The organism is Magnetococcales bacterium, from assembly GCA_015228935.1.
Taxonomy (GTDB): domain Bacteria; phylum Pseudomonadota; class Magnetococcia; order Magnetococcales; family DC0425bin3; genus HA3dbin3.
Genome location: JADGCO010000010.1, coordinates 1 through 49,658, shown reverse-complemented (window position 1 = coordinate 49,658; position 49,658 = coordinate 1). Strand labels below are relative to the sequence as shown.

The following is a 49,658-nucleotide window of genomic DNA, read 5'->3' as shown; positions in this document are numbered from 1 at the left end:
CGGATGCCGCCATCCCGGAGACCGAGACGACAACCGGGCCGGTAGCTGGGGTTGTGGCGGCGGATGTTGCCATTCCGGGAGCCGAGACGACAACCGGGCCGGTAGCCGGGGCTGTGGTGGCGGATGTTGCCATTCCGGGAGCCGAGGCGACGACCGTGCCGGAAGCCGGGGCTGTGGTGGCGGATGCCGCCATCCCGGGAGCCGAGGCGACAACCGGGCCGGAAGTTGCGGCTGTGGTGGCGGATGCCACGGCAGCGGCGTTGACCGTGCCGGAAGCTGGGGTTGTGGTGGCGAATGCTGCCATCCCGGGGGCCGAGGCGACGACCGGGCCGGAAGTTGCGGCTGCGGCGACGACCGGGCCGGAAACCGCAAATTCCCCGACACTGGAGTCAGGCACGTCGGCGACGGTCTCTACGCTCATTCTCCAGCCCGCTGTCACCCATCTGCCCAACATCACCCTCGGCGGTGATGTGTTCCAGGCCATGGTTACAGGGCAGGATATTGTCGATCCCGGTGCCGATTCGGCCTTTGTTCCGGCCAGCGATTTTCTGCCTTTTTCTTCACATGTGGAGGATGTACCACCATCATTCAATCCAGATCACCCTGTTGTATGAGCAAAAACGTCTGGATGTTCCGCAGGTACTCGGGAGGCTTCATGAATGTTTTGCAGGTACTCAGGAGGCTTCATGAATGTTTTGCAGGTACTCAGGAGGCTTCACGGTTGCCCGGGAGGGGAGACGGGGATACCGGATCTCCCCGTTGCATGAGCGAAAACATCCGAATGTTCCGCAAGTGACCGGAAGGTTTCACGGTTTCACGGTTTCACGGTGACCTGGGGTTTCACGGTGACCTGGGAAGGGTCGTGATGATACCAGTCCGGTTGATGAATTTTTGGGTTGGAAAAGCTCAGGCAGAAAACAGACTGATTCAACATGGTCGTGCGAATCCTGTCCAGGCAGGACAGCATGGTTTGCAGGCTCTGTTGATAAATCCTGCCATCGTCTGGATCGCTGACCTTCGCGTAGCGACTTTCCAGGTGTTGGCATGTCTTGACGCAGGCATTGGCCAGGAACATTTTTTCCTGGGTGGAACAATAGCGCATGTTCGGACCATCAATGAAATCACGCAACAGGGCGAGGGATTCATCGATACGGTTCTCCTGCTCCAGGAACTCCAATAGCGAGGGAAGCAGGGGATAAAACACCGGATTCAGTTGCAGTGCCCGCTGATAGAATGCCCTGGCCTGTTGCGTCTCTCCCGCTGCACGATGACAATCGCCCAGTGTCGTCAACAACTCTGTCCGCCAGGTGTTGACCGCTTGTGCGGCGGGTCCCTCCGGCAAGGCATCCCAAAAGGCCAGTTCTTCTTGCAGGGTCTGGAGGTGTCTGGATGCATCTCCCTCTTGCAGGGTCTGGATGTGTCCAGATACAACCCCCTGCTCGTGACAGGAAGTGGCATTCGGCAATCCCAAATGTTTTCGCAGGTATGCCAGATATCCGTAATCTCCTTCCTTGGTTTTTTGGTTCTCTTCATAGACACTGCTCGGGTGTGGCCTGGGGGGATGGAAGCCATAACGGGTCCCATGGTCAACCCATTGCAGACCATAATGATCCATCACCTGGGGATGGATGGGAAATGTGGCACCGAAATTCAAATATCCATCCCAGTTTTTGGTAAAATTTTGCTCGGTGATTCCGGCACAGCGCAAAATCTGATCGGTCATGTAGTGACACAGGGCAAGCTGGGTATGGGCCGCATCGGCAAAGAGCGGTTGGGAGCGGAACAGCTCTTCGATCAGATCAGCCACCGGCACGTCCACTTCCTGGTCCAGATTGCGCAGCCTGTCAAAGTAGAGTTCACCGGCGCGATCCAGATCCAGATGCTGACAAATATCCGTGGCCATGAATTGGGCCAGGGTCTCCAGGGGAGGCAGCTTTTTTTTGATCAGGTTTTGTAAAAGCCGTTCCCCATGGCCCCGTCGGTTGTCCTCGATGCCGAAAGGGAATGGTCGGGGTCGAACCATGTAGAATGGCCAGAGCAATTCATGGGTGAGCATGGGAAAACTGATTTTGCGACACTGCGGCGGCAACCGGTCTGCATAGGGAAACGTTCTTGACCAATAACTTTTTTGGTGCAAAAAAACCGCACAATTTGCAAAAATTTCATCGACCCTGATGGCCCCGATGGGTTCATGGCTGAGTATCTTCCACCGGAGGTCTGGTGTGTTGTCTTCCGGGCTGCGCAGCAGAACGACTGTGTATTTTTCATTCAACTCAAGGAGTTGCATGGCCAGCAGGCAATATTTCATGGCCTGGCAGTTGCCATTGAATACAAAGGTTGGTTTCATGTGCGTTTCCCGCTCTCAGAGGCTGTCCAATAACTTGTTAATTTCAAAAAAAACGAATGAAAACCAATTTTTTTATCCGAAAGTTCATGGACAGCTTTTCACAGACCCGTTGCAATGGCTACCCGGATTGCACATGCCGATGCCGCCTCGTCTGGTTGCCTCTGTCAGCGCGCTGAATCATGGATCGATTCATAGGTAAACCAGCGTGGATCTTCAATTTTCAGGTTGGCATGGCCCGGGTTGTCCCTGGGGCTGATCGGTTGACGCACCGAATTTTGCAGCGTCATGGTGCGAATCCTGTCCAGGCGGGTTGTGACGGATTGAAAGCTCTGTTGGGCAAATTGCAGGCTGTCCGGATCGTTGTTCGCTAGGGATCGCTTCTCCAGGGTTTCACAAACGCGAATGCAGGCTTTCGCCAGAAATACGGTTTCGTCAATGGAACAATATTTCATGTTCGGACCATCGATGAATCCGAGCAACAGATCCAGGGTCTCCCTGGAACGCTCCTCCCGCTCCAGAAAATCCAGCAGCGATGGCAGCAAATGATACAGTGCCGGTTTGAGTTTCAGTGCCTGCTCGTAGAATATTCTGGCCTGTTCATGTCTGCCCGACAGTCGATGGCAATCACCCAGTATGGTGGACAACTCGGCCCGCCAGGCATGGACGGTTTTGGTCATGGGGCCTTCCGGCACGGCATCCCAGAAGGCCAATTCCTGGTGCAGGGATTGGACGTGCCCGGAGTCATCTTCCCGGCCATGACAGGGGGAGGCATCCGGCATCTCCAAATGCTTGCGCAGGCCTGCCAGATAGCTGTAATCCCCCACCTTGGTGTTGTATTTTTCCTGGTAGACACTGCTCGCATGCGGCAATGGCGGATGAAAGCCGTAACGGGTGGCATGATCCACCCACTCCAGCTTGTAGTGATCGATCACCTGGGGGTGAATCGGAAAAGTGGCACTGAAATTGGGTCTTTCATCCCAGTATTCGATGGCGTTTTCCCTGATCAATCCCGCGCATTGCAACAACTGGTTGGTCATATGACTGCACAGGGGAGGATTGGGATGGGCCGTATCTGCAAACAGCGGTTTGGAACGAAAATACTTTTCAATCCAATGGGCCACCGGCAGATCCACCTGCCGGTCCAGATTCCGGAGTTTTTCAAAATAGATTTCGCAGGACCGATCCAGGTCCAGCAGGCGATGGATGTCCGTCGCCATGAAGCGGGCGAGGGTTTCCAGGGGGAGCAGCTTTTTTTTGAGCAGGTTATGGAAAATCCGGTCTCCATGCCCACGTCGATTGTCCTCGACACCAAATGGGTACGGACGCGGTCGCAGCATGTAAAAAGGCCACAACAGTTCAAGCGTGAGCATGGGAAAACGGATCGTGCGGCAATGGGACGGCAGCCTGTCCGCATAGGGAAAGGTCTGGTCCCAAAAACCCATCTGTTGAAAAAAATAAGCGCAGTTTGACAGGAGCTGACCAACCCCCACCGGCTCATGACAGAGTACCTGCCATCGATGGTCCGGTCTGTTCTCTTCAGGGGTGCGCAACAGGGCAATCGTGTATTGCTCAGCCACCTCCGGAACGAACATGGTCTTGAGGCAGAAGGTCAAGGATTGGCAGTTTCCATAAAATACAATGGTTGGTTTCACGTGCGCATCCCTTCCCTGCAACAGTCCCGTCTCAACGGTTGCCCGGCAAGCGGGAGAGGATTCCTTTCACCAGCTCTCCCACGTTTTCAAACGCTGTTTCCCGGGCCAGAAACCGGATGCCGAACTCTTTTTCCACCGCCATGATCACCAGGGTGTGACTCAACGAGTCCCACCCCTCCACATCTGCCGCGACCGTTTCAGGGGTGATGGTCTCTGGATCATCAATAAAAAATATCGGGGTTATCAGGGACCTGAAGGTCGCCAATACGCTGTCGAAGTCGTGGGTCATGGTTCACCGGATGGGCTGCACAACAGGGTGGTGACAGTGTTCGGCATCCTGACGGGGCAGCATGTTGTTTCCGAACCTTCCGGGCCGGAATTATGCACCATCAGGATGCCGTTGTCACACCATGCTCAAGACAAAACCGAAAATCCCTGCACCAATGAGCATTTACAGAAGCTTTGTAAGCCAATGCAGCACGTTCAGGAGAAACTGCTGATTGTTGGCAGCTTCCGGATTTTGCATGCCCATGGGATATTTGGGATCCCAGGGGGCGGTCTGGGCGGTAAACATGGAGGCTTCGCCAAACACGGCAACCCGGCCATCGCCCTCTTTCACGGTGGCACCCTGCAACAAACCGACCGCCGGGGCATTGGGGGTTTGCAGTGACATGGTATCCGCTTCCGCAGGATAGAGAATTCTGGATCCATCGCCGAACACCATCAAAGGCTGGACATTGCTGCCCGGTTTGGCGCGGAAAGCACTGCCCGTGAACGTGGAGACGTATTGGATCTCTTCGGAAATGGGTGCATTTTTTCTGCCGGCGACGATGGCATGGTTGACAAGTTTGCCTTCGGTTGGTTTGCCACCGGACAGTTTGAATTTGATGATGTTCGGGTCACCCTTCTTGTAGGTGAAGGTGGCATCGAACACAAAAGAGTTGTCCATGATGATGCCGAAATTCATGGCCAGTTTTTCGTTGGCTCCCGGCCAGGGCATGTGATCGGCAATCAACAGGAGGGACCCCCCTTTTTTGACCCAATCGACGACTGTATTGATTTCCGTATCCTCAAAAGCCGAGGGGGTGGGCAATTCCCACTTGTTCGCTTTCTCTTTTTCGGTGGCATTTTTCATGTTCAGGGCGTTGGCGATTACCAGGACGTCAATCCCCTTGAGGGCTTCCGGGGTGATGGTACCGGCCAGGGCGCGGACATCGTAACCATCCGCCGTGAGTACTTCGGCAAAAGGTTTGTAGCGTCCATCGATCTTGTGCCAGTTGTTGTGTCCCCCATCAACCAGGACGACCGGTTTCTTGCCCGTGGCATAGGCCGGATTGTCAACCTTGGCCTTGAAGGCAGGATCCGCCAGTTGCTCGGCAGATCCAATTCCGGCTGCCAACAGCAAGGTCGATAAAAAAATACCCAACTGTAATCTTCTCATGTACCATTCTCCACTGGGCAGTGTGAAAGTTATAGAATCTGAATTTCGCTTTTTTCAACATGAATTATAGGGTGACCGTCCAGAGTATTCAATGTTCTGTTTCATGGCTCACTGTGTGCCGATACATTCATTTTTCTGCTCCAGGCTTTGAGGCTTGTCGAAACAAATGCCAGAAATCGATCCGGATTCAATGATCGGGGCCGGATCCGTTTTACAATGTTTCAACGGATCGATCCAGGTCCGGTGACCGAAACAAGGTCAGCCTTGACGCTGCAAGTTGGATCAGCCTTGACAAAAAAGTGATGCGCCATCAGGATACCGATCACATTTCGATAGCAACGAGGTGGCGTCATGAAAGCATCAAGCGTCCGCGATTTGCCGGACGATGTCCATGAATCACTGAAGGCGATGGCCGTGGCCGATCATTGCAGCGTGCAGGAACCGGTGCGCTGCCTGGTCGGGCGTGAAGCCGGGCTGATTGGCGACGATGGTCTGTCAGAGGCACGTGCCTGGCGAATTCGTTTGGCGGGGCGTCACCTCGGTGATACGGTGGAAGACGTGCGCCAGGATCGTATACGATCATGAAAGGTCTGGTTTTTTTCGATACAAGCCAGGTGCATGCAGCCAGCAAGGGGTTTTCCGGGGCGGCTTGCGATGGCCGCTACATATACTACGTGCCCATGAACAACGGGACCCCATCGGGACAGGTGACCCGTTATGACAGTCAGGGTCGCTTCGATGACCCGGCGAGCTGGTCCTTTTTCGATACCACGACCGTCCACGCGGACAGCCGTGGGTTTACGGATGGCCTGTTTGATGGTCGTTATCTGTACATGGTTCCCTATTTCAATGGATTGCACCATGGACAGGTCACCCGCTACGACACCCGGGCACCCTTTGCCGATCCGGCAAGCTGGTGCGTCTTCGATACCAGACAATTGGATCCGGAGAGCCGGGGTTTCGTCAGCGGCGTTGTCGCCGGTCGCCATCTTTACCTCGCCCCCTATCAACTCGACTGGTCCACCTATCATGGGCGGATCGTGCGTTACGATACCCAGGCAGATTTCAACACCACGACCAGTTGGGACATATTCGACGCGGCCCGGCTCCAGGAGGGGTGTCAGGGATATCACTCTGCGGTTGCCGACGGACGGCATGTCTACTTTGTGCCCTATCGAGGCAACAAGGATTTTCACGGCCATCTCGTCCGTTTCGATTCCCAGGGCCGTTTTGATGATCCCCAGGCCTGGACCACCTTCGATCTCACCACCCTGCATCCCCAGTGTCGCGGTTTCATCGGCGCGGTGCGCACCGACCGGCATCTCTGTTTCGTTCCCTACTATGATGGAACCGACCGCCATGGTCAGGTGGCGCGTTATGAGATTGGCTCCAGGCTGGATGCCAGGACCGGTTGGCAGGTCTTCGATATGGCCCGGGTCCATCCGAACAGCCGTGGTTTTTTTGGGGCATTGTTTGACCAGCGGTATATCTACTTCATTCCCCATTGCATCGAGGAAGGCATCTATCATGGCCAGGTGAGTCGCTTCGATACCACAAAACCCCTCGATGATCTCTCGGCCTGGGCCGTTTGCGATACGGCCCGCGTGTACCCCCTCAGCAAGGGGTATATCGGTGGTGTCATCGTCGGTCGCCATCTCTACATGTCTCCCTACGAAACCGCTCCGCGTGCCCACACCGGTGTTGTGGTCCGTATCGACCTGGATGAACCTTCACTCTGGGAATATGCCCGGTAAGGTTGTCTCCGTGCCCCGCCGTCATTTGTCCCAAAACTGCTCCGGGTTATTGCATCTGCGCTCCAGTATGGGGTGTAACGTGTTGACCGAGTCAGGATTGGAAAGCAACAACAGGAGCTTCCTCAGCCATGCATGACAATTCCCTCGCCAGTCAAGACACCGCCGGTCCACACTACGCGGCAATCATTGCCACCTTGCGGGGTCTGATGGCCGAGGCCATGCCCGTGGCCGTGGGGGCGGGCGACATCCATATCCCTTTTTTGGAAATGGGAGCCAACTCCCTCATCCTCATGGAGGTCCAACGCACGGTTGAAGTCACCTATGGCGTGACCATTGCCATCCCCCAATTCTTCGAAGAGCTGATCACCATCGATGCCCTGGCACGTTATATCGATGCCAGGTTGGCAGAGAGGCCGGCGGCAGCCCCGGTGGTTCACTCCCCGCAAGCCGCGCCAACCGCCGGGGCCATGCCCCTCCAGATGCAATCCCCGGCCCTGTCGTCTCCTGCCGGAGCCATGCCCCTCCAGGGACTATCCCCGACCCTGTCGTCTCCTGCCGGGGCCATGCCCCTCCAGGGACTATCCCCGACCCTGTCGTCTCCTGCCGGGGCCATGCCCCTCCAGGCCCAATCCATGGGCATGGCCATGCCGTTGTTGCCGGCGGTGCCAGCCATGTCCCGGGTGGCCCCCGTCGCGCTGGAAACCGGTGGCGAGCTGGAACAAATCCTTGCCCAACAACTCCACACGGTCTCACAAACCCTCTCTGCCGTGGTGACCCAACAGTTGCAGTTTTTGCAGGGCAGCACCCTGGCCGAGGGGGTTGCCCCGCAAGCGGAATCCGCTGTGGGAAGCCTCATTGCGGCGCAGGCGGCGACAGCGACTGCGGCACCAACGCCTGCCGCACCAGCGCCCGTGGCACCGGCATCCGCTGCACCGGCATCCGTCGCCACGACCGGTCAATTTCCTCAAGCCCAGGCTTCCACTCCGCCCAAACCCCGCTCCGCAGCCTTGCCGCAACAACTCCTGTCGCCCCTGGAAATTCGGGCACGGGGACTCACGCCCCGGCAGGCCAAACACCTGGAAGCGTTGATCAAGCGGTATGTGGCCAAAACCCGTACTTCCAAGGAACTCGCGCAAAAATATCGCGGGGTGCTGGCCGACAGCCGGGCTGCCGTGGGCTTTCGTTTTTCCACCAAGGAGATGCTCTATCCCATCGTGGGCAAAAGGGCCAAAGGGGCCTACCTCTGGGATATCGACGACAACGAATATGTGGACATCACCATGGGCCAGGGGGTGACCCTGTTTGGTCACCATCCGGAGTTTATCGACCAGGCCTTGCGGGACCAGCCCGCCGATGTGATGCAACTGGGTCCCAGACCCCCCCAGGCCGGCGAAGCGGCCCGCCTGATCTGTCAGTTTACCGGCATGGAGCGGGTCGCCTTCACCAACTCCGGGACCGAAGCCGTCATGGCCGCGTTGCGCCTGGCCCGGGCCGCCACCGGCCGCAACAAGATTGTCCTGTTCAACAACTCCTACCACGGTCACTCCGATGCGGTCCTCGGCATGCCAGTGGAGCGCGATGGCCGGTTGTTCTCGCAACCCGTGGCCCCGGGCATTCCCCAGGGGGCGGTCGATGATCTCTGGTTCCTGGATTATGGCACCGAGCAGGCACTCGATTTCATCAAAAAACACATCCATGAACTGGCCGCCGTGCTGGTCGAACCCGTGCAAAGCCGTCGCCCGGATCTGCAACCGCGGGAGTTCCTCCACGCAGTGCGACAAATCACCGCCCAGGCCGGTGTCGTGTTCATCATCGACGAAATGATCACCGGTTTCCGGGTCCATCCCGGGGGTGCCCAGGCCTGGTTCGGTGTGCAGGCCGATATTGCCACCTACGGCAAGGTGTTGGGGGGGGGCATGCCCATCGGCGTGGTGGCCGGCAAGGCACGCTTCATGGATCCCCTGGACGGCGGCATGTGGAACTATGACGATGCCTCCTATCCCGCCGTCAATCGGGTGGTCTTTGGCGGCACCTTCTGCCAGCACCCCCTGGCCATGACCGCCACCCTGGCCACCTTGCGCCACTTCGAGGCACAGGGACCGGCCCTGCAACAGGGGTTGAATCTGCGCACCCAGAGATTGGCCGATGAGCTGAACCACTTTTTCCGCGACCAGGAGTATCCCATCTCCGTGGTCCATTTCGGCTCGTTTTTCCGTCTCTCCTTTACGAGCAACCTGGAACTGCTCTTCTATCACCTGATGGAAAAAGGGGTTTTCATCTGGGAATGGCGCAACTATTTTCTCTCCACGGCGCACAGCGACGCGGATGTGGACAGGATCATTCGTGCCGTCAAGGAGAGTGTCGAGGAGCTGCGGGCGGGAGAGGTCATTCCCGAACGCGCCCGTCTCGATGCCGCCCGGTTGCCGACTGCGCCTGTTGCCCCGGGGGGTTCCCCTGCGGTCCCGGCCCCGGGTGGTCCCCACGCCACATCGGCCCCGGGTGACACCGATACCTTTCCCCTCGGTGCGGCCCAACAGCAAATCCTGGCCCTGGCGAACATATTTCCCCAAGGCTCCATGGCCTACACCCTGAGCGCCATGCTCCGACTGGAAGGCCCGTTGCAACAGGAACATTTGCGCCAGGCCATCATCCAGGTGGTGGAACGCCATGCCGCTTTGCGCACCGTCATGGAAGGGTCCCGGCAACGGGTGCAAGCCAGCGCGGAAATTGCCGTCGATCTGCCGGTCACGGATCTCGCCGGTTCCGGGGAGAAAGCGCATGTGCCTGCGGCGCATCTTTCCGATCCTGGATCTGTTTCCGGAGAGACAAATGCCCCGCTCGTGACGCATGGGTCCGGCCCGGGAACAAATATCCTGCCCGTGACGCATGGGTCCGGCCCGGGAGTGGAACAGGGAAACGACAGGCTGCAAGAGTGGCTGGCGGATTATCTCCAGACCCCTTTCGACCTGCACCGGGGACCGCTCTTCATGCCCCACCTGGTCCGCATGCACGAAAAGCTTCATTTTCTGGCGCTGCGCGGTCACCACATTGTCCTGGATGGTCTCTCGATGAACCTGGTGGTGCAGGAGATTGCCAGACTCTATACCGCCCGGTGTCGCAACACCTCCCTGCAACTCGATCCCCCCCTGTCGTATCGCGATTATCTGCATTGGCGCGCCACCACCTCCCTGGCGAGCCAGGAGGCCTACTGGCTGAATCATTTGCAGGGCGAACTGCCGGTCCTGGAACTTCCCAGCGACCGTCCCGAACCCATGGAAAAAAGTTATCGGGGAGGACGCATCACCCTGCCCATCGCCAGGAGCCTCTTTGCGGACATCAAGCATTTCAGTCGGGGGCAGGGGTGTACCCATTTCATGACCCTGTTGGCGATCTATGCCTTGTGGCTGCACCGCCTGACCGGTCAGGAGGATCTCATCATCGGCATGCCGGTGGCGGGGCGTCCACAACGGGGCGGCATCGCCCTGGTGGGCTATTGTACCCATCTCGTGCCCATTCGCAGCCGCATCACCTGGGAAACCCCTTTTACCGATTATCTGCGGGCCATGCGCGGTGTTCTGCTCCAGGCCTACCAGCACCAGGATTATCCCTTTGCGGAACTGATGGACAAATTGCATCTGCGCCGGGACGGACGCCATGCCCCCCTGATCGCGGCCCTGTTCAATCTGGACCGCCCGGGAGCCGTGGCGGAAATGGCGGACCTGACCGTCTCCTGGCAGCCGTTGCCGGTCTATTATGCAGCGTTCGATGTCATCTTCAACCTGACCGAGCTGGATGCGGAACTCCTGTTGGAGTGTGACTACAACGCGGATCGTTTCGATCCGGCCACCATGGACCGTTTTGTGGGGTGTTTCCATACCCTGTTGCAGGGGGTCGTGGCCGAGCCGCAGCGTTCCCTGGCCACCCAGCCCCTGCTGCCCGCCGCAGAGTGGCAGCGCAGCGTGATCGACTGGAATCGGACCGCCCGGGAATATCCCCGGACGCAGTGTCTGCACCAGCTTTTCGAGGCCTGTGCCGCCGCCAACCCGGAGGCCGCAGCCGTGGCATGGGAGGGGGGGAGCCTGAATTACGGTGCCCTGAATGCCGAGGCCAACCGTCTGGCGCATCATCTCCAATCCCTGGGCGTGGGACCGGATCAGGTGGTGGGCATCCATGCCGAACGTTCCCCGGAACTGGTGATCGGCATCCTTGCCATCCTCAAGGCCGGCGGGGCTTATCTCCCCCTGGATCCGGCCTATCCTGCCGCCCGGCTCGCCTTCATGCTGGAAGATTCCCAGGCCTCCCTCCTGTTGACCCAGGAACGGTTGCGCAACCGCTTCACGCCTGGATCCCGGACCCGGATTCTTGCCCTGGACAGCGAGCGGGAACGCTTCGCCGGGGCAGCGACAGACAATCCCACGAGTACCTGTCGCCCGGACCATCTCGCCTACGTCATCTATACCTCCGGTTCGACCGGCAAGCCCAAAGGGACCATGATCCACCATCAGGGCGTGGTCAATTATCTGACCTGGGCCATGGAGCGGTATCAGGTGGCGGAAGGGCAGGGGGCACCGCTCCATGCCTCCCTGGGCTTCGATGCCACGATCACCTCCCTGTTCACCCCCCTGCTGGGCGGACGCCGCCTGTGGCTGTTGCCGGAAAAGGAGTCCGGGGTCGAAATCGACCTGATCCGGACCGCCCTGCTCGGCCACCACGACTGGAGCCTGGTCAAGGTGACCCCCGCCCATCTCGAATTGCTGAACGCCCTGATTCCCGAAGATCAACTGGCCGGATTGACCCGGTATCTCGTCCTGGGTGGCGAGGCGCTTCTCTGGCGCAGCGTCGCTCCGTGGCGACGTGCCGCACCCGACACCCACATCATCAACGAATATGGTCCCACGGAAACCGTCGTGGGGTGCTGCATCTACGAACCCACCGCCCGGGAGCCGTTGCCAGGCTCCCTGCCCATCGGCAAACCCATCGCCAATACCCAGCTCTACATTCTGGACAAAAATCTCCAGCCCGTGCCCATCGGCGTGACCGGGGAGTTGTTCATCGGCGGCGACGGGGTGGCGCGGGGCTATCTCAATCGCCCCGAACTGACCGCCGAACGCTTCATTCCCTTGAAGAATACCGGTCTGGCTGCTCATGCGGCCCATATTCCGGAGGCCATGGTCCAGGGACGTCTCTATCGCACCGGGGATCTGGCCCGCTGGCAGCCGGATGGCAACATGCTCTATCTGGGACGGATCGACAATCAGGTCAAGCTGCGTGGCTTCCGGGTGGAACTCGGTGAAATTGAAAAGGTCCTCGTCCAGCATCCGGCGGTGCGGGAGTGTGCCGTGGGATTGCACCGCCGCTCCGATCTCGATCAACGCCTCGTGGCCTGGTTGGTACCCAACCCCGGTCAAACCATCCCGGACACGGCAACCCTTCGCCGCTTTCTCGGCGAACAACTCCCCGACCACATGCTCCCCACCAACTTCGTCACCCTGCCGGCCCTGCCCCTGACCAGCCATGGCAAGGTGGACCGCAAGGCGTTACCCCTGCCCGAAGGCAGGCAACCGGAGCGTGGCCTGACCTCGGCCCGTACCAAGGCTGAACAACAGATTGCTGCCGTGTGGCGGGAAATGCTCGACGTGGAACAGGTTGGAGTGGAAGATAATTTTTTCGAGCTGGGCGGTCACTCCCTGCTTGTGTTGCCCCTGCGGGATCGTCTGCAAACCCTCTTTTCCCGACCCCTGTCACCCGTGGATATTTTCAAATACACGACCATTCGTACCCTGGCTGCCTATTTGACCGCCGACGTTGCCGCCACGCCATCCATGGAAACGGGCGGCAGAAAACGTCGGGATCCGGATGGCGCAGCCCAGCGCCAGAAAGAGGCTTTCCGCCGTCTCCGGGAAAGGAGAACTCCCGTTGGTTCATGATCGCCGTGTCACCGAAAAACCCCGTGTCTCTGGAACTTCTGATCACAAAGTTGTCGCACTCCTTGGTCATGATGCCGTCGAAGAAGGGTCCATGGTACCGATTGCCATCGTCGGCATGAGCGTGCGGGTCCCTGGTGCCCGGACCCTGGAGCAGTTTTGGGACAATTTACGGCGGGGCGTGGAGTCGATCACCTTTTTCACCCGGGAAGAACTCCTGGCCGCCGGTGTCGCCCCGACCGTCATCGACAATCCGGATTACGTCAAGGCCATGGGCCGTCTGGAAGGGATCGACTGGTTCGATGCCCGCCTGTTCGGCTTCACCCCCCGTGAGGCGGAAGTTCTTGATCCGCAACATCGACTTCTCATGGAGTGTGCCTGGGAGTGCCTGGAACATGCCGGTCACGATCCGGAGCGATTTGCCGGTCGGATCGGACTTTTCAGCGGGATCGGCTTCAACGGCTATCTGGTCCACAATCTGCTCGGTCACGACGAACTGGTGGAAGCCGTGGGCGGTTGGCATCTGCTCATGTCGAACGACAAGGATTTTGCCCCGTCCCGGGTCTCCTACAAGCTCAACCTGCAAGGACCCAGCATCAACGTCAACACGGCCTGTTCCTCGTCTTTGGTGGCCGTGGCCCTGGGGTGTCAGAGTCTGCTCAGCTTTCAGAGCGACATGGTGCTGGCCGGGGGGTGTTCGATCCATCTGCCCCAGGATCAGGGGTATTGGTACAATCCGGGCGGGACCTTTTCGCCGGATGGGCACTGCCGGGCCTTCGATGCTCGTGCCCAGGGCACCCTCGATGGCAACGGGGCGGCCATGGTCTTGTTGAAACGTCTGGACGATGCTTTGCGTGACGGGGATACGATCCATGCCGTGGTGCGGGGATTTGCGGTCAACAACGACGGTTCCCTCAAGGTGGGGTATACCGCGCCGAGTGTCGATGGCCAGGCCGAGGTGATCCGGGAGGCCCAGGTCATGGCTGGCATTTCCGCCGCCAGCATCGGCTATGTCGAAACCCATGGCACCGGCACCGATCTGGGCGATCCGGTCGAGGTTGCCGCCCTGACCCAGGCCTTTCGTCTCTCCACCGCCGAACGGGGTTTCTGTGGCATCGGTTCGGTCAAGTCCAACCTGGGCCATCTGGATACTGCCGCCGGGACCATCAGCCTGATCAAGGCCGTTCTGGCCATGCGGCAGGGTGAAATTCCCCCCACGCTCCATTTTGAACGCCCCAACCCCAAGATCGATTTTGCCAACTCCCCCTTCTATGTCAATTCCCGTCTGAAAACGTGGGTCCGCCAGGGCGGGCAACCCCGCCGTGCCGGGGTGAGTTCCTTTGGCATCGGGGGAACCAACGCCCATGTGGTGGTCGAAGAGTTCATGCCGGCCAGGGGCATGGCTGGCAACCCGTCGCGCCCCTGGCACGTGCTGCCCTTGACGGCACTCGACAATGAGGCCATGGAGAGAGTCACCATCCAACTGGCCGACCATGTGGCGAGCCATCCCGAGCAAAACCTGGCCGATGTGGCTTTCACGTTGCAGGTAGGGCGGCGAATGTTGCCCTGGCGGCGGGTTCTCCTGTGCCGCAATGGCAGCGAGGCATGCCAATATTTGCGGAGTCCGGCAGCACCCTGGTGCCAGGATGGAACGGCAGTGGCTCATTCGCGTCCGGTGATTTTTCTGTTTCCCGGTCAGGAGGCCCAGGCCCCTTTGATGGCTGCCACCCTCTATCGGGACGAACCCCTGTTCCGGGCGGGTATCGATGCTTGCGCTGATATTTTGCAGGAACAACATGATATTCGGGTGCTGGCCCAACCTGTGCCAGGGAGCCAACCTGTGCCGGAGAGCGGAGATGTCCAGCCCGTTTTTGCAGCACCCTTTGCCCAACATCCGGTTGCCCTGTTCCTGGTGGAGTATGCCCTGGCGCAGGTGTGGCTGGCGTGGGGGGTCGCTCCCCGTGCCCTGTTCGGCCACGGTATCGGTGCCTATGTCGCTGCCACCCTGGCCGAGGTGATGACCCTGGATGAGGCCTTTGCCCTGCTGGTCAAGGGGGATCAGGTACTCCAGGAAATTCAGTGGCAACCGCCGACCATCCCCTGCCTCTCCGGGGTGACCGGCCATTGGCTTGATGATGCCGAAGCCCCCGGCCCGGAACATTATCGACATCTGAACCTCCATGCCCCTGATGCGCATCAGGTTCATCAACCCCATCAGGCCCACCAGGAGACCAGGCAGGCCAGCCCGGTTCACCATGCCCGCCAGCCCAATGAAGAGGCCAGCCAGGCCCAGATGGCCGTGATTTCCACAGCCATGGCCAGCATCCTGGCGGAACCGGATGCCATCCTGTTGGAAGTGGGACCAGGGGCAGGGTTGACCGGGATGGCCAGCCAACAGGCCGCTCGGGGTGCGGGGATTGAACTGTTGGCCTCCCTGGCAGATGCACATGTTCCGGTTCGAGATGCGGACACTGTTTTGCCGCCCGATAACCCGGTTCAGGTTGGCGACCCTGTTTTGCGGTCCGATGCCGTGGCCTTGCTGGCGGCACTGGGACGTTTGTGGATTGCGGGCGTGCCCATCGACTGGGAAGGGTTTGCTGCCAACGAGCAGCGGCAGCGGGTGCCGCTTCCGACCTATCCATTCGACCGGCAAAGCTACTGGATCAAACCCGTGGCCGCCGCAACATCAACCACCTCAACCGCTGCCAAGGCATCTGCCACACCGGAAAAATTGGCCAAGAATCCAAGTATTGACCAATGGTTCTACCTGCCCGAATGGCGACGGGCACCCTGGGTGACCCACAATCCCATCGTGGCCAGGGGACCCTGGTTGCTGTTCCTGGATCGCCTGGGCATCGGCGCGGCCCTGACAACCATGTTGCGGGCGCAGGGTGTGGAAGTGATCTGTATTCAGCAGGGTCCGGGTTTTGCCACCGAACCAGGGGAAGGAGGAGGGGCCTATCGGCTCGACATGGGCCACGCCGAGTCCCTGGAACGTCTCCTGGCCAGCCTGAATCCCGACCGGCAACCCGAACGCATCCTCCACCTGGCACTGCTGGGACGGGAAGGAACGGAACATGAAGTATTGGAGTTCAGCTTTTTCAGCCTGCTCCACCTGGGTCGTCTCCTGGGCCAACGGTATTTTTCCGGCAAAATCGACCTGATCTGTGTGGGTGACGGCCTTTGTTCCGTGACCGGCAGCGAAGAGGTGCTTCCCGGCAAAAGCGTGGCGCTGGGGCCCCTCAAGGTCATCCCCCAGGAGTATCCCACCATCACCTGCCGGGTGATCGACCTGGATCCCTGTCTGACCTCCGACCTTGCCCCCGATTCCCGCCAGCAGCAAGGCAATAACCAGCCCCACCAACCACAAGGCGGTACCCAATCTTGCCAGCAACAGCAAGACGATACTCAACCTTGTCAACAGCAACAGCAGCAGCAACAACAGCTCCAGCAGCAACAACAGCTCCAGCAACGGATCGTCTCCCAACTCCTGCTGGAGTGTGGCAGCAGCGACCATGAACCGGTCGTCGCCTACCGGGGTGGCTACCGTTGGGTGGAATCTTTTCGTACCTTGCCTTTGCCCGCCACCACCACACCGCCACCCCGTTTGCGTCCGGCGGGGGTTTATCTCATCACGGGAGGGCTGGGAAACATCGGTTTGGCAATGGCCGAATATCTGGTCCAAACCGTGCGCGCCAAAGTGGTCCTGGTGGGACGCTCCGCGCTGCCTGCCCGGGAGCAGTGGCGTGCCACGGTGGCCGACCCAGGCACCGATGCCCGCCTCCGGGAGCGCCTGCACCGCCTGCTTGCCCTGGAAGCCGCAGGAGCCGAATTGCTCGCCCTCCAGGCCGATGTCGCCGATGCCCGCCAGATGGAAGATGTGTTCCGGCAGGCGGAAACCCGCTTTGGGGGGGTGCATGGCGTCATTCATGCCGCCGGCTTGGTGGGCCGGGACTCCTATGTGACCATTCAGGAGAGCGACGCCGCCGCCGTGGCCCGGCAATTTCACCCCAAAGTGCAGGGAACCCAGGTCCTGGAACAAATTCTGGCCCACCGCACCGTGGATTTTTGTCTGCTCTGTTCCTCCATTTCGTCCATCCTGGGCGGAATCGGCTTCAGTGCCTATGCTGCCGCCAATATTTATCTGGATGCCTGCGCCGCCCGACAACATCGGCACCGTCCCCATGTCTGGATCAGCGTCAACTGGGAAGGGTGGAGTTTCGGCAACGATCCGACCGCCGGGGAGATTGGTGCCGCCCTGGCCGAACTGGGCATGCAACCGGCAGAAGGGCTGGATGTCTTCACCCGCATCCTGACCGCACCGGAACTGGGACAGGTGGTCGTCTCCACCGGCAGTCTCGATCTGCGCATTCAACAATGGGTTCGCAATCCGCTCGCCGACAGCACCGGAACCGACTCCGGCCAGGCCCATCAGCGTTCGGAATTGTTGGGAGCCTGTGTTGCACCTGGAACAGCCACCGAAATCGCCCTGGCCGCCCTCTGGCAAAAACTTCTGGGCATTGCCGGCATCGGCATCCATGACAACTTTTTCCAACTGGGAGGCAACTCCCTGTTGTTGATCCAACTGGTGGCCATGATGCGCCGCACCTTCCAGGTGGATTTTTCCCTGGCTGAACTTTTTGAAAGTCCGACCATCGCCGCCATTGCCGTCATGATTGATATGGCCAAAAATAACAGGCCCGACGATACCGAATGGGAAGAGGGTGTCTTGTAAACCACGTCCACAAGGCTTGTATCATGATTGATCTGCTCCATCCACACGACCGTTTGGTCAAAGTGCTTCTTCTCCAACCTGAATCGGCGGGATATCTTCTGCGTGAACGCCTTCCCCCACCCGTAACCGCCATTTTGGCCCCGGGAGATCCGGAATTGGTTGATGGATCGTTCGTGAGCGATGAGTTGTCTGCCTATTTTTCCGACCGCCTGTTCCGGGCCAAAACAATCACAGGCAAAGATGCTTTCTTCTACGTCTTGATCGAGCATAAAAGCTATCCAGATCGCAAGGTTGCCCTGCAACTCGGACGCGGTATCATGGGAGTCATCGATCAGGAAACACGAGCCAACCCGAATTGGACCTGCCTGCCCGCCGTCATGCCGCTCGTTCTCTACCACGGCGAACAGGAATGGACAATTCCCACCGAATTTCTCGATCTCGTGGATGCTGATGCTGCATTGCGCCCCTGGCTGCTTAATTTTGCCTTTAAAGTGATTGACTTGGGTCCAATCCCCAATGATAAACTGTCACAACACGCCCGCCTGCGAGCTGGGTTGCTGGCCCTGAAATACGGCACCCGATCCCCGGAAGAACAAGCAGCCGCATGGGAAACCATCATCTCCGCCCTGGCGGAAGCACCCGAGCTTTTCTTGCCCGTGTTTTACTATCTGTTGGCCACCTTCCAAAACCTGAGCAGGGAACAGGTGCAACAAATCATCGAGTGCGTAAAACCCATGGAGGATACAAACGTGATATCGATCTATGCCAGGGAACTGATTGATGAAGGATACCAAAAGGGACGCCAGGAAGAGCGTAGGGAAATCTTGAAAAAAGCGATCAAACATCGCTTTGGTTCAGTTCCGGAGTGGGCGCAAAATAAATTGGACACTGCCCATATGGATAATCTGGATCGGTGGACTATTAAAATTTTGGATGCAAAATCATTGCAAGAAGTTTTCACTTAATCCATGGAGTAACAGTAAGTTATTCATGCACGCACGGTGAATTTTTTTATTGTTGAACCATATCGTCTTTCGACATGTGTTCGATATGTGCAGTCTGGGATATACATCGGATGATTTATTTATTCTTTTTTTGAGAACATTTTATTCTAAACTGGATGCAGTTCAAGACTGAAAATAAAAATCCCGTGCATGTTGGACAAGCGGTACAGGATCAAAAATAATAATTCCGCCCATGCCGAATGGGAAAAGGGTGTCTTGCAGGACAAGGAATGACATGATGCAAGAAGTGACCAAATTTGTGCAGCAATTACGTGATCTGGGCGTGACGCTGACGGTCGAGGCCGGGCGCTTGCGCTATGGGGCACGCAAGGGGGTTTTGACCCCGGAACTCCTGGAAAAATTGGCTTCTTGCAAGGCCGAGGTCATCGCCTGCCTGGAACAGGAGGAGGCACGACAGCAGGCACGTCTCGTCGAACAGCCCATCCCGGTCATGCCGCGTACCCAAAGCCTCCCCCTCTCCTTTGCCCAGCAACGGCTGTGGTTTCTCGACCAGCTGGAACAGGGCCGGACGACGACCTACATCATGCCGCCCCTGGTCATGCGGCTGCGCGGAGAACTGCACCAGACCGCCCTGGAACAGGCGCTCGATACGATCATCCAACGCCACGAAGTACTCCACAGCGCCTTCCGGATCGAAGGAGATCACCCCGTTCAGGATACCTCCCACCAGGTCACCCTGACCCTCCCCCTGGTCGATCTGCAAAACCTGCCGCCGGAACAACAAAAAATCACCATCGAACAGGTGACGCGGGAACAGGCCTCCACCCCGTTTGACCTCTCCTCCGGAAATCTCCTCCTGCGGGTCACGCTCCTCCGCCTGCATCCCACCGAACATGTGTTCATCCTCACCATGCACCACATCATCGCAGATGGCTGGTCCATCGGCGTGTTCGTGCGGGAGTTGTCCACCCTCTATCATGCCCGCCTTGCCGGCCAACCCTCCCCCCTGCCGCCCCTGCCCATCCAGTATGCGGATTATGCCCACTGGGAACGCCAAAGATTTCAGGGCGCATTCCTGGAGCAGGAAAAAAATTATTGGCGCAAACAACTCGCCCATGCCCCGGCCCTCCTCGAACTCCCCACGGATTTTCCCCGGCCCCGGGTCCAACGCTTTCGCGGCAAAACAGAATATCTTTATTTTACAAAAGAATTAACCCAAAAATTGAATCAATTCTGCGTGGATGCCAAGGTAACGTTGTTCATGGCGTTGCTGGGAGCTTTTGCGGCCCTGTTGTCCCGCTATTCCCGCCAGGAAGATATTGTCATCGGCTCCCCGATAGCCAACCGCAATCACAGCCAGACAGAAAATTTGATTGGCCTGTTTTTAAATACTTTAGTTTTGAGAGTCAATTTGCAGGGCGGGCCGGATTTTGTCGAATTGTTGGCCCGGATCAAACAAATGACCCTGGGGGCCTTTGAACATCAGGAACTCCCCTTCGAACAGCTTCTGGAAGATTTCAACCTGGAAAGAAATCTCAATGTCAATCCACTCTTTCAGGTTCTCTTCGTCCTGCAAAATGCACCGCTCCAGGAGACGACCCTGGCCGGGTTGACCCTGACCCCCATGCCCACCGAAAACATCAATGCGGTGGTCGATCTGGTCCTCTCCATGGAAGAGACGCCCCAGGGGCTGGAAGCCAAGTTCAGATACAATACCGATCTGTTCAAAACCGCCACCATCCAGCGACTGGCCGGCCATTTTCACACCCTGTTGACCGGGATGATCCAGGAGCCGCACCGCCCGGTGGCCTCAATCCCCCTGCTGACGCCGGCGGAAACGCAACAAATCCAGGCCTGGAACAACACCCGGGTCGATTATCCCCTGGACAAGTGCCTGCATGCCTGGTTCGAGGCGCAGGCCGGACAGACTCCGGATGCCACAGCGCTCGTGTTGGGCGAAGCCCGCCTGAGTTATCGGGAATTGAATGTCAAGGCCAACCAGTTGGCCCACCATCTCCGACAGATGGAGGTTGGTCCGGGGGTCCTGGTCGGTGTCTGTCTGGAACGCTCCCTGGAGATGGTGATCGGGTTGTATGGCACCCTCAAGGCCGGCGGAGCCTACGTCCCGCTCGATCCGGACTATCCCACCGAACGGCTGCAATTCATGCTGGACGATGCCCGGGTGCCGGTCTTGTTGACCCAGACGCCTCTCTTGCCCCTGCTCGAAAAACTGAACCTCTCCACGACCCGGATCCTGTGCCTCGACACCGCCGGTTTTTTTGCTGATCCCGCCACTCCAATCCATGATCCAGACGTGGCGGTCACACCGTCGCATCCGGCCTATGTCATCTATACCTCCGGCTCGACCGGGCGTCCCAAGGGGGTGGTGAATATTCATCGCGCCATCTGCAATCGGTTGCTGTGGATGCAGGAGGCGTTTCCCCTGACCGCTGCGGATCACATCCTGCAAAAAACCACGTTCAGTTTCGATGTCTCGGTCTGGGAGTTTTTCTGGCCGCTCATGGTGGGAGCGCGGCTCGTCCTGGCCCGCCCGGGCGGACACAAGGAGAGTGATTATCTCGTCCGGTTGATTCAGGAACAAAAGATCACGACCCTCCATTTTGTTCCCTCGATGCTGCAAATATTTTTGCAGGCCTCCGGTCTGGAAGCCTGTCACACCCTCAAACGGGTCATTTGCAGCGGCGAGGCCCTGCGATATGAATTGCAGGAACAGTTTTTTTCCCGTCTGCCGGCGAGCGTGGAGTTGCATAACCTGTACGGTCCCACCGAGGCCGCCGTGGATGTCACCCATTGGCCTTGCCAGCGAAACCTGCCGTTGACCACAGTGCCCATTGGTCGCCCCATCGCCAACATACGCATCCATATCCTGGACGCCGCCCTGCAAATCGTACCGGTAGGGGTGCCGGGCGAACTGCACATCGCCGGTGTGGGTCTCGCCACTGGATACTTGAATCGCCCCGCATTGACCCGCGAAAAATTCATTCCGGACCCCTTCAGCCCGGACCCGGATGCCCGTCTCTACAAAACCGGCGACCTGGCCCGCTGGCGGCCAGACGGAGCCATCGACTATCTGGGTCGCCTGGATTTTCAGGTCAAATTGCGCGGTTTTCGCATCGAATTGGGCGAGATCGAGGCGCTCCTGTTGCAACAGACCGAGGTGGCGGACGCCGTGGTTGTCGTGCGTCAGGATGGCGGGGAGGATTCAGCCCAAATGGTGGCCTATCTCGTGGCCCAGCCTGGGGCAACCCTCTCCATTCCCGGCTTGCGGCAGTATCTCAAGGAAAAACTCGCCGAATACATGGTCCCGGCAGCCTTTGTCGTGTTGCCGCATCTGCCGTTGACCGAAAGCGGCAAGGTCAATCGCAAAGCCTTGCCCTCGCCCGATGTCAATCGCCGCGATCTGGAAACCACCTTCGTGCCACCCACAACGCCCCTGGAACAGTTGCTGGCCGGCTTGTGGACCGATATTTTGCAGATCAAGCGCATCGGCATCCACGACAATTTTTTCGAATTGGGCGGGGATTCGATCAAGGGGGCGGTGTTTGTCAACAAACTCCAGGAGTTGATCAAAAAAGTGGTCTATGTCGTGGCGTTGTTCGAGGCCCCGACCATCGCCCAGTTCGTCGGCCATCTCGGCAAACATTATCCCGAAGTGTTGGCCACCCTGGGCGGGGAGCCGACTGCCGCAACCCACCCCGCGCCAGAGCCGGTCACCAGCCGGTTGGACGCCACCAAACTGGAGCGATTCTGCCGCCTGATTCCGCCCCTGCCGCCCCGGACCGGTCCGCAACCCGCCCAAAAAAATCCCCCGGCCATCTTCGTTCTGGCTCCCCCCCGTTCCGGAACAACCTTGTTGCGGGTCTTGTTGGGGGGGCATCCCGATCTGTTCGGCTCCCCGGAACTGGAACTCCTCTCCTTCAATACCCTCCCGGAACGGCGGGCCGCCTACAGTGGCCGCAACAGTTTTTCCCTGGAAGGTACCCTGCGCGCCCTGATGGAAATCCGGAACTTCACTGCCGACGAGGCCAAGGCGCTCATGGAGGAATACGAAGGGCAGGGAATGACCGTCCAGGCCTTGTATCGCCAGATGCAGCTCTGGCTGGGTAACAAAATCCTTCTGGATAAATCCCCGGCCTATGCCCTGGATCGCCGCATTCTGGAACGGGCCGAAGCCGATTTTCAGGATCCCCTGTATATCCATCTGTTGCGGCATCCCTGCGGCATGATCCACTCATTCGAAGAGGTCAAGCTCCACCAGGTGTTTTTCCGCTTTCCCCATGATTTCACCGGACGCGAACTGGCCGAAATGATCTGGTTGCACAGCCATCGCAACATTCTGGAATTTTTCCAGACCGTGCCGAAAGATCGCCAGTTTACCCTGAAATTCGAGGATCTGACCCGTCACCCGGAGCCGGAAATCAAGCGGTTGTGTCAATTCCTGAACATTGATTTTCACCCCGACATGCTGCGCCCCTACAAGGAGAAAAAACAGCGCATGACGGATGGCATCTACCCGGAATCCAAAATGTTGGGGGATGTCAAATTTCATCAGCACAAAAAAATCGATGATCAGGTTGCCGAACGCTGGAAACAAACCTACCAGCATGATTTTCTCGGTGCCATGACCTGGACCCTGGCCGAGTCGTTTGGCTATGAGCGGTGGCCTGTGCCGCTCTCTTTTGCCCAGCAACGCCTCTGGTTCCTGGATCAACTGGAAGGGGCCAGTGCCACCTATTCGATGCCCATTGCCCTGCGCCTGCAAGGTCCCCTGCATCGACAGGCGTTGCAGCAGGGGTTGCAAACCCTTGTCGAACGTCACGCAACCCTGCGCAGTCGTTTTCCGACCGTCGATGGCCTGCCCACGCTCCAGATTGCCCGGGAACCGCTGGTCTGGCGCGTGGAGGATCTGCAAAATCAATCTTCCGAAGAACAGCAGTGCCAGGTTCAAGCCATGGTCGGCGAAGATGCGACCACGCCGTTCGTGCTGGCCACCGGTCCCTTGTTCCGGGCCACCCTGCTCATCCTGGGGGAGCGGGATCATGTCATCCTGGTCAACATGCACCACATTGTTTCCGATGGCTGGTCCATCGGCATTCTGATGCGGGAGTGGAGCCAGCTTTATGTGGCCCTGGCCGAGGGGCGTCCCTCACCTCTGGCTCCCCTGGCGTGGCAATATGTCGATTATGCCGCCTGGCAACGTCAATGGCTGACCGGCGATCTGTTGAAGAGACAGGTGGATTATTGGCAACGCCAATTGGCCGGTGCCCCGGCCCTGCTGGAACTTCCCACCGATTTTCCCCGCCCGCCGGTCCAACGCTTCCGGGGGGATCTGGTCAAATTTGTCGTCGCATCGACCTGGCACGAACGTCTCAAAAAATTCGGCCAGGAAGTGGGGGCCTCCCTCTTCATGACCCTCGCCGGAATTTTTGCAACCCTGCTCGCCCGCTACAGCCGGCAGACGGATCTGGTGATCGGCTTTCCCACCGCCAATCGCACCCTGCGTGAGGTGGAACCCCTGATGGGATTTTTTGTCAACACCCTCGTGTTGCGCCTGGATCTGTCCGGAAATCCCGGTCCGCTGGAACTCCTGCAACAGGTCCGCCGGGTGGCCCTGGAGGCCTATGCCCATCAGGACATTCCTTTCGAAAAACTCGTCGAAGAGGTCAAGGCCGAGAGAAATCTGAGCCACTCCCCCCTGTTCCAGGTCATGCTTGTGTTGCAAAACATGCCCATGGGAATCCCGGAGCTGCCGGGCTTGCAGATCACCAACCTGGCCCAGAACGAGGTCATCGCCAAGTTTGATCTCACCCTGTACCTGGAAGAGACCGCCCAGGGGCTTGCAGGAACTTTGGAGTACAACACCGATCTCTTTGCCCGTGCCACCGTCGAGCGCCTGGGGGTCCATTTTCAGACCCTGCTGGAAAGTTTTGTCAACCATCCGCAACAATCGATCCATGCCCTGCCCCTGTTGACCGGCCCGGAGCAGGTCAACATTCTGGAGACGTGGAACCAGACTTGTTTGGACTATCCCCGGGACAAGACGCTGCCGGATCTGCTGGAAATCCAGGGTCTGGCCACGCCCACCGCACCCGCCGTGCAGTTTGGCAACATCACCCTGACCTATGACACCCTGCATCGGCGGGCCAATCAACTGGCCCATCATCTGCAATCCCTGGGTGTCGGTCCCAACGTGCTGGTGGGAATATATATTGAGCGCTCCCTGGAGATGGTGCTTGGCCTGCTGGCTGTTCTCAAGGCCGGCGGGGCCTATGTCCCCCTGGATCCGGCCTATCCCGCCGAACGTCTGGCGTTCATCCTGCAAGATGCCGGCGTCCCTATTCTCCTGACCCAGGAAAAACTGCGGAAGCAATTGCCCGCCACCCCGGCCCACACCCTCTGTCTGGATACCCAGGCCGCCCCATTTGCCCAGGCCAGTCAGGACAATCCAACCCGCCTGACCGGCCCCTCTGATCTGGCTTATGTCATCTATACCTCGGGTTCCACCGGTCAACCCAAGGGGGTGATGATTCCGCAGCGGGCCGTGGTCAATTTTCTCCACGCCATGCAACACACCCTGGCCCTGACCCCGGCGGATCGTCTCCTCTCCGTCACCACCATGTCGTTCGATATATTTGTCCTGGAACTCTATCTGCCCCTGTGCGTCGGTGCCCGGGTCATGCTGGCCAGCCAGGAGATGGTGCGGGATGCGGCCCTTTTGTGGCAAACCATGCAACAAGACAACGTGACGATCATGCAGGCCACACCGGCCACCTGGCGTGCCCTGCTTGCCAGCGGTTGGGAAAGAATGGACCACTTGCAGGTGTTGTGCGGCGGCGAAGCCCTGCCCCGGGAGTTGGCCGAACAGATTCTGGCCCGCTGTGGTTCCCTCTGGAACATGTATGGCCCGACAGAAACCACCGTCTGGTCAGCCATGCGCCGCGTGACCCGGGAAGAGGTTCCTGCCGGCGCTTTGGAACCCATTGGCCGCCCCATTGCCAATACACAGATTTACATTTTGGATCCGGTCGGCAATCCCGTGCCGGTCGGCGTGGCCGGGGAGCTGTGCATCGGCGGCGATGGCCTGGCGTTGGGCTATTGCAACCGTCCGGAACTGACCGCCGAAAAATTTATTTCCACCAAAACCGAAGATCCGGCCCATCCCGGGTCCCGGCTCTACAAAACCGGGGATCTGGCCCGCTTCCTGCCGGATGGCACGCTGGACTATCTGCGGCGCATGGACAATCAGGTCAAGCTGCGTGGCTTCCGGATTGAACTGGGGGAGATTGAAAGCGTCCTGCTCCAACATCCGGCGGTCCGGGAGTGTGTGGTGATCGTCCATACGGATGGTGCCGGAGAACAACGTCTGGTTGCCTATTGTGTTCCCCGATCCGGGGAGATGCCGGAGCGGGTGGAACTGCGGCGTTTTCTTCAGGATCACCTGCCCGAATACATGCTGCCGACCCAATTTGTCGCCCTCGATGCCCTGCCTCTGACCCCCAACGGCAAGGTCAATCGCCGTGCCCTGCCACCCCCCGAATCTGTCCGTGGCTCTGTCGCTCCCCAATCCCTCACGTCCCGGGATACCCTGGAACTCAAGCTTGTCCAGATTTGGGAGGAGGTCCTGCAAACCCGGCCCATCGGCATTCGGGACAATTTTTTCGATCTGGGCGGACACTCCCTGCTCGCCGTGCGTCTCATGGCCAAAATCAGCCAGCATTGCCAGCGACATCTGCCTTTGGCGACCCTTTTCCAGGGCAGTACCATCGAACAACTCGCCCATCTCCTGCGCCAGCAACCAGACCCGGCAGCAACCTGGTCATCGGTGGTGACCATTCAGCCCTCCGGCTCCAAGCCTCCCTTCTTTTGTGCCGCCGGGGCCGGGGGCAATGTCCTCTATTTCCATGAACTGGCCCGGCATCTCGATCCCGAACGACCCTTCCACGGCCTGCAACCCATCGGCCTGGATGGCAAAACCCAACCTTTGCACCGGGTGGAGGATCTGGCGGCGCACTACATCCAGGCCATCAAGACCATCCAACCCCTTGGACCCTATCATCTGGGCGGGCACTCGTTTGGCGGGTTGGTCGCCTTCGAGATGGCGCGACAGTTGCTCGCCGCCGGGGAATCAGTGGCCCGACTCGCCATTCTCGACGCTCCCGCCCCGCATCACGTTCACCCCACCGGTCTCGATTGGACGGCAGCCCAATGGCTGACCCAGGTGGCCCGGATCATTGGCCACCTGTATCAATGCCCTCTCGACCTCCACCCCGAACAACTCGCCACCCTGGACCCGGAAGCTCAACTGCACCTTTTACACGACCAGTTGCAGCGCCACGACATTCTTCCCCCCGCCACCGATATTGCCCATTTTCGGGGTTTTGTGGCGGTCTACAAGGCCAATCTGCAGGTTCAATACACACCGCCCCTTGCAGCAATCCCCGTGCCCCTGGCCCTGTTCCGCTCCCGCGATCGGCAACCGGATGATCTGGTCACCGAAGAATCCTCCCAGACCGTGCGCAACGATCCCACCCTGGGTTGGACCCCTTATGGATCCACACCCATTGCAGTCCACGTCATCCCCGGCGATCACCTCACCATGATGCAATCCCCGCAGGTTGACATTCTGGCTGAAAGGTTGCGGGAGTTATTGGATTGACTTTGCCGGTCAGGTGATGGCTTGGTTCTGACGCCACGCCAAATAATCACGTGCAGCTCTCTCCAGTTTCGGACGCAGCCTGTCCTTTCGATCCATGGCCTCAAAAAATGCATCCCAATCCCGTGGGGTCAGCAGCAGATTTTCATCTTTTGCCAAGACATGCCTGGCACCTTCATCCGGGAGCGTGGTGTCCGCCATAAGGCCTCCAAAATTGGTTCCGTCATTTCCACGAGACGATTTTATATGACGTGGACGAGAATGGCAGCGATTTTTGGCTATGTTGCCATTTTTTGCCATCGTTCATGAGGAGATTATGTGTGAATGTAAGTAAAAATTGGTTTTTTTGGATTATGTAACAAAAAATTTATATTGTTATGTTTCTTTTGTTTAGATAAATTGTTTGTAGATCAATATGTTGGATTTGAAGCGGCTTTTCTTAATATGTTTTAATTAAAGTAAATTATTTTATAATGGTTAATAAATTATTTTGTTGACAATATCCGAAAAAAAATTATCATTCGCTTTTGGCATACTATTTTATTATCAGTTTACAATCAATCAATGTTCTGATTTGTGTGATATGGGAACCTCATCCTGGGAGTTGGCATTCAGAAAGCTCCTCGGAAATGCACGGGTCAATCTTCTGGCCCAGGATGCCCGGCAAGCCGCTGAAAAATCCGGTGTCTCCATTGCCAGGCTTGCCGTCGTGGACTTGGCTTCCCTGCGCAATTATACCGGCCTGACGCCATCTGCTGATCAACGCAGTTATCAGATGATCAATGAGGCTTTGCGAAGTGGGAATGAGGCAGAGTTGGCACGTCTTGCCCCCCTCATTGAAACCTTGAAATCCGCCTTGGCAAAATTGCCCGATTATGTGGGCGATGTGGTTCGGGCTACCGATTTACCCGAGGGTGTGGCGGAAGGCATTGTTCCAGGAGGTATCTATAGCGACGCTGGGTTCATGAGTACGGCCATTGGCGAGACCAGTTTTGAGGGAAAGTACATGTTTTTCGTCAAATCCAAAACTGGGAAATGGATCGAACCGTTTTCTTTCTACCCGGAGCAGAAAGATGTGTTGTATCCTCCAGGGGTAGAGTTTGAGATTATGCGTGTCAAAGTCGAGCAGGAAGACAGGGTCAACGTGTGGTTGGAGGAGATGTGACATGAAATTTGGTGATTCTCCCAATATGACCGAAGAGACCAGACAATGGATTGAAAGTACCAAACCGATGGTGGAAAGGATGCGCAAGAACCAGGAAACCAACCCCGCCGGTTACTTCAAAGGCGAGAAGGTCATGGGAGGAACATTTTACCCCCCTGGCGCAACACCGCCCGAGACGGTCTATGATCGCATGCTGCGGGAAGGAAAGATTAAATTTTGAATTGGCATTCCGAAAGCTCCTCGGGGATGCGCGGGTCAATCTTCTGGCCCAGGATGCCCGGCAAGCCGCTGAAAAATCCGGTGTCTCCATTGCCAGGCTTGCCGTTGTGGACCTGGCATCCCTGCGCAATTATACCGGCCTGACGCCATCTGCTGATCAACGCAGTTATCAGGTGATCAATGGGGCTTTGCGGAGTGGGGATGAGGCAGAGTTGGCACGTCTTGCCCCCCTCATTGAAACCTTGAAATCCGCCTTGGCAAAATTGCCAGATTATGTGGGCGATGTGGTTCGGGCTACCGATTTGCCGGAAAATATTGCTGAAAGCATTGTTCCTGGGGGTATCTATAGTGATGCCGGATTCATGAGTACGGCTATCGGCGAGACCAGTTTCAAGGGGAAGTACTTGTTTTTCATCAAATCCAAAACCGGGAAATGGATCGAACCGTTTTCTTTCTACCCGGAGCAGAAAGAGGTATTGTATCCTCCAGGGGCAGGGTTTGTGATCAGGGATGTTCGTAAACTGGACGATGGCACAATCGAAGTGGATTTGAAGGAGAGATAAGATGGAATTCGGTTATGCTTCAGGTCTGACGGAAGAGGATATGATTGATATCAAGCGGCACCACCAGATGGCAGACAGGATTGTTGCCAACCGCAAAATCAACCCTCCCACGGAATATTTTAAAGGCGAAGAGATGCTTGGAGGTAAATTTTATCCCCCTGGCGTGACACCGCCCGAGACGGTCTATGATCGCATGCTGCGGGAAGGAAAAATTAAATTTTGAATTGGCCTGACGCCATCTGCTGATCAACGCAATTATCAGATGATCAATGAGGCTTTGCGAAGTGGGAATGAAACAGAGTTGGCGCGTCTTGCCCCCCTCATTGAAACCTTAAAATCAGCTTTGTCAAAATTGCCGGATTATGGGGACGATGTCGTTCGGGCTACCGATTTGCCCGAGGGTGTGGCGGAAGGCATTGTTCCAGGAGGTATCTATAGCGACGCCGGATTTATGAGTACGGCCATTGGCGAAACTGGTTTTGAGGGCAAATACATGTTTTTCATCAAATCCAAAACCGGGAAATGGATCGAGCCGTTTTCTTTCTACCCAGAGCAGAGAGAGGTGTTGTATGCTCCTGGGAAGGAGTTCAACATAATCTCGGTTACACCAGGGGAAAATGACGTTATCGATGTCGAAATGGAGGAGACATAAAATGCAGTTCGGTACGATTCCAAATCTGACTGAGGAACAAAAAGAAAATATCGAAAGGCATCGCCAGATGGCGGAACGGATTCGGCATAATCAGGAAACCAACCCCGCCGGTTACTTCAAAGGCGAGAAGGTCATGGGGGGAACATTTTATCCCCCTGGCGTGACACCGCCCGAGACGGTTTATGATCGCATGCTGCGCGAGGGGAAGATTAAATTTTAAGATGGACCCGGAAGATGAAAATGGGTACGTTGATGCGGCGTCACCACAGTGCGCAGTTCAAGGCCAAATATAAGAGGCTGTGTTTGAAAAATTTGCTTTCAAGCATTTTTGTTGCAATATATTCATTGTAGAACATCCATGATTTTGTTACAATTACAGGGTTACAATTCTAATCGACTCTTGCGGAGATGACACGATGCGCATGTTGACTTTGGCTCTCTTTGTTGCCGCTCTTTCTCAAGTGACGCCTGCCCAGAGCGCCGAACTGAATGCGAAGGAAGGCCTTTATGAAATCACCATCAACACCGAAATGCCCGGCATGCCCATGCCGTCACAGAGCATGCGTCAGTGCATCACCCAGGCCGACATCAAAAATCCCCAGAACATCATGAAAAAAGCCGGTCAAAGTGATGACTGTGCCATAAAAAATCTCCAGCAGGAGAGCAACAAGATTGCCTTTTCCATTGCCTGTCCCAGCCAGCAATTGAGTGGTCAGGGTGAGTATCGTTTTTCCGGGGAGAGCTACAGCGGCACCATGAGCATGACGATGCCCAATCCAGCCGGTGCCGGCAAGCCCATGTCCATGACAGTCAAGACCACGGCCAAACTGGTTGGACCGTGTAAATAACACGGAACGGAGCTTCCACCTATCCACATGGTATCACATCCGTGTGAGTGAAATCATTGCCCTTGAACAGAAGGCACTCGTTGAATTCCTGGGCCAGGGCATAGGCAAAACAATCCCCGAAGTTGAGCCGGGCCGGGTGGCCACATCCTTTCCCGTATATGCGATAGGCAGCACGGGCAAGGTGTGCTTGTTTGGCTGTAACGTCTTCGATGCTGATGTCAGCCATCGCAATCGGGTCATCAAGACGGCGACTGGCAATCGGGTCGCAATTGCTGTCGATGACGACGGATGCTTCCAGGTAGTTGGCAGCCGACAACCGGCACGGTTCCACGCGATCCGCCAGGATTCGGGCAAAGATTGGTGCATCTGGTTCATTGCGCAGGATGGCTATGAGTGCGGAAGTATCCAGGATCAACTTGGAATGCCTCGTTCATCGTATAGCAAATCCCCGTGATCGGCAGAACGGTAAGGTTCCTTCAGTCGAACGGCGCAGTTGTGTCCGATTGTCATTAAATCGTCTGCCAAGGCATGAGCTTGCTGTATGCGGAGCAGGCGTTCCCGGATGGACTCGGTAATGGCCTGCGTCAGGTCTTCACCGGTCAGACCGACCAAGTCAATGGCCAATTGGCAGGCTTCATCGCTCTCGATGAGAATGGACATGATCCCCTCTTGACCGAATCGGTACCTGGAGACTTCGATATTTTCTGCATGATATCAACAATCTGATCATCATGCAACCTGCGTGGAACGCTGAATGTGCTTGCACATGCGATTATCTGTCCATCCATTTTATCATGCAAGGCAATTGTTCCGGTTCAGTCCTGGATGGTCTGTATCGGGCGGATTTTTCATGGACATCTTTGGCTTCCAGCGGTAAAATATCCACAGATCATGGTGTACCCCAAGCGAGGAGAGAGATCCCATGGCAATGGTCATTCCGTTCGACACCCTGGCTTTCGTCAAGGATTTGGAAACATCTGGCGTGCCTGCTTCCCAGGCCGAGGCCCATGCACGGGCGCTTACGTCTGTGTTGCAAAAGGTGGAAGATGCCAGAGCCGATCAATTGGCGACCAAAAGGGACTTGAAAGAACTGGAAATTCGTTTCGATACCAAATTGGCTGAAACCAAGGCGGAAATCGTGCGATGGATCTTTACTGTTTCCGCCGGTCAAGCCATGTTCATCATCGCCATCCTGAAAATGTTTCCCGGTAAATAAAAAGCAGTCCCATTTTTCACATCGGAGTGGTTTTGCCTTGTCTTGACGGGGTCGATGCGGTATCAAGAGGGATTTGGTACTGTCAGGTTGGTCAACCCCCAAGCTTTGGACCTACAGGTCATGATGGCACACGCATCCGATATGGATTTGAACGGCAAATCAATTCTGGTCACCGGCGGCAGCGGCTCTTTTGGCAAACACTTTGTCAAAATGGCCCTCAAAAAATTCAAACCGCGCCGGCTGATCATCTTTTCCCGCGATGAAATGAAACAGTTCGACATGCAGAACACCGCCGCCTTCATGGGGCAGGACTCTCTGCGCTTTTTCATTGGCGATGTGCGCGACCGGGATCGCCTGGAACGAGCCTTTCAGGGAGTGGATGTCGTCATCCATGCCGCCGCCCTGAAACAGGTCCCCACCGCCGAATACAACCCGTTCGAATGCATCCATACCAACGTCCTGGGCGCGGAAAATGTCGTGCAGGCCGCCCTGCGCACCGGCGTCAAACGGGTCCTCGCCCTCTCGACCGACAAGGCCGCCAACCCGATCAATCTGTACGGGGCCAGCAAACTGGCCGCCGATAAAATCTTTGTCGCCGCCAACCATCTGAGCGGCTCCATCGGCACCCGCTTTTCCGTGGTCCGCTACGGCAATGTCATGGGCTCACGCGGCAGCGTCATCCCGTTCTTCCAAAGATTGCTGCGCGAAGGAACCGACAGCCTCCCCATCACCGATCCACGCATGACCCGCTTCTGGATCACCTTGACCATGGGGGTCGAGTTTGTCTTCTCCTGCGTCTCCATGATGCAGGGCGGCGAAATTTTCGTCCCCAAAATTCCCAGCATGAAGGTCGTGGACCTGGCCGACGCCATCGCCCCGGGCATGCCGCACAAAATCGTCGGCATCCGCCCCGGCGAAAAACTCCACGAAGTCATGATCGCCGAAGACGATGCCCGCACCACACTGGAATTTACCGACCGGTATGTCATTCAACCCCCGTTCCGCTGGTGGTCGGGTGAGTCCTACCAGGTCCATGGCGGCAAACCGGTCGCCGAAGGGTTCCGCTATGCGAGCGATACCAATTCGGAGTGGCTGAACGCCAGCCAGTTGAATGCCATCATTCGCGAAACCGAGATTGAATGAGGGATCGAATCATCCACCGGGTGTGGACTTCTCGTCCGGGAAGCACAGAATACACCCAGGGAGATGGGGGAGGTGAGGGATGACCGCAGACACCCCGAGGTTTTTGCCCTACGGACGGCAATGGATCGAGGCAGACGATATCGCCGCCGTCGCGGAGGTGTTGCGCAGCGACTGGCTGACCACCGGTCCGGCCGTCACCGAATTTGAAAACGAACTGGCAGCCCGAGTGGGGGCTTGCCATGCCGTGGTGTGCGCCAACGGGACCGCCGCCCTGCACCTGGCCGCCCTGGCCCTGAATATCCAGCCGGGTGACCACGTCATCGTCCCCGCCATGACCTTTCTGGCCACCGCCAATGCCATCCGCTTTGTGGGGGGAGAAGTGGTGTTCGCCGATGTCGATCCGCAAACCGGCCTGATGGGACCGGAACATCTGCTCGCCGCCTGTCAACGTGCCGCCGGCAAACCCCTCAAGGCCGTCTTTCCGGTGCATCTCAATGGCCAGTGCGTTGCCATGGACCAGTTGGCTCCCATCGCCTCGGAACAGGGTCTCCAGGTGGTGGAAGATGCCTGCCACGCCCTGGGTTCCACCTACCCGGACCCGCATGGCAGATCGGTCCCAGCCGGCAGTTGCCAGCTCAGCGACATGACCGTTTTTTCGTTTCATCCGGTCAAGACCATCGCCATGGGCGAGGGCGGTGCGATTACCTGCAATCAGGAACACCTCCGGGATCGCCTGCGGCGGCTGCGCAGCCACGGCATGCACCAGAATCCCCGGGAGTTTGCCCACCCCGAACTCGCCCTGGCCTCCGATGGCACCGCCAACCCCTGGTATTACGAAATGCCGGAGCCGGGTTTCAATTATCGAATCAGCGACATCAACTGCGCCCTGGGGCGCAGCCAACTGCGCAAGTTGGACCGGTTTGCCGCCCGCCGAAGCGACCTGGCCGCCCGCTACGACCGCCTGCTGGCCCCCCTGGCCCCCCGGATCCGCCCCATAGCCCGGCAACCCGGACAAACCCCGGTCTGGCACCTCTATGCCGTCCATATCGATTTTGATCAGGTTTCCCTGGAGCGGGCCGCCCTGATGCACGCCTTGCGTGCCCGGGGTATCGGGACGCAGGTCCACTATCTGCCCGTCAGTGACCAGCCGTATTATCGCCAGCGTTATGGTGATCTGGACCTTCCGGGTGCCAGGAGTTATTATCGACGTGTCCTCTCGTTGCCGCTCTTCCCGTCCATGCTGGATACCGATGTGGAGCGCGTGGTGGAGGCGTTGACGCAATTGTTGGCGTAAGGGAGTATGCCGGTGCGCGTTGTGTTTCGCCTGGATGCGGATCATCGACTCGGATATGGCCATCTGCTACGGTGTCTCGCCCTGGCCGGTGTTGTTGCCCGGCGTGGGGGGCAGGTCGCCTTTGTCATGGTGCGCGCCGATCCCCCGGCCTGCACCATGATCGAAGCCCAAGGGTGGCCATGGACCATTCTCTCACCACGCGGACCCTATGCGTCCGAGGTGGGTCTCTGGAAGGATGCCAACTTGGGTCTGTTCGATGCCGTGGTTCTGGATATTGCCCACCAGCGGACTTTCCGGCAACTGGATCAGATACCGTTTTATGTCAATTCCTTGCGTGAACATTTTGGCCTGGTGGTCCTGCTGGATGGCCTGCGCGAACACGCCATCGCTGCCCGCCGTCCCCTCATGGCGGATCTGGTCGTGATGCCCTATCCCGATGCCGACAACCTCCTGCCCGGCACCCCGGCCCGGCGTCTGGCCGGACCGGAATATGGCGTGTTTCCGGCAGAACTCCTGTCGCAGGTAGTGCTACCCCGCCCCGTTCGCAACGCAGCCAATCGCCTGCTGGTCACCTGCGGCGGCAGCGATCCCACCCGCCTGACGCTCCTGTGCCTGGAAGCCTTGGAAAAAATTGCGGATCGACACCTGCTTGTCCGGATTGCCGTGGCCGCCGGGTTTGCTCCCGAACTGGCCGACACCATCACCACCCGGGCCGCAGCCTCCCGCCATCAGGTGGACATTCTGGCCGCGCCCAAGGGGTTGGGTACCCACATGCTGTGGTGCGATCTGGCCCTGACCGCCACCGGCCTGACCAAATACGAACTCGCCCTGACCGGAACCCCATCCATCCAGATTTCCATCGACCCAACCCATCACGCCGTCAACGGCTCCTTTGCCGCCCAGGGAACCGCCCTGAATCTTGGTATCCAGGAATCCCTCTCCCCCGCAACCCTGGCCGATGCCATCTGCCGGACGCTGGATGATGTCACCCAACGCCAGACCATGTCCCGCAAGGGACAAACCCTGGTCGATGGACGGGGTGCGGACCGCATACTTGACGAAATGGAGGCTTTGATCCTTGCTCGCCCATGAATTGACCATCGGCGGTCGCCGGATTGGACCCGGCCACCCGCCCTATCTGATCGCCGAAATCGGCTCCAACTTTGACCAATCCCTCGACAAGGCCAAACAGTTGATCGACACCATGGCCAAGGCTGGCGTGGATGCCGTCAAATTTCAGTTGTTCCGGGCCGATGCCATGCAGCCCAAAGGAAGCGAACTGCACAAAATATTTCGTTCCCTGGAGCTGAATCCGGCCTGGATTCCGGAACTGTTGCAGCATGCCGCCGGGCAGGGCTTGGCCTTTCTGGCCTCGGCCTTTGACGGCCAATCCCTGGCGGTTCTGGAGCAGTGCGGGGTTCCCGCCCACAAGGTGGCCTCCTCGGAAGTGGTCAATTTTCCACTCCTGGAAGCCATGGCCCGGACCGGCAAGCCCATTTTTTTGGCCACGGGCATGTGTGATCTGGTCGATGTGGCGGAAGCGGTCCAGTTGTGCGTGGTGCGCGGCAATGACCAGGTGGCCCTCATGCAATGCGCCGCCCTCTATCCCCTCCCGCCCGCCGAAGCTAACCTGCGCAGCATGGACCTTTTTCGGACCACGTTTGGCGGGCCGGTGGGATTTTCGGATCACTCCCTGGGGATCGTTCTGGCCATTGCCGCAGCGGCCCGGGGTGCCTGCGTGATTGAAAAACATGTGACCCTGGATCGCCAGGCCAGTGGTCCAGATCATTTTTATGCCCTGGAACCCCGGGAAATGACAGAATTGGCCCAGGCCTTGAAGATGGTCCATGATGCCCTGGGTTCGCCGGTCAAGGTGATGCTGCCGGAAGAGCAACGCACCGGTCGGCGGCTGGGGCTGTATGCAGCCCGGGATATTGCCCAGGGCAAGACACTTGTGGCTGACGATTTGACCGAACGCCGACCCGCAGCCGGTATGCGGGCACGCTACCATGCCCAGGTGATCGGCAGCCGCGCCACCCGTGCCATCACCCGGGATGAACCCATCCAGTGGGAGGCACTCTCTTTCCAGGAACCACAACAGGTCGCTTGATCATGGAAGCTTTTCTGGAGCAACTCGCCGAAATACTCGATACGGATATCGAACTGACATTCGACACCGTCCTGTCAACCATCGAAGAGTGGGATTCACTGGCCTGGCTGCACTTCATGACCCTGGCCGATGAAACCTATGGCAAACAGATCAAAGGCAAGGATCTGGCCAAATGCAAAACAGTCCAGGATCTTTACGGAATGGTCACATGAACGCACCCACATTTCACTTGCAGATACGCGGCGTTGCCCTGACGGTCCCTGCCCAGGGTCTGGCCATGACCGAGCTGGGCAAGGAGTTTGGCGACAACGAGGTGCAACGCATCATCAAGGCCACCGGCATCGAGCGGATCCGCATCGCCCCGGAAGGGGTGTGTGCCTCCGACCTCTGCGTCCATGCGGCGGAAAACCTCCTGAAGACGCTCGACTTTGACCGGCAGCAGATCGGAGCCATCCTCTATGCCTCCCACTCTCCCGATCACCCCATGCCCGCCACGAGTTGCATCCTGCAACACCGGCTGGGCCTGCGCAACGATCTGGCCGCTTTTGACATTCCCTATGGATGTTCCGGGTTTGTCTACTCCCTGATCCAGGCGGCCATGCTGCTCCAAACCGGGCTGGCCGAACATGTCCTGATCCTGGCCGGGGATACCATGGTGCGCAAGGTCAACCCCCTGGATCGTGCCCTGCGCATGGTGTTGGGCGATGGCGGAGGGGCGGCTTTGGTCTCGCGTGGCGAACATCCGGCGGTGGTCCGTTTCGGAACGGACGGTTCCGGGGCAACCAGCCTGACCATCCCTGCGGGAGGTTTTCGCCTGCCCCATTCGCCCAAAACCGCCGAGGTGGTCGTCGCGGAAGATGGCTCCGGGCGCAGCCAGGACAACCTCTATATGGATGGCACGGCCATTCTGCGTTTTGCCCTGGATCGGGTTCCCCCGCTGGCCGATGGCCTGCTGGCCGCTGCCGGCTGGGATAAATCCGAACTGGAGTATGCCTTTCTCCATCAGGCCAACGGTTTCATCGTCGATTATCTGCGCAAAAAACTCAAGCTGCCCAAGGAAAAGGTGCCCATCCACCTCGGTGATTACGGCAACCTCTCCCCGGCGAGCATTCCCCTGGTCCTCTGCAAGGAGTTGCACGACAAGGCCGTCATGCCCAAAAAGGTCATTCTGGCCGGATTTGGCGTCGGTTTTTCCTGGGCAGGCATGGCCACCAGCCTGGAAGGATGTCGCATGTTGCCCATACAGGAAATGGCTTGATGGTGATGTCGTAAGCAAAAGGATTCAAAGAAAACTGGAAAACATGTTTTTATTGGGGCGCTGCCCCAAACCCCGCCAGGAGGAAGGGCGCAGCCCTTCCTCCTGGACCTCCATCCCAGTCTTTTATAAATTTTATTAAATTCAAGGAGTTGGTTATGGGAGAGGAAGTCGAGGTTCGTGACCTGGTAATGACGGCGGTCACCAACGCCCTGCGCATGAAAGGCCGTCGTACCGATGATCTCAGCGGGGCATCGGTGCTGATCGGAACCGATGCCATCATCGACTCCATCAGCATGGTCACCCTGATCGTGGAGATCGAGGAGAGCGTGGCCAATCGGTTTGGCAAGGAGGTCATTCTGGCCGGGGATGGCGAAATATTTGGTGCCGAAAGTCCCTTTCGTACCCTGGATCTGCTGGTGGCGCACGTACTGCGCCTGTTGGCCGAAGATTGATCCGGGGTTGCCCGCATGGACATGCACGCCGTTACCACGCTGATTCTGGCTGACTTTACCATCGATCCCCTGGCCGACCGGCTCAACAATCGGCCCGGCCTGCCGGGTTTTCAGGCGCGGGTGGGGCCGTTTGATCAGGTGATGCCGCTTTTGCTCGATGCCCAGCATCCCGTTTGGCAGCCCCAGCCGGATTTGCTCATCCTCTGGACCCGACCGGAACGGGCCGTGCCGGAATATGGCCGTTTTCGGGACGGGTTGGAGATTGGCGAACAGGCTGTTCTGGATGGCGTCAACCGCTTTGCGGATCTGATCCGCCAAGCCGCCGGACGGGCGGGGATGATATTTCTGCCGTCCTGGGTACGACCACCCTTTGAACGGGGTCTGGGGGTGTTGGACATGCGTCCGGGTTTGGGCATCGGACAGCTTGTGTACCAGATGAACCTGCACCTGAGCCGTGCCTTGCAGGACGTGGCCAATGTCCGGATCCTGGATACCCAGCGTTGGCAGCTCCAGGTTGGTCACAACGGTTTCAATCCCAAACTCTGGTATATGGGCAAAATGGCCTTTACCCCGGCCATTCATGACGTTGCCAGCGCGGAGATTGCCGCCGGTCTCCTGGCCCAGGCCGGTCTGTCGCGCAAAATCATCCTGCTGGATCTGGACGATACCCTTTGGGGTGGCATTGTTGGCGAGGTGGGTTGGGAACACCTGAATCTGGGTGGTCATCAGGCGGCGGGGGAGTCGTTCGTTGATTTTCAGCGTGCCTTGAAGCGTTTGAAAAATCGCGGTATTCTCCTCGGAATTCTGAGTCGCAACGATGAATCCGTGGCCATGGAGGCCCTGACCCGCCATCCGGAAATGATTTTGCGCCCGGATGATTTTGTCGGCTGGCGGATCAACTGGTCGGACAAGGCCAGCAATCTGGCGTCGCTTCTGGAGGAGGTCAATCTCCTGCCGCCGGCGGCTGTTTTCATTGACGATCAACCCGCCGAGCGGGCCAGGGTCCGGGAGGCATTCCCGGAGGTGTTGGTGCCCGACTGGCCACGGGACAAACTGCTCTATGTGCAGGCACTGGAAAGCTTGGCCTGTTTTGATCCGGCCCAACTGACCGACGAGGATTTGCATCGCACCGAAAGTTATGTCGCCGAACGCAAGCGCCAGGAGACCCGCCAGACGGTGACTTCCATGACCGAATGGCTGGCAGCCCTTGAGTTGCGGATTCAGGTGGAGAGAGTGCAGCCGGTCAATCTGGCCCGGTCTGCCCAGCTTCTCAACAAAACCAACCAGATGAATCTGCGCACCCGGCGTCTTCTGGAACCGGATTTCATGCAATGGGCGTCCGACCCGGGGCATGCCTGTTTTGTGTTTCGGGTCATGGACCGGTTCGGGGATTATGGCTTGACGGGTATTGCCAGTCTGGCCCTTGCCCGGCAGGATAACCGGTCAGTTGCCCAGGTTGTCGATTTTGTTCTGAGTTGTCGGGTGATGGGGCGGGGCGTGGAAAAAACCATGTTGCACGTTCTGGTGCAGGAAGCCCTTGATCTGGGCGCGGAACTCCTGGAAGCCATCCCCCTGCCCACCGCCAAAAATGGTCCCTGCCGCAAATATTTCCAGACCGAATCCGGTTTGCACGCCCAGCCGGCAGAGGCACTGGATCGTTATACATGGGATACCCGGAATCCCTATCCCATTCCGGAACATGTGACCCTGGAATGCAACTGACAAACGAAGTTATTCTTGCCGAATTATTTTCTGATCTGACTTGGACCACTTTCTGGTCGAGTGGGAAGACCAACAGGATGCCATCGAGGCGGATCGTCTCTATCGGGAGTTCAAGGAGAGTGGGGAAAAGGGGATTCCCTGGGAACAAGTCAAGGCGAAGCTGGATGCGGGCAAGCAATAAAAAACCCGGGGGTGGGGATCCCCCGGGTTGGGCAGAGGAGTTGCTGATTTGTTACGATCTCTCCCAGAGGGTGCTGCCACGACAGGGATCAGAGGTTGTAACCGCGTTCATCGTGGAGGGAAATATCCAGACCCATGGTCTCTTTTTCGTCATCCACGCGCAGTCCGATCAGGGCGTCGAGGATTTTCAGGAGGATGAAGGTGACGATGGCGCAGTAGACGATGGTGGTACCGGCTCCCATGGCTTGGGCGGCGAACTGGCTGCCCATGCTATCGATCCCTTTGGCAAAACCGACACCACCGAGCGATGGGGAGGCGAAAATTCCGGTCAACAGGGCACCGATGATGCCACCGATACCGTGGACCCCGAAGGCGTCCAGGGAGTCATCATAACCCATGGCCCTTTTCAACGAGGTGGCACTGAAGAAGCAGAGGACACCTGCTGTCAACCCGATGGCCAGGGCACCCATGGGTCCAACAAAACCCGAAGCGGGGGTGATGGCGACCAGACCTGCCACGGCACCGGTGACAATACCCAGGGCACTGGGTTTGCCGTGTTTCATCCATTCTGCGAGCATCCAGGAGACGGCGGCCATGGCGGTGGCAATTTGGGTGACGGCCATGGCCATGCCGGCGGTTCCATCTGCGGCCAACTGACTGCCGGCGTTAAAGCCGAACCAACCCACCCACAACATGCCGGCTCCGGTCACGGTCAAGGGCAGACTGTGAGGTGGCATGTGGGTTGTCGGATATCCCTTGCGCTTGCCCAGAACCAGGGCTGCCACCAGACCCGCCACCCCGGCATTGATATGCACCACCGTGCCACCGGCAAAATCCAGAACGCCTTTGCTGCCCATCCAGCCACCACCCCAGACCCAATGACAAACCGGTACATACACCAGGGTAACCCACAGGACCATGAATACCAGCATGCTGGAAAACTTCATGCGCTCCGCGAAAGCCCCGATGATCAGGGCCGGGGTGATGATGGCAAACGTCATTTGGAAGATGACGAATACCGACTCCGGAATGGTTTGTTTCAGGGAGGTCGGCGTGATCCCGATCAGGAAGAGTTTTTCCGTACCGCCCAGCCAGGCATTCAGGGAACCGCCATCGCCGAAGGAGAGTGAATAGCCATAGAGTGTCCACAGCACGGTCATGACGGCGGTAATGGCAAAACACTGCATGAGGACGGACAAAACGTTTTTGGCCCGCACCAGGCCCCCGTAAAACAGGGAGAGTCCGGGAATGGTCATGAACAGCACCAGGGCGGTGGAGGTCAACATCCAGGCTGTATCCCCGGAGTTCAGTTTATCCTCGGCCCAGGCCAAATCCGGCAGGGCCAGAAGGGGCAGGGCAACACTCCCCATCCGGAGGAAAGGCGTCGCACGCATGATTGTCTCCTTCGTGACATGTTCGTCAATCAAATGGTTGTCTCGCCGGTTTCCCCGGTACGGATCCGCACAACCTGCTGCAAATCCAGCACAAATATTTTCCCGTCACCGATCTTGCCGGTATGGGCCGAGTTCCGGATCGCTTCCAGGGTTTGTTCCAGAAGGGAGTCAGGGACGGCAACCTCGATCTTCAGTTTGGGCAAAAAATCCACCTGATATTCGGCTCCCCGATAGAGTTCGGTATGTCCTTTCTGCCGACCAAAACCACGGACCTCGGAAACCGTGATCCCCGTGATTCCAACAGTGGTTAATGCCTGACGCACATCATCCTGTTTGAATGGCTTGATGATTGCAATCACCCATTTCATACCGAGTCTCCTTCCGTCATGATTATGTTGGCAACCATATGGGGTGCCTGATCTCCATACTCCATATTGATCCACATGCTGCATTGGTGTTCAATCACAAGAGTTGGATAAGTTACCGCACAGGATGTGCCAAGAATGTAATCTATTGAAATATATTGATATAAATTCAGGTGCCGCACAATGTGGACCAGGGATGCATAAAAAATAATCAATCACCTGTTTGTTTGCTTGGCAAAAGGTGTGGCGGATTGGATATGCCTAAAAAATAGACATACCTCCGCCCGACACGCCGCACAGGGTCGGAACACAGGTCCGTCAGGTCAACAAAAGAATACCGACGATTGGTTCTGGGGCAGGATTGGATTGGAAGGATTTAACACAGTGCAAACTTGATCAGGGTGATCCGGCAGGAAAAGGACACGCCGTGAGCGGGCAATGAGTACAGAGGGGGCGTTTTTGGCAGTGGGTTTTGGCATGGGCGACAATCAGAGCATGAAACTCTCCCAAAATTTCAGGATCGGGAGGCAATGCCGCATGAATCATATTCTGAATGAGATCATAATCGGCTTCTGCATCCACCCAGCCCAGGCGATGGAACAGACGTTTGGTGTAGGTGTCCACGATAAAAAAAGGTCGCTTGGCCTCGTAGCAGAGAATGGAGTCGGCAGTCTCCTTGCCGATGCCGTGGACCAGCAACAGGGTTTTGCGCAGGGAATCGGTGGCCATCTGGAACAGACGTACCGGATCATCGCCAAAAGGGGCAAGAAAGTTTGCCAGAGCTTGCAAACGTTTGGTCTTGATCCGGAAATAACCGGCAGGGCGGATCAGGGCATGCAATGTGGCCTCGGGAACCGAGCGGATGGCAGCCGGATGGAGCAGACCGGCAGCAGCCAGAGCTTGCACGGCTTTGTGGGCCTGGGTCCAGGCCGTGTTTTGCACGAGGATCGCACCCACCATCATTTCAAACGTGCCCTTGGCCGGCCACCAATGACGCGGACCATGAACAGCCAACAATATTTGAAAAAGATCGTGGGGAGTCATGGCCAAAGGTCATCGTTGGCGGGATCTGTTGCCAGGCATGTTGGGCTTGAATCCGGCAGCCTGACGCAGCCGCAGGCTTTCCTGGGGATCCAAAGGCCGCCATTTGCCCACGGGCAACTCGCCCATGTTCACCCCGCCATAGGCAACCCGCATCAGGCGCGACACCTCCATGGAGAGGGTGGCAAAAATGCGCCGGATCAAATGATTGCGTCCCTCCCGCAAGGTAAGCGTCAGCCAACTGTTGGCACCGCCGGTATGGTCCAGGGTGATATCCAGGGGACCGGTCGGGCCATCTTCCAGGTTGACACCTCTGCGCAGTTCGGCGAGCAACTGTGGACTGACTCGACCATGCACCCGCACACGATAGACCCGTTCCACCGCCTGGCGCGGATGCATCAAGCGATGGGCCAACAAGCCGTCATTGGTCAGCAGGATCATCCCCTCGGAGAGATAGTCGAGTCGTCCAACCGTGACCAGGCGTGGGGCATCGGCACCAAACAAATCAAACACCGTGGTCCGGCCTTCAGGATCGTGGCGGGTACACATGATACCGGGGGGTTTGTTCAGGACCAGAAGAAGTCGTTCGAGCCGTCCCCGTTGGATCGGATGACCATCGAGCGCCACGGTATCCTCTGGTTTGACGCGCACCCCTTGCTGGGTGACAACCACGCCATTGACCGCCACCCGGCCATTCTGGATCCATGTTTCACCTTCCCGGCGTGAACAAAGACCCGCCTCCGCCAGCCACTTTTGCAGGCGTACCCCTTCAGTCGCAGCCGTTTCAGTCATGGAAACGTCTCCGATCCAGGGGCAGACCCAGGGTTTCCATCACCCGGCGCATGATTTTTTCGGCACGGAGTCTGGCCTGTTCGGCACCTTGTTCCAGAATGTGTTCCAGACCGGCCTGATCGGCCAGCAAATCCCGATAACGTTGCTGGATCGGTTCCATCTGGGCAATCACGGCCTCGGCGGTTTCCACCTTCAATTTGCCATAGAGATTGTGACTGAAATGGGTCAGGGCTTCTTCGCGGGTATGGCCCGTGGCCACGCACCACAACTCCAACAGGTTGGTCACACCGGGTTGTTCGGTTTCGTTGCAGCGGATCGTGGCCGTGCTGTCGGTGACGGCTTTTTTGAATTTTTTCAGGATGTCCTTGGGAGCGTCCAGGATCATCACCCGGGCCAGCTCGGATTCAGCACTTTTGGACATTTTTTTGGTGGGTTCCTGGAGGTCCTTGACCCGTGCCCCTTCTTCGGCAATCAGCGGCTCCGGCACCTGAAAAACCTCTCCATAAAGATTATTGAAGCGCAGGGCCACATCGCGGGTCAGTTCCAGATGCTGTTTTTGATCTTCGCCCACGGGAACCTTGTGGGTGCCATACAAGAGAATATCCGCTGCCATCAACACCGGATAGGTAAACAGGCCGGCATTGACATTGTGTTTATGGCGCTGGGCCTTGTCCTTGAACTGGGTCATGCGTTCCAGTTCGCCGATCTGGGTAAAGGTGGCGAGCAGCCAAGCCAGTTCGGTATGGGCCGGGACATGGCTTTGCATGAACAGGATGCTGCGCTGCGGATCCAGGCCACAGGCCAGATAGAGTGCCGCCAATTCCCGACAGCGCTGACGCAGTTCGGCGGGATTCTGGCGCACGGTCAGGGCATGCAGATCGACGACGCAAAACAGGCAATCGTAACTCTCCTGCATGGCCACCCAGTGGCGCAGGGCACCATAATAATTGCCAATGGTCAATTGGCCAGTGGGTTGTGCCCCGGAAAAGACAATGGGGCGCACCAGGTTGCTACCATTCACGCTGACATCTCCTCGGTTGGGTGATACTCGTTTGCGCTAATATTTCATACGCCAATGCAATGAATAAAGACTATGAACCAGGTTGACTGTCATATCCGGCCAAATGATGATCAAGAGACCAGATTTTGACTCGTGTCATGGGAAATTTTTTACAAATAATTTCCCAATCTTTGATAATGGATAAATCGGCAAAGCCAATCCCACTCATGGCATGATCAGGAAATTCATCCAACCATAAACTAATCGAATCTAATGTCGGAAAAGGAAATGGTTTCCAGGGTGTTACACCTTCAATGGATTTGGTAACGGTTTTAACAAAAAGATTACCCCATTTTCGCCGATCCTGTCCATTACGGATATCGGCCACATGACTGCCAGTTTCCAGAATTGTTGCCATAGGTAGAAAAAAAGTATTTCTTTGTTTTGTGTATTTATTGTATTCTTGGACAATTCCATCTCTATTTTGATTGAAGGAAGGTACGTCAAGAATATTTAATAAAATATTTGTATCTATAACAAGAATATCGCTCATGACATTTCGTTTCCCATACTCGCATGCATGTCAGCAAGATCTTTATTCAATTCTTCCAACCATTCCAAGGCCATTTTTTTCTTGGCTTCTGGACCGGGATGATATTTGACAAATTTGTCCATGATGCCCGACGTCATGAGGTACCCCATACTTCCCCGACACAGGAGTTCCGGATTATCAGGAACATCTTGCATGCGTATCAGGCGACTGTACCCGTCCTTCGGATCCCGGTAGCAGAATACGACATCCGGTATGGCACTCATGGGCAGGGCATCCAGCATGGCGGGATTGTGGCTGCTGAGCAGAACGCGCAAATTCCGTTTTTCCGACAAAAAAGCAATTTGTTTCAATAGGCCTTCAACGCGACTGGGATGAATTCCGTTGTCAATCTCCTCAATGACAACCATACCTCTTTCCTGAATCGAAAGCATGGCCGCAGCTATGGCCAAGACGCGCAGGGTGCCATCCGAAAGCATGGATGCATCAAATTCCTGGACTCTTCCGCCAAATGTCTCCCGGATTTTGATCATGACTTCATCGCGGGGTGTTGGTATGAAAGAGATGGTTTCAATATCTTGTTCTGGCAGACTACGGATAAATTTTAAAATATCTGCACGATTTTCTTTTTCCTGATCCGTCAAATCAGTTTCTGTCTTGTTTCCTCCCCAAAGATGGAACAAGACGCTGGATAAATTTCTCCCATCTCCGAGCAGCATTTTTTCGTTCCTGAAACTGTAGCCTCGCATCATGCTTGGAACGGGATCAATAAAAAGTATGTTTGACAACCAGGATCTGAAAAAAGAAGTTGCACCCAGGATTCTTTCCTGGGATTCCTTATGACCCTTTTGAAATTTTGCAGGTCCATCCAATTGAAAAAAAATAGTGAGCTGGTCACTACAGGTGATTCTGGGTTTGTTTCCACCACGAGCAAAATTATTATATTCCACTCGAACATCTGTTCCAAAACCTTCATCTCTTCCAATTATTTTATAAAGATATGACGTGCCATTTCCAAGTTTTTCTCGCATTTCTTCATTGACAATATGCAGAGCATCATCCTTATCAATATTCATGGATAAAGACAGGGAAATGTTTTTCTCATTTGTTTTACCATGGCAGGAAAAAAATACATCGGAGTCGGTTACTGAAACAATATCCCGAACACGTCCTCGCAACAGAAGACTACCATCCTGGATTGCCTTCTGGATATTATGCAGCCGATTGCCTTGTGCCAACCAGGAGAGCAATCGCAACGCTTCAATGGTATTGCTCTTGCCGGAGGCATTGGCACCGATCAGCATTGTCAAAGGTGCCAAGTGCAAAGTAGATTCTTTATAGCTTCTGAAATTTTTCAGGGTGAATTTGTCCAACATGACGCACGACCTTTCAGGCAAAGGCGGTCAATGAAACATATTCTTACGTATTTTATCAAATCAATCAATGTCCCGGAGTGACCATCCCCGCAAACAGGGTCAAGAACCAACCGGTGACGGGATTGATGATTTTGCCCATGAGACCGCTCATGGCCAGGATGGCCACCACCACGAGGCCATACCGATCCAGGGATGCCCAAAAACGGCCCAGCGACAGGGGCAACAGGACGGTCAACACCCGTCCGCCATCGAGGGGGGGAATGGGAAACAGATTGAACACGGCCAGGACCACATTGACGACAATGGCGGCCTCCAGCATGCCATACAGCGGCACGGCAAAAAAGGCGGGGAGGTGCATGACCAGGCGGGTGGTCAGGGCACAGCCGGCGGCCAGCAGCAGATTCATGAGAGGCCCGGCGACCGCGACACAAAACAGGGCAACCCGAAATGACCCCCGAAAATAACGGGGATTGATGGGCACCGGCTTGGCCCCTCCAAAGGCAAAGCCGACCGTATAAAGCAGCAGAACAGGAACCAGGATGGTCCACACCCAATCGATGTGGGGGAGGGGATTGAGGGTCAGGCGACCCATCCGGCCCGGGGTTGGATCGCCGAAGAGGGACGCCATATATCCATGTGCCCATTCATGCAGCGTGATGGCAAAGACAATCCCGGGTCCCCATAGGAGAACCTTCTGGATTATTTCACTCGTATCGGTCATGTTGCACCTTCGGCGGTGACCTCGATCAGGTAACCATCCCGCAGATGGAAACGTCGATCCAGGCGGGCAGCAAGTTCCGGGTTGTGGGTCACCATCAGGCAGGTGAGACGCCGTCTTCGATTCAGATCGACGAAAATTTGAAAAACGGTCTCGGCAGTGACCAGGTCCAGATTACCGGTCGGTTCATCGGCCAGCAGCAAAGCCGGCCCATGCACCACCGCCCGGGCAATGGCCACCCGCTGTTGTTCGCCGCCGGACAATTGCCCCGGTTTGTGGTGCATCCGGTTGGCCAGACCCACCTCGGTGAGAATCTCTTCGGCCTGGGTGCGGGCGGTTTGCCACTTTTGCCGCCCGATCAACAGCGGCAACATGACATTTTCCACCGCAGAAAATTCCGGCAACAAACGATGCGACTGGTAGACAAAGCCAATGTGCTGGTTGCGCATGCTGGCCTGCTGGACGGCACGCAAGGCGAACATATCCTGTCCGTTCAACAACACCTGCCCCGAGGTGGGACGATCCAGACAGCCCAGAATCTGGATCAGGGTGCTTTTGCCGGCCCCGGAAACCCCTTGCAGGGCGGCCATCTCGCCCACTTCCAGACGGAGCTGCACCCCTTTGAGAATGGTCAGGTTTTGGGCCGGAGTCTGGAACGACTTGACCACATCCCGGGCTTCAAGAAGGGGCGTTTCACTCATGGTGCAAGGTCTCCAGCGGATCTTCCGCGATCCGGGCAAATCGATACGATGGCCAGAATGTGTTACTCATAGCGCAAGGTCTCCACCGGATCCACACGCGCTGCCCGCCAGGCGGGATACAGGGTTGCCAACAGGGTGATCAACAGACTGATGCTCGTGACCATGATCACGTCGGAACGCAGGACCACCGAGGGCAAATGGTCAATAAAATAAACATCCCCGGACAGAATCCGAATTCCGAATTGCCGTTCGATAAACTGCAATACCGGTTCCAGATTGAAGGCCAGCAGAAGACCCAGCAGGGTTCCCATCAGGGTACCGGAGAGACCGATCACGCCGCCGTTGATGACGAAAATGGTCATGATACTTTTCGATGTGGCCCCCATGGTCTTGAGAATGGCCACATCCCGTCCCTTTTCCATCACCACCATGATCAGACTGGAGATGATGTTGAACGCCGCCACGAGTACCACCAGGAACAAAATAACAAACATGGTGGCCTTTTCAATTTGCAGGGCACGGAAAAAATTGTGATTCATCTGCATCCAATCCTGGACCGAATAGCCGAATTGCAGCTCTTTTTCCAGGAACTGGCGGGTGGTGAAAGCGGTGTCGGGATTGACGGTGCGAATTTCGATACCGGTCACCTGTTCATCGAAACGGAAAAAGGTTTGGGCATCCGCCAGGTGAATGTAGGCGAGGGTCTTGTCATATTCGTACATGCCCGAGTCGAAAATGCCTGCCACATGGAAGCGTTTCATGCGTGGCATGGTTCCCAGGGCCGTGATGTTGCCAACAGGGGCCACCATGGTCACCGGCTGGCCGACATGCACGCCAAGATTGGAAGCCAGGCGGTCTCCCAGGATCACCCCGTATCCCAGAAGATTTTGCAGGGAGCCTTGCTTCATGTTTTTGGCGAGCGAGGAAATATTTTTTTCCCGTTCCGGATCGATGCCGCGCACGACAACCCCGGCGGCCACGCCACCGGAAAGCAGCATGGCTTGTTGCAGAATGTAAGGTGATGCGGCCACGACGTTGGGTGCTTTGAGAACCCGTTGCAGGACATCTTCGTAGGCGGGCATTTTTCCGCCCGGATATTGGACAACCACATGGCTGGTGACCCCGAGAATTTGTTTTTGCAGCTCCTCCTTGAAGCCGGTCATGACGGCCAGCACGACGATGAGCGCCGCCACCCCGAGGGAGACCCCACCCACGGAGATCACGGTGATGACCCCGATGAAATGGTTTGACTTTTTGGCGCGCAGATAGCGCAACCCGATCAGCCATTCATAACGTTGCCGCAAAAGCATGGGAGAATCTCTCAGAGGCTGTCTAATAACTTGTTGAATTCGAAAAAAACAAATGAAAAACTGGGATGGAGGTCCAGGAGGAAGGGCTGTGCCCTTC

41 protein-coding genes are annotated in these 49,658 nt (G+C 57.2%); 24 read left to right on the top strand and 17 right to left on the bottom strand.

Going from position 1 to position 49,658, the window contains the following annotated elements:
- Positions 1-614: hypothetical protein (locus tag HQL65_04710; GenBank protein MBF0135519.1), on the top strand; the 614-nt coding region annotated here is incomplete at its 5' end.
- 200 nt (positions 615-814) lie between these two features.
- Here the strand turns inward: HQL65_04710 and HQL65_04705 are convergent.
- From HQL65_04705 to HQL65_04690, 4 genes are all read right to left on the bottom strand, one after another.
- On the bottom strand, positions 815-2,347 hold the full coding sequence (locus tag HQL65_04705; protein MBF0135518.1) for a tetratricopeptide repeat protein: 1,533 nt from the start codon (positions 2,345-2,347) through the stop codon (positions 815-817).
- A gap of 164 nt (positions 2,348-2,511) precedes the next feature.
- Complete coding sequence (locus tag HQL65_04700; protein ID MBF0135517.1) at positions 2,512-3,999, bottom strand: hypothetical protein; 1,488 nt, start codon at positions 3,997-3,999, stop codon at positions 2,512-2,514.
- Between the two features lie 31 nt (positions 4,000-4,030).
- Positions 4,031-4,288: an acyl carrier protein gene (locus HQL65_04695; GenBank protein MBF0135516.1), complete on the bottom strand. Its 258-nt coding sequence runs from the start codon at positions 4,286-4,288 to the stop codon at positions 4,031-4,033.
- A 162-nt stretch (positions 4,289-4,450) separates the two neighbouring features.
- On the bottom strand, positions 4,451-5,440 hold the full coding sequence (locus tag HQL65_04690) for a hypothetical protein (protein MBF0135515.1): 990 nt from the start codon (positions 5,438-5,440) through the stop codon (positions 4,451-4,453).
- A gap of 351 nt (positions 5,441-5,791) precedes the next feature.
- Here HQL65_04690 and HQL65_04685 point away from each other — a divergent pair, with 351 nt between their 5' ends.
- The 6 genes from HQL65_04685 to HQL65_04660 all read left to right on the top strand — a co-directional run bounded on the left by HQL65_04685 (position 5,792) and on the right by HQL65_04660 (position 27,495).
- On the top strand, positions 5,792-6,025 hold the full coding sequence (locus HQL65_04685; protein ID MBF0135514.1) for a hypothetical protein: 234 nt from the start codon (positions 5,792-5,794) through the stop codon (positions 6,023-6,025).
- A complete protein-coding gene (locus HQL65_04680; protein ID MBF0135513.1) occupies positions 6,022-7,194 on the top strand; it encodes a hypothetical protein in 1,173 nt (390 codons plus the stop codon). Before HQL65_04685 ends, HQL65_04680 begins: the two co-directional genes overlap by 4 nt.
- A gap of 128 nt (positions 7,195-7,322) precedes the next feature.
- A complete protein-coding gene (locus HQL65_04675; protein ID MBF0135512.1) occupies positions 7,323-13,121 on the top strand; it encodes an amino acid adenylation domain-containing protein in 5,799 nt (1,932 codons plus the stop codon).
- Positions 13,111-17,853 carry an SDR family NAD(P)-dependent oxidoreductase gene (locus HQL65_04670; protein MBF0135511.1) on the top strand — a complete coding sequence of 1,581 codons (4,743 nt, stop codon included), beginning with the start codon at positions 13,111-13,113 and terminating at the stop codon, positions 17,851-17,853. Before HQL65_04675 ends, HQL65_04670 begins: the two co-directional genes overlap by 11 nt.
- Before the next feature lie 23 nt (positions 17,854-17,876).
- Positions 17,877-18,818 carry an Rpn family recombination-promoting nuclease/putative transposase gene (locus HQL65_04665; protein MBF0135510.1) on the top strand — a complete coding sequence of 314 codons (942 nt, stop codon included), beginning with the start codon at positions 17,877-17,879 and terminating at the stop codon, positions 18,816-18,818.
- 274 nt (positions 18,819-19,092) lie between these two features.
- Entirely contained in the window at positions 19,093-27,495 is an 8,403-nt protein-coding gene (locus HQL65_04660) for an amino acid adenylation domain-containing protein (GenBank protein ID MBF0135509.1), read from the top strand.
- 9 nt (positions 27,496-27,504) lie between these two features.
- Here the strand turns inward: HQL65_04660 and HQL65_04655 are convergent, their stop codons facing one another.
- Positions 27,505-27,693, bottom strand: a complete 189-nt coding sequence (locus tag HQL65_04655; protein ID MBF0135508.1) for a DUF1778 domain-containing protein — start codon at positions 27,691-27,693, stop codon at positions 27,505-27,507.
- A gap of 382 nt (positions 27,694-28,075) precedes the next feature.
- On the opposite strand from HQL65_04655, the gene HQL65_04650 reads away from it, so the two are divergent.
- The 7 genes from HQL65_04650 to HQL65_04620 all read left to right on the top strand — a co-directional run bounded on the left by HQL65_04650 (position 28,076) and on the right by HQL65_04620 (position 30,939).
- Positions 28,076-28,657: a hypothetical protein gene (locus HQL65_04650; GenBank protein MBF0135507.1), complete on the top strand. Its 582-nt coding sequence runs from the start codon at positions 28,076-28,078 to the stop codon at positions 28,655-28,657.
- Between the two features lies 1 nt (position 28,658).
- The gene (locus tag HQL65_04645) at positions 28,659-28,877 is read left to right on the top strand and encodes a hypothetical protein (protein MBF0135506.1); all 219 of its coding nucleotides are present in this window, start codon (positions 28,659-28,661) and stop codon (positions 28,875-28,877) included.
- 1 nt (position 28,878) lies between these two features.
- On the top strand, positions 28,879-29,439 hold the full coding sequence (locus tag HQL65_04640; GenBank protein ID MBF0135505.1) for a hypothetical protein: 561 nt from the start codon (positions 28,879-28,881) through the stop codon (positions 29,437-29,439).
- Position 29,440: 1 nt separating this feature from the next.
- Positions 29,441-29,662, top strand: coding sequence for a hypothetical protein (locus HQL65_04635; protein ID MBF0135504.1), 222 nt, complete (start codon positions 29,441-29,443; stop codon positions 29,660-29,662).
- A gap of 39 nt (positions 29,663-29,701) precedes the next feature.
- Positions 29,702-30,091 (top strand): hypothetical protein, encoded by a 390-nt coding sequence (locus tag HQL65_04630; protein MBF0135503.1) that lies wholly within the window; start codon positions 29,702-29,704, stop codon positions 30,089-30,091.
- Position 30,092: 1 nt separating this feature from the next.
- Positions 30,093-30,311 (top strand): hypothetical protein, encoded by a 219-nt coding sequence (locus HQL65_04625; GenBank protein MBF0135502.1) that lies wholly within the window; start codon positions 30,093-30,095, stop codon positions 30,309-30,311.
- Positions 30,312-30,507: 196 nt separating this feature from the next.
- A complete protein-coding gene (locus tag HQL65_04620; GenBank protein ID MBF0135501.1) occupies positions 30,508-30,939 on the top strand; it encodes a DUF3617 family protein in 432 nt (143 codons plus the stop codon).
- A gap of 19 nt (positions 30,940-30,958) precedes the next feature.
- Here HQL65_04620 and HQL65_04615 read toward each other — a convergent pair whose 3' ends face one another.
- Both HQL65_04615 and HQL65_04610 read right to left on the bottom strand, forming a co-directional pair.
- Positions 30,959-31,354: a type II toxin-antitoxin system VapC family toxin gene (locus tag HQL65_04615; protein MBF0135500.1), complete on the bottom strand. Its 396-nt coding sequence runs from the start codon at positions 31,352-31,354 to the stop codon at positions 30,959-30,961.
- A complete protein-coding gene (locus HQL65_04610) occupies positions 31,351-31,599 on the bottom strand; it encodes a type II toxin-antitoxin system VapB family antitoxin (GenBank protein ID MBF0135499.1) in 249 nt (82 codons plus the stop codon). Before HQL65_04610 ends, HQL65_04615 begins: the two co-directional genes overlap by 4 nt.
- A gap of 268 nt (positions 31,600-31,867) precedes the next feature.
- On the opposite strand from HQL65_04610, the gene HQL65_04605 reads away from it, so the two are divergent.
- The 10 genes from HQL65_04605 to HQL65_04560 all read left to right on the top strand — a co-directional run bounded on the left by HQL65_04605 (position 31,868) and on the right by HQL65_04560 (position 40,315).
- A complete protein-coding gene (locus HQL65_04605) occupies positions 31,868-32,155 on the top strand; it encodes a DUF1640 domain-containing protein (protein ID MBF0135498.1) in 288 nt (95 codons plus the stop codon).
- 120 nt (positions 32,156-32,275) lie between these two features.
- The gene (gene pseB, locus HQL65_04600; protein ID MBF0135497.1) at positions 32,276-33,298 is read left to right on the top strand and encodes a UDP-N-acetylglucosamine 4,6-dehydratase (inverting); all 1,023 of its coding nucleotides are present in this window, start codon (positions 32,276-32,278) and stop codon (positions 33,296-33,298) included.
- A 79-nt stretch (positions 33,299-33,377) separates the two neighbouring features.
- Complete coding sequence (gene pseC, locus HQL65_04595) at positions 33,378-34,592, top strand: UDP-4-amino-4,6-dideoxy-N-acetyl-beta-L-altrosamine transaminase (GenBank protein MBF0135496.1); 1,215 nt, start codon at positions 33,378-33,380, stop codon at positions 34,590-34,592.
- A 12-nt stretch (positions 34,593-34,604) separates the two neighbouring features.
- Positions 34,605-35,684, top strand: a complete 1,080-nt coding sequence (locus HQL65_04590) for a hypothetical protein (GenBank protein MBF0135495.1) — start codon at positions 34,605-34,607, stop codon at positions 35,682-35,684.
- Positions 35,671-36,702 carry an N-acetylneuraminate synthase family protein gene (locus HQL65_04585; protein ID MBF0135494.1) on the top strand — a complete coding sequence of 344 codons (1,032 nt, stop codon included), beginning with the start codon at positions 35,671-35,673 and terminating at the stop codon, positions 36,700-36,702. The genes HQL65_04590 and HQL65_04585 overlap by 14 nt, the downstream gene beginning before the upstream one ends.
- 2 nt (positions 36,703-36,704) lie before the next feature.
- On the top strand, positions 36,705-36,914 hold the full coding sequence (locus tag HQL65_04580) for a hypothetical protein (GenBank protein ID MBF0135493.1): 210 nt from the start codon (positions 36,705-36,707) through the stop codon (positions 36,912-36,914).
- Positions 36,911-37,960 (top strand): ketoacyl-ACP synthase III, encoded by a 1,050-nt coding sequence (locus HQL65_04575; GenBank protein ID MBF0135492.1) that lies wholly within the window; start codon positions 36,911-36,913, stop codon positions 37,958-37,960. Before HQL65_04580 ends, HQL65_04575 begins: the two co-directional genes overlap by 4 nt.
- Before the next feature lie 155 nt (positions 37,961-38,115).
- Complete coding sequence (locus HQL65_04570) at positions 38,116-38,412, top strand: hypothetical protein (GenBank protein MBF0135491.1); 297 nt, start codon at positions 38,116-38,118, stop codon at positions 38,410-38,412.
- A gap of 15 nt (positions 38,413-38,427) precedes the next feature.
- Entirely contained in the window at positions 38,428-40,134 is a 1,707-nt protein-coding gene (locus HQL65_04565; protein ID MBF0135490.1) for an HAD-IIIC family phosphatase, read from the top strand.
- A 40-nt stretch (positions 40,135-40,174) separates the two neighbouring features.
- Positions 40,175-40,315, top strand: a complete 141-nt coding sequence (locus tag HQL65_04560) for a hypothetical protein (protein ID MBF0135489.1) — start codon at positions 40,175-40,177, stop codon at positions 40,313-40,315.
- 88 nt (positions 40,316-40,403) lie between these two features.
- Here the strand turns inward: HQL65_04560 and HQL65_04555 are convergent, their stop codons facing one another.
- The 10 genes from HQL65_04555 to HQL65_04510 all read right to left on the bottom strand — a co-directional run bounded on the left by HQL65_04555 (position 40,404) and on the right by HQL65_04510 (position 49,561).
- Positions 40,404-41,708, bottom strand: a complete 1,305-nt coding sequence (locus HQL65_04555; protein ID MBF0135488.1) for an ammonium transporter — start codon at positions 41,706-41,708, stop codon at positions 40,404-40,406.
- Between the two features lie 29 nt (positions 41,709-41,737).
- Positions 41,738-42,076 (bottom strand): P-II family nitrogen regulator, encoded by a 339-nt coding sequence (locus HQL65_04550; protein ID MBF0135487.1) that lies wholly within the window; start codon positions 42,074-42,076, stop codon positions 41,738-41,740.
- A gap of 393 nt (positions 42,077-42,469) precedes the next feature.
- Positions 42,470-43,117, bottom strand: coding sequence for an endonuclease (locus HQL65_04545; GenBank protein ID MBF0135486.1), 648 nt, complete (start codon positions 43,115-43,117; stop codon positions 42,470-42,472).
- A 9-nt stretch (positions 43,118-43,126) separates the two neighbouring features.
- The gene (locus HQL65_04540) at positions 43,127-43,906 is read right to left on the bottom strand and encodes an rRNA pseudouridine synthase (GenBank protein ID MBF0135485.1); all 780 of its coding nucleotides are present in this window, start codon (positions 43,904-43,906) and stop codon (positions 43,127-43,129) included.
- Positions 43,899-44,912: a tryptophan--tRNA ligase gene (gene trpS, locus HQL65_04535; protein ID MBF0135484.1), complete on the bottom strand. Its 1,014-nt coding sequence runs from the start codon at positions 44,910-44,912 to the stop codon at positions 43,899-43,901. The genes HQL65_04540 and trpS overlap by 8 nt, the downstream gene beginning before the upstream one ends.
- 85 nt (positions 44,913-44,997) lie before the next feature.
- A complete protein-coding gene (locus HQL65_04530; protein ID MBF0135483.1) occupies positions 44,998-45,459 on the bottom strand; it encodes a hypothetical protein in 462 nt (153 codons plus the stop codon).
- Positions 45,456-46,832: an AAA family ATPase gene (locus HQL65_04525; GenBank protein ID MBF0135482.1), complete on the bottom strand. Its 1,377-nt coding sequence runs from the start codon at positions 46,830-46,832 to the stop codon at positions 45,456-45,458. The genes HQL65_04530 and HQL65_04525 overlap by 4 nt, the downstream gene beginning before the upstream one ends.
- Positions 46,833-46,896: 64 nt before the next feature.
- Entirely contained in the window at positions 46,897-47,553 is a 657-nt protein-coding gene (locus HQL65_04520; GenBank protein ID MBF0135481.1) for a site-2 protease family protein, read from the bottom strand.
- A complete protein-coding gene (locus HQL65_04515; protein MBF0135480.1) occupies positions 47,550-48,251 on the bottom strand; it encodes an ABC transporter ATP-binding protein in 702 nt (233 codons plus the stop codon). Before HQL65_04515 ends, HQL65_04520 begins: the two co-directional genes overlap by 4 nt.
- 62 nt (positions 48,252-48,313) lie before the next feature.
- Positions 48,314-49,561, bottom strand: coding sequence for a lipoprotein-releasing ABC transporter permease subunit (locus HQL65_04510; GenBank protein ID MBF0135479.1), 1,248 nt, complete (start codon positions 49,559-49,561; stop codon positions 48,314-48,316).
- Between the last annotated feature and the right edge of the window lie 97 nt (positions 49,562-49,658).

Coding starts and splice junctions, on each gene's coding strand:
- HQL65_04690 (MBF0135515.1), bottom strand. CDS start 5,440: ATGAGAAGATTACAGTTGGGTATTTTTTTATCGACCTTGCTGTTGGCA.
- HQL65_04675 (MBF0135512.1), top strand. CDS start 7,323: ATGCATGACAATTCCCTCGCCAGTCAAGACACCGCCGGTCCACACTAC.
- HQL65_04630 (MBF0135503.1), top strand. CDS start 29,702: ATGATCAATGAGGCTTTGCGAAGTGGGAATGAAACAGAGTTGGCGCGT.
- HQL65_04645 (MBF0135506.1), top strand. CDS start 28,659: ATGAAATTTGGTGATTCTCCCAATATGACCGAAGAGACCAGACAATGG.
- HQL65_04650 (MBF0135507.1), top strand. CDS start 28,076: ATGGGAACCTCATCCTGGGAGTTGGCATTCAGAAAGCTCCTCGGAAAT.
- HQL65_04635 (MBF0135504.1), top strand. CDS start 29,441: ATGGAATTCGGTTATGCTTCAGGTCTGACGGAAGAGGATATGATTGAT.
- HQL65_04540 (MBF0135485.1), bottom strand. CDS start 43,906: ATGACTGAAACGGCTGCGACTGAAGGGGTACGCCTGCAAAAGTGGCTG.
- HQL65_04530 (MBF0135483.1), bottom strand. CDS start 45,459: ATGAGCGATATTCTTGTTATAGATACAAATATTTTATTAAATATTCTT.
- HQL65_04550 (MBF0135487.1), bottom strand. CDS start 42,076: ATGAAATGGGTGATTGCAATCATCAAGCCATTCAAACAGGATGATGTG.
- HQL65_04695 (MBF0135516.1), bottom strand. CDS start 4,288: ATGACCCACGACTTCGACAGCGTATTGGCGACCTTCAGGTCCCTGATA.
- HQL65_04580 (MBF0135493.1), top strand. CDS start 36,705: ATGGAAGCTTTTCTGGAGCAACTCGCCGAAATACTCGATACGGATATC.
- pseC (MBF0135496.1), top strand. CDS start 33,378: ATGACCGCAGACACCCCGAGGTTTTTGCCCTACGGACGGCAATGGATC.
- HQL65_04655 (MBF0135508.1), bottom strand. CDS start 27,693: ATGGCGGACACCACGCTCCCGGATGAAGGTGCCAGGCATGTCTTGGCA.
- HQL65_04705 (MBF0135518.1), bottom strand. CDS start 2,347: ATGAAACCAACCTTTGTATTCAATGGCAACTGCCAGGCCATGAAATAT.
- pseB (MBF0135497.1), top strand. CDS start 32,276: ATGATGGCACACGCATCCGATATGGATTTGAACGGCAAATCAATTCTG.
- HQL65_04610 (MBF0135499.1), bottom strand. CDS start 31,599: ATGTCCATTCTCATCGAGAGCGATGAAGCCTGCCAATTGGCCATTGAC.
- HQL65_04570 (MBF0135491.1), top strand. CDS start 38,116: ATGGGAGAGGAAGTCGAGGTTCGTGACCTGGTAATGACGGCGGTCACC.
- HQL65_04685 (MBF0135514.1), top strand. CDS start 5,792: ATGAAAGCATCAAGCGTCCGCGATTTGCCGGACGATGTCCATGAATCA.
- HQL65_04625 (MBF0135502.1), top strand. CDS start 30,093: ATGCAGTTCGGTACGATTCCAAATCTGACTGAGGAACAAAAAGAAAAT.
- HQL65_04680 (MBF0135513.1), top strand. CDS start 6,022: ATGAAAGGTCTGGTTTTTTTCGATACAAGCCAGGTGCATGCAGCCAGC.
- HQL65_04620 (MBF0135501.1), top strand. CDS start 30,508: ATGCGCATGTTGACTTTGGCTCTCTTTGTTGCCGCTCTTTCTCAAGTG.
- HQL65_04575 (MBF0135492.1), top strand. CDS start 36,911: ATGAACGCACCCACATTTCACTTGCAGATACGCGGCGTTGCCCTGACG.
- HQL65_04555 (MBF0135488.1), bottom strand. CDS start 41,708: ATGCGTGCGACGCCTTTCCTCCGGATGGGGAGTGTTGCCCTGCCCCTT.
- HQL65_04660 (MBF0135509.1), top strand. CDS start 19,093: ATGATGCAAGAAGTGACCAAATTTGTGCAGCAATTACGTGATCTGGGC.
- HQL65_04605 (MBF0135498.1), top strand. CDS start 31,868: ATGGTCATTCCGTTCGACACCCTGGCTTTCGTCAAGGATTTGGAAACA.
- HQL65_04525 (MBF0135482.1), bottom strand. CDS start 46,832: ATGTTGGACAAATTCACCCTGAAAAATTTCAGAAGCTATAAAGAATCT.
- HQL65_04545 (MBF0135486.1), bottom strand. CDS start 43,117: ATGACTCCCCACGATCTTTTTCAAATATTGTTGGCTGTTCATGGTCCG.
- HQL65_04510 (MBF0135479.1), bottom strand. CDS start 49,561: ATGCTTTTGCGGCAACGTTATGAATGGCTGATCGGGTTGCGCTATCTG.
- HQL65_04520 (MBF0135481.1), bottom strand. CDS start 47,553: ATGACCGATACGAGTGAAATAATCCAGAAGGTTCTCCTATGGGGACCC.
- HQL65_04515 (MBF0135480.1), bottom strand. CDS start 48,251: ATGAGTGAAACGCCCCTTCTTGAAGCCCGGGATGTGGTCAAGTCGTTC.
- HQL65_04665 (MBF0135510.1), top strand. CDS start 17,877: ATGATTGATCTGCTCCATCCACACGACCGTTTGGTCAAAGTGCTTCTT.
- HQL65_04565 (MBF0135490.1), top strand. CDS start 38,428: ATGGACATGCACGCCGTTACCACGCTGATTCTGGCTGACTTTACCATC.